The organism is Streptomyces sp. NPDC091387 (assembly GCF_044756945.1).
Classification (GTDB): Bacteria; Actinomycetota; Actinomycetes; order Streptomycetales; family Streptomycetaceae; genus Streptomyces.
The window spans coordinates 397,635-454,365 of the sequence record NZ_JBIVTZ010000003.1; the positions used below are offsets into that span (position 1 = coordinate 397,635).

The window sequence follows — 56,731 nt, forward strand, 5'->3', positions numbered from 1 at the left end:
CTACCCGTGATGGCCGATACCGAGGCGAATGCGTACTCGATCGCACCCATGCAGCCAATTCCTACCTGCGGGTCCTCCCACGTACACACCGCACTGAGAACGCTGTTGTACGCGTGGACGGCCGGCATCATCTTCAGGCTGTTCAGCCGTGCGGTGTCGCTGCCGATGCCGGCCAGAAACGCGCGGAAGGTCTCGTGATGGAATTCCTGAGGGCGGAATCCACCGTGTTCTTCCACGACATTGCCCAGGATGCCGACGCGATCCGCGGGGTGCTCGATGCGGGACACCAGCACAGCCATCGGACGGGCGAAGTAGGTAACGGCGAAACCTAGTTGCTCCTGGCTTGTGCGGAAGCTCTCCAACGACATGCTTCCGTCTACCAGCGTTCGGAAGTACGGATTGTTCAGGACACCGGTCTCGGCCACGATGTGCTTGGCGTGTGCTGTCACCAGCGGGGCCTTGGTCGTCCCCAGATGGGTGGTCACGGTCGTCTCTCCTGGCGTGTTCTTCTTGAGCACGGCTCGATGCGGGACGGGCCGGGGCCCCCTCTGAGATGGAGCCGGAGCTGTCGGTGTCGATGTCGGCGAACGACACGTCGATGTCTTCGTCGCTCAGCGCGAAAGAGGACTGAAACAGGCGCTTGAACTCGGACTTGTCGAGTTCGCCGTCTCCGTCGACGTCGGCGGTGGCCACGAAGACCTTGGCGGACGGCGTGACAATCCGCGCGTAGTCATCCGGCTTGTCCTCCAGGCTGACAAACCCGGCCAGGAATTCGTCGCGTGATACGACGCCGTCCCCGTCTGTGTCCATAGGGACTGGCGTGAGCTTGAATTCCTGCGTCGTGCGGCCCACCCAGGCGTAGACGTCGGTGACGCTGACCCATCCGTCGCGCTCGTGATGGAACACGTTGTAGTAGTGCCGGGCCTTGCTGTGGATGATGGATTTTTCCGGCATGCGAAGACCTCGAACTGTCTTGTGCGGTGGGCGAATCGAGTACCCACCGCGCCCCGGTCCACGAGTAATGAATCGTGAGCTCAGGGTGGCAGCGTTTCCCTTCCCGGGCGCCGGCGCCAAAGCGTCACCACTCATTCGAGTGAGTAATGCGACCTGGCAGTTTCAGCCCGGTCCAAGGGCGTGGAGCCAGGGCGACCGCTGTTCGGCGGTGGATGTCCTCACGCAGGTTCCGCGTCGCTGTGCGGAAGGTCGGTCCGGTGGGTACCGAGGGAAGAGGTGGGCCCGAGCACCTCAAGACCCAGCCGATCGCCTGGGCAGCCGAGAAGGGGGCTCCCCGCCGAAGCCACCCGTTACGGTGACGGGCATGTCTGACACCGACTTCTGGACCCTGCCTCCCGAGCGCATGACCCAGGGCAGCGGCAGCCGCTACGAACTGACCGTCCTCCAGCCGCCGTTCGCCGTGGACGCCAGTGAGCTTCCCCCCAACTCAGCTGATCAGGCGGCTGAGTTCGCCCGCTCGCTGGGGGCGATCGACGACGTGATCGAGAACCTCGGACCCCGTAAGCAGAGCGACTTGGCCACGGTCGCCACGAGGGCCGATCTGGATGTCGTCCGGGTGGGGGTGTGGGGGAGTGTCATGTCGGTCTCCGATCCGGCGTTCGCGGACGACGGCAACGACATGCCGCTGCTCGCGGAGGCCACCCGGCTGCGTGAGCGGTTCCCCGACGCGCGGATCGTGGGCCGGGTGGAGGTGCACTGCGGCGCCGAGCACACCGAGGATCTCGTGTGGCTGCCGGACGGGACCATGTTCCATGCCTGTGGCTGGCCCGGTGACGAACCGTTCGTCGTGACCGGCGACCCGCAAGGGGTGATGTCCGCCCTCGGGATCACCGTGGAAGCCCTCGAAGACATCGATGTGTACTTCGACCCGGACGACGAGCCGAACCAGAACGACTGGGGCGCCCTCGCCACGGCGTGTCTCGGGGACGCGGACCCGTGGGGCAGGGCCGATCTGGACGCCTCCTCGCTGCGGGTGCGGCACAGCGAGCACGCGACCAGCCACATGGAAGGCCTGTACTTCGGTGACTGAATGAGCGTCAAAGCCCCCTGCAACGATGTGAGTTGACTGTGCGACACGCCCTTTAATCGTTCTTTGCCTGTCGGTGGGTCGGTCTAGGGTGCATAGGCGACGCGTACACGTCACGGGGGCCTTACGCGTCGCCCCCATGCCCTCAAGGCCCCACACGTGAGGGAAGGCCACTCTTGAACACCGCATTACGGATACCCGAGCGCTGGCGTCTGGCCGGCCGTGTGCTGGCCGCGTTCGGGATCGCCTCGGCGATCACCATGACCGGGCTGCCCGGCATGGAGACCGACACCGCCACCGCCGCGCCGCGCGCCGTCTCGGCCAGGATCAAGCCCGGTGCCCAGCGCTGCGACACGAAGAACCTGGGGCGCGCGGAACAGAGCACGCCGAAGAACTCCGGGTTTCCCGACGACCCCACCGGCTCGAACTTCTCCGCCTGGCAGGGCAAGCCCAAGAACTTCACCTACGAACTGCCGGGCAGGGCGTACGACGGGGTGAAGCCGCCGACGGCCGCCAACAAGGCCGAGGCGATGTCGAAGGTTCCGAACGACACCGAGAAGAACTACAAGGCATGGCAGAAGATCGCGGACGCGTCCGGTGACCCGGAGGACCGCAGGTTCGAGATCTACGCCCGGTACTTCCACAACAAGGAGGGCCTGACCTTCGACCACTGGTTCGAGCAACGGTTCATCCGCAACCAGATCAACAACCACAAGGGATCGTCGTTCGAGCGCCAGCTCGTCCGCGACTTCCGCCTGGTCGGGCCGGACTGGCTGTGCGAGGTCACCGTCGAACTCATCGACGCCCAGGGCAACGTCGTCGACACCCGCCGGTACGACGCCTACAACAAGCGCACCAAGGAGTTCAACGAGTTCAAGTCGAACTCGGAGCTGACGAACAAACAGCTCGCGAAGGACCGGCAGGTCGCCCGGCTCATGCCGGACCACAAGTTCCGGGTCACCGGCGCGAAGGCGTTCACCGCGACCCAGCGCAAGAAGATCGACAACCTGAACCGGTACGTCAACCGGCTGCGGCCCGGCCAGACGAACCAGGTCCGCGGCAACCAGCGGACCTACAACCCCGTCCCGCGGACCAAGCCCATCAAGGGCTACTCCGACCACCAGAGGTGGTTCGCCCCCGGCTGTCAGGGCGGCCAGGGCGGGACACAGCTCGCCGCCGCCTCCAACTGCGGCACCCGCGGCCCGCTGAACGACCGGATCAACGGCTCCGGGAAGACCCTGGAGGAAGCCAAGAGGATCCAGGCCGACGCCCGCCGGCTCGACACCCGGGGCACCCTCCCGCGCGGCGGTCCGGGCGGCGTCGACTTCACCACCCTGGAACTGCGCTACGTCGGCGGCCTGGGCAAGGGCAAGGGCATGCAGTACTCCATGCGTGCCGACCAGATGCCCGACCCCGACGAGAACCCCGGGTTCGGCGGTGAGGCGCGCATGCGGCTCTCCTCCGACGCGCTGTTCACCTGGCTCGCGCTCACACCGGAGAAGTTCTGGGTCAACCTCAACCCGGACGAGCCGGACCGGGTCATGGACGCCACGTTCGGCAGGACCGACGCGGGCCGGGTCCTGCTCGAATCCGACCTGGAGATGAAGCACGACTTCGCCGAGGCCCTCAACCCCGACAAGCACGCCGGCGCCAAGCGGTACTGGGACACCGCGCCCCGCCAGAACGGCATGCCCTGCTTCCCCGGCGTACGCTTCTGGATCGAGCCCAAGCCCGCCCAGGTCCGCGAGCAGGACGGCGGGATCTACATCCTCGACGCACCCCTGAAGGTGTCCACCCAGTGGCTGGACGTCGAGTGGCAGGCACCCGGCTCCGATGAGTGCAAGGACCTGACCGACACGCAGAAGCACGCCATCGAGGCGAACGTCCGCACGAACGTGCTGCCGTTGGTGGAGGAGCGGGTCAACACCGACGCCGACTACGCCGACCTGCGCGCCGTCTACACCGCCCGCGTCGCCGCCGAGTACGTCCGGCAGCAGGACGCGAAGTCCCCGACCGACTTCCACAAGATCATCGACTCGAACGACGCCTCCGCGTGGCCGCTGCGCGCGCCCAACGAGAACTGGACCCGCGAAGGCGTCCACAAGCGTTACATGGACTCCCTCAAGGAGGGCATCGAGTGGTTCGAGCTGGAGTACGGCGGCGAGGTCCACAACCTGGGGGTCGGCGGCGTCGACTTCTCCAAGCAGCCCAAGAAGAACATCTCCCGCACCCGGTTCAACGTCGAACACCGCACCCTGGACACCACCACCAAGACGTCGCTCCAGTCCGATGACGTCTCGTACCAGGAGACCGACACCCTCTACCTGGGTGGTGGCAAACCGACGGAAGGTGACGGCGGGAGCCCCGAGCCCACGCCCACTCCTACCCCCACCTCCACGAAGCCCGGCCCCGACCCGAGCACGCCGGGTGACCACCCGTCGCCCTCGGCCCCGGCCCCGACCCACGCCGGCGGCAACACCCAGCCGCCGGCGAATAGGCCGGACCCGGACGGCGGCCTCGCCGACACCGGCTCCGACACTCCGGTCGGGCTGATCTCGGGCATCGCCGCGGCGGTCGTCGTGGCGGGCGCGGCCCTGATGTGGTGGATGCGCCGCAGGCGTCAGGACGCCACCGGCTGAACCGACCAACGTTGAGGCCGCACGCGCGGCACGCGGAGGGCCTCATCCTTGATGGCGAAGGATGAGGCCCTCTTTGTGTCCTTTGTGCCGCACCGGCTCGCCTGCGCCCGGGGCGGAGCCGCGCGAGCCATATTCGTGCATCTGTTCGATTCGCGCGTAGGCTGGTCCCATGGCAACGCACCAGCTCCAGGGATCGCTCTTCGACCAGGGCGACGACGTGCGCCTGGGCCCGCTGGACGGGATCCGCCGGACGGTCCTCGGCGACGGGGCCTGGATCGACCTGCTGCCGGGCTGGCTCAGCGGCGCCGGGGCGCTGTTCGAGCGGCTGGCCGCGGACGTCCCGTGGAAGGCGGAACGCCGGGAGATGTACGAGCGGGTCGTGGACGTGCCCCGCCTGCTCGCCTTCTACCGGGCCGGCGAGCCACTGCCGCACCCCGTTCTTGACGAGGCGCGCCGGGCCCTGTCCACGCACTACGCCGCCGAGCTCGGCGAGGAGTTCACGACGGCCGGGCTGTGCCACTACCGCGACGGGCGCGACAGCGTGGCCTGGCACGGCGACCGCATCGGCCGGGGCGCCCGCGAGGACACGATGGTCGCCATCCTCTCCGTCGGCACACCCCGCGACCTGCTGCTCCGCCCGCGCGACGGCGGCGCGACCGTCCGCCGCCCGCTGGGGCACGGCGACCTGATCGTGATGGGCGGCTCGTGCCAGCGGACCTGGGAGCACGCCATCCCCAAGTCGGCCCGGTCCGCCGGAGGGCGCATCAGCGTCCAGTTCCGGCCGCGCGGGGTGCAGTAACCCGGTATCCCGGTAACCGGACCGATCCGCCGGACGGGTTCTCGGGTGTGAGTAGTTGAGGTACAGAAAGTGCCGCTGAGATTGATCTTGTTGGAGTTGGCCTACCTCGTCGGCGCTTCGAGCTGACGGGGCACGGCGCCAGCGCGCAGCTCGCGCAGGTCCGGGATGTGGTTGTAGAGGGTGCCCGGGGAGACGCCCAGCAGCTTGGCGATCGAGGTGATCGAGCGGCCGGGGTCGGGCAGTAGATCGCGTGCGGCGCGGATGACTTCCTCGGTGGCGACGCTCGGGCGCCCGCCGACCCGGCCGCGCTCGCGGGCGGCGGCCAGGCCCTCGTTGGTGCCGATGACGATGAGTTCGCGGATGAACTCGGCGAGCGCGGCGAAGACGTGGAAGACGAGCCGGCCGCCGGGGGTGGTGGTGTCCAGGTTCTCGTGCAGCGAGGTGAAGCCGATCCCGCGCTCGCGTAGTTCGGCGACCATGTTGATGAGGTCCTGGAGGCTGCGGCCGTAGCGGTCCAGGCTCGGGACGACGAGGGTGTCGCCGGGGTCGAGGAAGGCGTGGCACGCCTTCAGTTCGGGGCGGAGCGCGTTCTTGCCTGACTTCTTGTCCGCGAAGATCTTCCGGCACCCGGCGGCGGCAAGCGCGTCGAGCTGCCGCTCCAGCTTCTGCCCGCTGGTCGAGACTCGCGCGTATCCGATCTTGATCTCGGTGCGGACGAGTGGTTCGGCGACGAGGAGGCCCGGCTCGGCCGGTTCGAGAGAAGTCATGGCCCCGGATCATGTCAGAAAACGGTGGTTCGGGGTTGTTGAATGACCCAGGTTTTTGAAGGGGTTTTTGAAGGTCCTGCAGGGTCCAGGCGGTCTCGCAAAGCGATCTTCAGAAAACGAAGGTTTGTTGAAGGTCGGGGTGTGTCCGGTGACGCGGAACGAAGGTGCCCGGAGCTGTCAATCCTGACGATCGTCAAGGTCCGATGTTGCCGTTCGTCTCGGGTTCCCAACCGTTCCCGCTTCTACGTTTGGCCTCATGGAACGAGAACCGCGAATGAAGGTCCGAGCCGGTCGGCTGCTCGGCGCGTTGGCCGTCCTGGGCGTGGGAGCAGGAGTTGTCACTTGGCTGTCCCCCGGTGGGCTGGGCGAGGCTGGTGCTGTCGAGGTCACGGGCGGGGCTTCGGCATCCGCGTACCGGTCGGTGGCCGGGGCGGTGGCGGATGCACCGTCGTGGCTGGGCCCGCTCCTGGAAGCGGCCACCGAGGGCACTTTGGTGATCCTCGGAATGCTGCTGGTCTGGATGTGGTGGACGGCAATCCGCCGCAAAGACACACGAGAGGTCGCCGGATCCGTGCTGACCGGTCTCGGCACCGTCGCGGCCTATGCGGTGAGCGAAGCGGTGAAGCTCGTCGTGGACGAGGAGCGTCCTTGCCGTGCGTTACGCGCAGGCGCCGAATCTGTCGCGGAATGCCCCGGAGCGGGGGACTGGTCGTTCCCGAGCAACCACGCCACCCTGGCCGCCGGCCTGGCCGTCGGTCTCGCCGTGCTGCGGCCCCGCCTCGCCGCGGTCACGCTGCCGCTGGCCGGGGCTGCCGCGCTGCTGCGTGTGCTGGTGGGGGTTCACTACCCGCACGATGTGCTCGCCGGCGCGACGCTCGGCGGCGCTGTCGTGGCGGCGGTGCTACTCGCGTTCATGCCCCTTGCTCAATCGGTGGCATCACGGCTGGGAAGGCTGAGGCGGAATGATCCCGGCTTCGTGGGCCACGACCGCGGCAGCGGCACGGTTGTCGACCCCCAGCCTCGCCAGGATGGAACTCACGTGGGCTTTGACCGTACCCTCGACCACATGGAGCCGCCGGGCGATCTGCCCGTTGGACAGGCCGCTTCCGAGAAAGGCCAATACCTCTCTTTCCCTGGCGGTAAGGGCGGCGACCCGGTGGCGGGCGGTGGAGCGCCGACCGGCCAGAGTGCCCGCGCCCGTCGCGGCGAGGTGCGCGATGACCCGAGCCGCGACTTTCGGTGACAGGTAGGCGGCGCCTTCGGCCACCGCTCGGACTCCGGTGATCAGTTCCTCGGGCTCGCCCGACTTGATCAGGAAGCCTGCTGCACCACCGCCGAGCGCTTGGAGGATGTAGTCGTCCTCGCCGAAGGTCGTCAGCATGATGATGTTCGTGGTCGGCACTGTGTTGCGGATTTCCGCAGCGGCGTCGATGCCGTTGATTCCCGGCATGCGGATATCGAGTACGGCCACCGCGGGGCGATGGCGTTGGACCAATTCAACGGCGGCGTGCCCGTCGACGGCCTCGGCGACGACTTCGATGTCCGGATCCGTGGCCAGGACAGCGCGTACCCCTGCGCGGATCATCGGCTCGTCGTCAGCGATCAGCACCCGGATCATCAAGCGCTCACGGGGTGATCGTGTCCAGGGACACCAGGGTGTCCTTCCGGAAGCAGAGCCGGTAGGCGTCGCCGGACCGGTCGTCGAACCGGTCGGCCGTCATCGCGTAGTACTCGCACGTTACGCCGTCTCCTGTCGGCTCGGCAGTCAGCGGTCGATAGTTCGTCTGCCGGTCCGGCAAGAAACGCTCGACCTCGGGACGATCTTGCCCCACATGCAGGCGGGCATAGTCGCGTGGGTCCAGGACCGACTGTGACGCCGACAGTATCTCCCAGCCCATGAGGGCTCCGCTCAGCAAAGCTCCCGTCACGAGGGGCACCATGACCGCGGCGACCAGAGCCCGGCCGACCCGGCGCCGAGCGCGGCGATGTTCCTGCGGCAGTTCGTAACCGCGGGAGGCTGAGTGTGCGAGCGGCGGCGAGGGTGTGTGCGGGATACGCGCGACGACTGCGTAGCCTCCGTCGTGCGGGCCGTGGTCGAACGAACCGCCGGTCAACCGCATACGTTCTTGGAGGCCGATAAGGCCACGCCCTCCACTCCGAGGCCGGGGCCGCTGATTGGCCGCAGACGATGGCGAGCCGTTCTCCACGACGACCTTTGTTTCTGCTGCCGTATGCGTCACGTGGACAGTCACGGTCGCGCCGGACGCGTGCTTGGCAACGTTGGTCAGAGCTTCCTGCACGACCCGGTGAGCTGCACGTTTGACCACGGGCGGCACGTCGTCCGCCTCGCCGCCGGTGCGCAACTCCACTGTGAGGCCGGCCGCGGAAGCCTCGGAGGTCAGACTCGTGAGGCTGGAGTTGGTGGGGTCCATGGGCGTTGCGTCGGTCTCCTCACGCAGGACACCGATCACCTCGCCGAGACGCTCCACCGCGGCCGCGGCTCTGGCTCGGATGTCCCCTGCGGCCTTTTGGTGGTGCTCTTCAAGGTCCGGCGCGAGTTTGAGTGCGCCGGCCGACAGGGCGATCAGGCTGAGGTCATGGCCGAGTACGTCATGCATGTCCTGAGCGATACGCGCCCGCTCGCGCAGCCGGGCTTGATCAGCGATCAGTTGCTGCTCGCGTTGCAGCTGATCGGCAAGCTCCCAACCGGCCCGGACAAGCTGCCGGTACTGGCACCAGAACCGGCCCGCGAACCAGGGCAGCATCGTGGCGGCAACCACCACTGTCACAAAGCGGCTGGCCAGAGGTAGCCAAGCAGGAACGACGGACAGGGCCACCACGCCGGCCGCGAGAATCGCGACCAGAGCGAGCGCTGTCGCCCCCGTCCGTCCAGGACGTCGTCCTGCCAGGAACGCGGCGACGGCAGTCGGGACAGCCCACCACGGGTTCATCACGCTCAGACCGGCGGCCACCGCGGTAGCCGCCGCGAGAATGGCCCCAGGATCAAGTGCCCGCCGTAGAACAGCGGTTCCGGTCGCGGTCCCACCGTTGATCATTGTGCTGTCCACGGAGGTGACAGTACGGACATCGGGCGCCCTCCGACCACTGCCGAAAGTCCAATCTACGTCGGTGACCGGCGGGCACTGAGCGCCGAAACATCCCGCTTCATGCAGGACTTACCGGCTCAACGATCGCCCAGGAGCGCGGATCTGGCGGGTGTCTGCGCGGGACCGTGCTCCCGTTCTGGTCTTACTCGTCGTCGTCCGCGTCTTCTGTCGCGTCCGGATCGCGCAGTGGGCGCAGGCCACTGTGTGGCCCGCTGGCCGCGATGTTGAACTGATAGCGGCCCAGAAAGTTGATGTGCCGGTCCTTGAGCGGAGAGAGCCGGGCCACGTCTTCATCCTTGAGATCGTGGCCCTCAGCGCGGAGCTGTGCGACGGCGGCGTCCAGGTAGCGGGTGTTCCAGAGGACCACGGCGTTGAGGACCAGGCCGAGGGCGGCGAGCTGGTCCTCCTGGCCCTCGCGGTACGCCTGGCGGATCTGGCCCCGGCCGCCGTGGCAGATCGCGCGGGCCAGGCGGTGGCGGGACTCCTGGACGGTGAGCTGCCGGTTCATCAGGCGGCGGTAGGTGTCGTCCATCGGGTCGACCAGGGCGAGCAGGTGCATGGTCTTGTCGAGGCGTCCGTACTCGGCGAACGCGGCGCCCAGCGGGGTGGGGTGGCCTTCGCGGCCGAACATCCGGAGCAGGTCGTAGGCGCGGACCTGGTTGGTGATGAGCGACCCGGCGACCCGGAGCATGTCCGGCCAGTGCGTGGCGATCCTTTTGAGGTTGACCTTGTTGCAGGCCACGGTCTCCAGCGGCCCGTACCCGGCGGCAGGCCCTTCTCCGTCGGGCAGGTCGGCCCGCCAGAACCGCTGGTCTGCCAGGTCACGGAAGCGCGGAGCGAAACGGAAGCCGAGCATCTTGTACAGGCCGAAGGCCATGTCGGAGTACGAGGCGTTGTCGGTTGCGACCATCTCCGGCTTCACCCCGCCGTCGAGGTTCAGCAGGGTGTCCAGGGTGTAGAGGCTGTCGCGCGGCGTGCCGCGCACCACCATCGCGCCGATCCCCGCCACCTGGTCGTTTACTGCATTGAGCCAGGTCACACCGCGTTTGTAACCGTAGTACTTGGGCGAGGGGCCGGTGTTGATGCTCTTGACGGGGACGACGAACCGCAGGCCGTCGACGGAGGCGAGCAGCCCGCCACCCCACATCTGGGCCAGCTCGATACGGGACTGCGCGGCGATCAGCGCGGCGTTCGCCTCGGCGAGGGTATCGGCGCGCACGTAGTTCTGGTCGACGTGGGACAGCCGCGAGCGCGTCAGCGCCTTGCTCTCCGGGTCGATGACCGGGGTCAGGCCGATGTTGCAGCTCTGCGAGACCAGCAGCGCGACCAGGGAGACGAGCAGGCCCTCCATGCGGGTGCGCCGCTCGGAGACGTGGCCGAACGAGTCGAGGAACCCGGTCCAGGAGTGCACCTCGAACAGCAGATCCGGCAGGTCGATCCTCGGGAGCATCGCCTCCGTGGTGGTCTTCAGCCAGGTCAGCGACTCCGGCTCGCCCACCGCGCCGAGCTTGTCCACCGACAGGCGGGCACGGCCGCCTCCCTCGGGGACGACGACCTCCACCTTCGTGTCGTCACCGGCCTCGGCGAGCCGGTCGGCCATCTGCCGCCACGCCGCGTCCAGCCCTCGCGTGAGCTGGGCCAGGTGCTCGCCCGCGTCCTCGGTCAGGGACAGGCCCGCCAGTACGTCGGCGCGCATCGCCTCCCACCGCGCCCCGTCCAGCAGCCGGGCCCGCGGGTCGGCCCACCGGTTCGACGGGGCCGCGAACACGTCGCGCCGGTTCAGCGCGCGGTGCAGCTGCTCCAGCACACACACCACGTACGCGTCCCGGTCGACTGCGCCCTGGGGCAGCTTGGTGTTCGAGAACACCGCCCGCTTCCACATGGCGGGCACCAGCTCGGCGTCGACCTCGCGGGGCAGCAGCGGCCGGTCCTTGACCCTCCGGCGCGAGAGCGAGGGCAGGCGGCGCACCGCCTTCAGGATGCGCCGCCCGGCCGGGGCGGCGCCCAGCGCGTCCGACTCGCCCAGCAGAGCCAGGAAGGGGCGCACAGTGTTGTACCGCAGGGCAAGCTTCTCGCGCATCGCCGCCTCGGCCGACCCGTCGTCCTCCGGCACCAGGGCCTCGACGGTCGCCACCGCCCCGGCCACCGCCGTACGCGGCACGGCCTCCTCCACCGCCGCCCACAGCGCCGCGACGTCGAGGTCCGCATCGTGCTCGGAGACCAGGTCCAGCTCCTCCGTGAGGATCTTCGACGCCTTCGCCAGGATGCGCGCGGCCTTCTCCAGCTGCGGCAGCATCGCCAGGCGCTCCCGCTCCGAGGCCCGCCGCGCCGGGCTGATCAGCCGGTTCGCCATCAACACCGCGAACAAGTCCAGCGCGTCATCGACCGCCTGCGCCTCCAGCTGCCGCACCACCGCCGTCAGCAACGCGGTCCGCCGCGGCTCCGGCGCCCGCTCGATCGTCTGCGCCTTGCTCAGCTGCCCGTACCGGGCCAGCGTGGACAGCCGGTTCACCGGCACCCGGGACAAGTTCACCCGCCCAAGCGCGAACGCGGAGATCTCCTCCACCCGCTCCATGGCCCGCACCATCGCGGTGCCCGTCGACTTCGTCGGCGGCGTCCGCAGCCGCTCCAGCTTCGAGACCCGCTTGCCCTCCGGCACCACCAGCAGCTCAGCCAGCGCCAGCGCGAGCGCGGGATCGGCCCGGTGCGCAGCACGGGCCACCGCCTCGTACACACGCCGCTCGGCCACCGTGCGGGCCTCCGACACCTGCCGGGCCAGCACGCTCACCCCGGGCAGCAGCACCCGGTTCTTGCGCAGCCACGTCACCGAGTGGTTGAACAACGCCACCGGCCCCTCGGCATGCGTCCACGCCCGCCCGTACAGGAAGCCGCGGAACTCCCGCCCCCAGTCCCGGTCGGTGAAGTCCCGGTACTTGAACCGCTCCTGGATCTCCGCTGCGTGCTCGTACGGTGTCCTGCGCCGCTCCGGGTACCGCTTCACGCACGAGGCGTCCGCCATGCCGAGCTGCCCGGCCAGGTACTCCACGACCTCCCACGGCACTGCGAGCGGGTCCTCACCCAGGAACCGGCCGACGTAGCGGACCGTGCAGATCTGCACCGCCATCCCCAGTCGGTGCGCGTCCGTACGGCGCAGCGCGATCAGATCACGGTCGTCGTCATCGAGGAAGAAGAACCGCTCCAGCTCCGGGCGCGTGGGCACCTCGGTGAACGCCCCGTACGCCTCGGCCTGCTCATCAGTCAGAAATTCCACCGGCACGACCGGACCGTAGTCAGCACCGACAGCCACCCGACGATCTTTCCGAGAACCCCAGCGGCACCCCCGGTAGATGTGCTAGCCGACCATGATCAATCTCAGCGGCACTTTCTGTACCGCAACTACTCACACCCGGTTCTAAAACGGGCACGTGTTCAGAACGGGCCCGTGTTCTGCCTCTGGGCGTTCCCCGTCCCCAGGCCCTGTGCGAGCCCCTGCTGCGCCGCCCCGCGCTCCAGCGCGCCGCGTTCCCCCGAGCCGCCTCTGCGCCGGAGTACGACCAGGCACCCGCAGACGGCCGCCGCGAGTACGGCCACCATGGCGATGACAACGATCATGTGTCCCCCGTATGTCGGACAGAACCGTGCTGCGGTTCCGTCGCTGACACGCATTGTCGCTCGCCGCCGGTCGGCTGGGAAGGCCGATGCCGCTTCGGGCACCGCGGAGGCGTTCGCCGGGGGAGAGGGGCGGGCTCCGGCGGGAGGCCGCGGCCGGAGGTCGTCGCGGAAGGGCCGAAGGAAGTCTTGTGCGAACCCTTGACCGCTGCGAGGCCGAACGGTCGTCTACAACACCGACAAGGAGAGCGGCGGCAACCTGCTGATCACCGAGGTCGGCAACGACTTCTCCCGCCGCACTCACCTCGGCGTCCTCTACGACTCGGGCACCGCCGCCCCGGAGAACGGCCGCAGCGCGTCCCCGAGCTTCGGTACGGACCACGGAGTGCCGTACATGGTCCACGAGGCGGGCGCGCGGCTCCAGGGCTCGATCGCCGTCGCCCGCGGCTGACAGGGGGGCGGGGTGCGCCGGACGGTCGCACCCCGCCCCGCCGCCGGCCGGGACACCTCTTCAGTCGGCTGCCGGGCGCCATCGCTCGGCCTCGCGTGCTGCCGCGCGTGCGCCGAGGAATCCGACGGCCAGGGAGACCGCCGCGCACGCGCCGATGCCGGCTGCCAGGACGGTCCAGGACACGGAGCCCTCCTTCACCAGGGCGATGAAGAACACCGAGTGCCATGCGGTCACCGCCCCTGTGACAACGGTCGAGATGAGCAGGGGCACCGTGAGATGCCACGAGGCGACGGACCGGAACACGCGGCGTCGACCGGTCAGGACGGACAGCGGGGCGAGCGCGTGGCGGATCCGGACGAACTCGGCCGCAGCGCTCACCGCTCCGGCCACGAGAACGAAGAGGATGCCGGTGATGCCGAACAGCTGGATCCAGTTCGGCAGGCGGGAACGCGAGGACCCCAGCCAGTTCCCGCCGAGTGCCTCCACCTGTACCGAAGGGTTGGGGAGTGTGAACGCGGCCTGTTTTACCGCGGCGAGCTGCCCGGCGGCGGGGGTCACGACGACGAGGGACTGTGTGCCGTCCGTCTTCACACCGGCAGGGGGTGCCGGGACGAACTCGAAGCCGCCCCACCAGCGGCGCATTTCCTCCACCTGAGCGTTTCCGCCGGTCGGCGCTGTCGCGCCGCCGTGGCACTCCACCCGCAGTACACGCAGGTCGCGACAGGTTCCTGTGACCGTGACCCACGGTTCTCTCGGCGGCCCGGGATCGTGGAACGTACGGCTCAGCAGGACCGCGCCCGCCGGCAGAGCTGAACGGAGGCGGCCGGTCTGTGCCGCGGTCATACTGCTGGGGGTCACCTCGATCACGGTGTCCTTGATCCGCTGATGGGTGGCCACGGCCGCTTGCGAGTGAACGCCCAGCCTGCTTGTCCACACCTGCATCTGGGCGACGATGCCGATACCGATCACCATCGCCAGGGCGAGACGGACGATGACGCCCGGGTGCGCGTGTGTCCATCGCCCGCCGATCAGACGGCCCGCGTGGCCCTTCCGCCGCCCGCTCTCGGCAAGCCATGAGCCCAGATGTCGGGTGAGGAGGGCCACCACGGAGGACAGGAACGCCCACATCACGACGGTCCCTGAGGTGAAGACGAAGAGCTGAGCCCTGCGAGGCATGTACTGGCTCGTCAGGACCAACGCGACCCCCACACCGCAGAGTGTCAGACGCCATGCGGGAACCCGGGAGCTGAAGGACGCGGGGCGGGTGGACGTGCCGTCCCGGTGGATGCGGTGCGTGCCCACCACGATGCCGAGCACGACCAGCAGCGACACCACGGCCGAAGCGGCGGCCATGGGCCAGGCGGCCCGCACATCATGGTGATCGAGGACGTATCCCGTGGGCGCGAGGCGTGTGCTGTGCACGGACGCGACGGCATACGGGACGAGCGCGGTGAGCGTTCCCAGCACGGCCGGGACCGCCGCTTCACCGGTGTTGACGATCATGCGGTGCCGCCATGTGCCGCCCAGTGCCTGCAGCAGACCGCCGCGTCGGTCACGGGTGCGGGAGCCGACCCGTGCGGCGACGACGGTCAGAGCGAGCGCGGGCAGTCCGGCCAGGGCCCACAGCGCGAGGAGAGGAGAGCTCACCGCCGGCTGATCGACCATCTCTCCCGTCGCTCCGCCGTTGCTGCCGAAGGCCGACACGGGAAGCCACCGGCGATCGTTCCTGGGGGCCCCGTCTCCCACCCGGACGTAGGCGATCCGTTCGGAGGGTGTGACCAGGCCGTCCGTGGTGATGGTGCCGGCGAACCTCCCGTAGCGAGTCAGGATTCCTTCCCCGCTGCCGGTCCTGACGAGTTCGGGAGAGAGCAGGACTTCGCCCGGCTTCGGCCAGCGGGTCACACCGGCGGGAACGGGAGCCCCGGCGGTGAGTGGCCGTACGAACACGAGGGAGACGGGTCTGCCGCCGACGGAGTCGCCCCCCTGCCGGTACAACAGGGCGGCATCCCTGCCCAGGTCCACCACTGGCCCCCGGGCCTGCGCCCTGGTCTCCCGGCCGTCGTACGTCGCGAGCGTGGCCACGGTTGCCAGGACGACGAAGGCAACGGCGGCCGCCGCGCCGAACAGGCCCCACCATCGCAAGCGGTCGCCCGGCGTGGACCGGCCGGCGGCGAGACCGATCCTGAGCAGTTTGGACGTGGTGCGGAACCTGTTCCCCATCACAGCGCCCTTGCTTCGGCCAGGATCCCGCCGCGCAGTTCTTGGCGCCGGTCGGCACGGCCGGCCACCGAGAGGTCGTGGGTGACGACCAGCAGTGCGCAGCCACGGTCCCGGGCGGCCGTGAACAGGAGGGTGGCGACAGCCTCCTTGGCGTCCGGGTCGAGGGCGCCGGTGGGTTCGTCGGCGAGCAGCACGGCGGGTTCCGTGATCAGGGCGCGGGCGACGGCGGTCCGCTGGCGCTCACCGCCGGAGAGCATGCCGGTCGGAGTGGAGCCGGCGGGGACACCGAGCGCACCGAGGAGTTCCTCCGCGCGCCGGTACGCGTCCTGATGCCGTCCTCCGTCGAGCAGGACCGGCAGGGCGACATTCTCCACCGGGCTCAGTTCAGGGAGGAGTTCGCCGAACTGGAACACCATGCTCAACGTCTCCCGGCGCGCTCGGGCGAGCCGCGCGGATCCGAGTCCGGTGATGTCTCTTCCCCCGGCGGTGACCGTGCCCGACTGCGGCTTGATCAGCCCGAGTACGCACATGAGCAGGGTTGACTTGCCTGACCCGCTGGGGCCGGTCACGGCGACCGACTCGCCCCGGGGCACGGACAGTTCCACGCCGTCGAGGAGAGTCCGCCCTCCGACCTGGTAGCGCAGGTTGCTGATATGGAGCCCGGACGAGTCCTTCTGGTACACCGAACGTGCCTCTTGTCTCGGGAATGCTCTTGTCTCAGGAATGGGGGTGCCGCACCGGCCCTGGTCGGTCCGGTGCGGCAGGAACAGCCTTGAGAATTCCGGTTACGGGAATTTCCAGCCCGAGCAGTCGTCCGGCGCACCGTAGTTCTCGTCACAGACCTTGAACTCGTAGATGCTCGACCCGTCGGCCGAGTACGAGGTGGTTCCGGGGCCACTGTGGTTCCACAGCGTGTGCTTCGATCCCACGTTGTTGATCCGGTAGTACTCCGCCTTCACCGGGTCCCCGTCTCTGCTGTTGTCCTTGACGGCCACCATCCCGCTGTCGGCCTTGGCCGGAGACCAGCCGTGCGCACCCCCGGCGTAGGCGTCCACTGCTGCCGCCGCCGTGGCCGTGGGCACGGCGATGGCGAGGGTGAACAGCGCAGCCGCAACGATCTTCGTACGTGTCATTGGTGCGTACTCCTTCAGCCGGCGAAGTCCAGAACACGGAAGGGAGCCTCAGCCACAGGACATGCGGCTGCCGCTGATACGTCGTGCTCCTCAGATGTCTCTGAGCCAAAGCCCCCGCGACGGCCGATTAATCGCACAAGTGAGCTACGGATAACAAGAGATGGCTTGCCCTCCACCATCCGCCGCGAGGGTGCACTTCTCGTTGCGACATGCGCAACGTCGCTGTACGCGGGTTGGGATATCCGGGGCGGGCAGGCAGAAGACAACCGGGATCGGCAATCCGGCCCGGACGTGATCGACCAGAAACCGCCCTCGGAATCCAGGCCTCCGCACCCACCGGCGCGACGGGTCCAGCCGTGCCGGCGAGGCGGACTCAGCCCGTGTACTGCGGCGGTACCGCGGCGGCCTCGGCGAGGACCGGGCCCAGGTTCTCGGCGCGGATGCGGCGGTCCACGTACAGCAGTCCGGTCACCAGCGGCGGGAAGGTGGCCACGATCAGCTGGCTGACCAGCTGTCCGATCATGACGGCGATCAGATAACCGCTCATCGCGACGACGACCGAGGCCGGGTTCGGGTCGTCGCCCAGGTTCGCCGAGCCGAGCATCCCCGAGAACATCCCGAGGAACGTGAACGGCAGCTGGATCAGATAGCTCGCGACCCCCGCGATGGCGCCCGCCAGCAGGCTGATGCCGAAGATCCGCCACCAGTCGCCGCGCACCAGCACGGACGAACGGCGCAGCGCCGCGATGGGGCCCTGGTTCTCGAAGACCACGGCCGACGGCGCCAGGCTGAACTTCACCCAGAGCCAGACCGCCAGCGGCGCCGTCGCCAGGGCGCCGAGCAGGCCGACGACGACCAGCGTGACCGAGGCACCGTCACCGCCGCCCGCGCTCGCCAGGCCGATGATGAGGGCGACGACACCGGACCAGGCCAGCAAGAGGGGGATCATCGCGATCACCCAGGTCAGGAATACCGTTCCGATCACCGCGGGCACCCGTGCCCAGGCCCGCTGCCAGACGGCGGTGAAGGTGGTCGGCCGGCCCAGGACCGCTTCCTGGAGGACCGCGGGTACGGCCGCGTACATCAGGGCCGTCGAGAGCACGGCCGCGATCAGGCACACCAGCGCGACCGAGCAGAGGGCGATCACCACCGGTGCCCAGTCCTCGGTCCTGGGGTCCTCGTCGTAGCTGAGCGAGAACATCCGGTGCAGGTGGTCGGAGGTCGCGGAGTAGGCGATCGCGACCGCTGCCACGACCACGGCCAGCGCCCCGCCGTACACGGCCGCGCCGACGCCGAACAGCTGCTTGCCGTGGCGGCCCACGGTGGAGAAGGCGCCGTTGAATATGTCCCCGAGCCTCAGCGGCCCCAGGGGTATCACCCCGGGCTTGGGCGGCATCCAGCCGCCGCCCCAGCCGCCCCAACCGGGCGGCCCTCCGGGAGGCCCCCCGTACGGCGCGCCCCCGTACGGCCCGCCGCCCCACCCTGCGTCCTGCGCCACTGCTGCTCCGCCTGTCAGTCGGTCATGTACATGGACGGGCCACCGTATCGCCCCCGGTGCCCGGACGGCCCCGGACTTTCCGCACGGGCCGATGCGTACACTCGTACACATGGGATATGGACTGCTGGCCGCGGCCATCGCGGCCGAGGTGGCCGGGACGACCGCCATGAAGTACAGCGAGGGTTTCACCCGGCTCTGGCCCTCACTGATCACCGTCGTCGGCTATCTGCTCGCCTTCTCGCTGCTCGCCCAGACCCTCAAGACCATGTCGATGGGCACCGCCTACGCGATCTGGGCCGGCATCGGCACCGCCGCCGTCGCCGTCATCGGGATGCTGTTCATGGGGGAGTCCGGCAACCTGGTCAAGCTCGCGGGCATCGCGCTGGTCATCGCCGGTGTCGTGGTGCTCAACCTGGGCGGTGCGCACTGATGGCACGGCGGTACGACCCCGAGCGGCGCGCCCGGATCATCGACGCGGCGATCCGGGTGGTCGGCGCCAAGGGCATCGCCGGACTCAGCCACCGCTCCGTCGCGGCCGAGGCCGATGTGCCGCTCGGCTCGACCACGTACCACTTCGCCTCGCTGGACGAGCTGTTGACCGCCGCGCTCCGCCGGTCGAACGAGAACTTCGCCGGGCTCATGCGGGAGAGCCGCGCCCTCGCCGACCCGGCCGCCGACCTCGCGGCCGAACTCGCCCGGCTGCTCGGGGAGTTCTTCGGCGGCGGCCGGGGCCGGGCGGAGCTGGAGTACGAGCTCTACCTCGCCGCCCTGCGCAGGCCCGCGCTGCGGCCGGTCGCCGCCGAGTGGACCGACGACACGGCCGCGCTCCTCGCGGCACGCACCGATCCGGCGACCGCGCGGGCCCTGATCGCGCTGATGGACGGGATCTGCCTCCAGGTCCTGCTCACCGGCGGGGTCTACGACGAGGCGTACGCGCGCGAGATGCTGGGCCGGATCACCGGCTGAGCGGACGCGGCCGGGGCGGCGCGGGATCGGGCCGGCGGGACCGCTGGATCAGCGTCTATCCCGCGGCCCGGACCGCGGCCAGCGCCGCCCGCACGCTCTGTTCGATGTCGGTGATCGGGTACAGCGCCTCGCGGACCGTGCGGTCCCGGTCCACCACCAGCGTCAGCCGCTTCAGCCGGCTGATCCCGGCGGCCCGGAACGTCGGCAGCCGCAGTGCCGCCGTCAGCTCCAGTCCGGCGTCCGACAGGAGCGGGAAGCGCAGCCGCTCCGCCTCCGCGAACGCCCGCTGCTCGTCCGGGCGCTGGGTGGAGACGCCGTGCACCGTCGCGCCCGCCGCCGTGAACTCGGCCAGCTGGTCGCGGTAGGTGCGCGATTCGAGGGTGCAGCCCCGCGCGCCGGGAATCCCGGACCAGTCCGGCGGATAGGACTCCGGGCGGGCGTAGGCGCCGGGGAAGAAGTACAGGACGGTGTACGGGGTGGCCGCCGCGACCGGGTCGTGCTCGCCGCCGGTGTGGAACGGCAGGCTCAGCTCCGGCAGCCGGGTGCCCACCAGCGCGTGCACCCGTGCGGCCTCCTGCGAGGACTCCTGTGTGGTCGCCATGGTCGCTCCGTCTCCCGTCACCCAGGCGTCGCCCCAGTCCTGGAGCGCGATCAGTACCGGCAGCAGGGCGCGGCCGCGCGGGGTCAGCCGGTACTCGTACCGGGCGGGCCGTTCCTGGTAGGGCTCCCTGGACAGCACGTCCGCCTCGACCAGCAGCCGCAGCCGCTCGGTCAGGACCTTGCGGGACACGCCGAGTTCATGCTGGAGGGCGTCGAAACGGTGCACCCCGCGCGCCGTGTCCCGCACGATCAGCAGGGTCCACCAGTCGCCGACCACGTCGAGCGCCTGGGCGATCGCGCAGTCGGCGTCGGCCAGGCTGGTGCGGTGGGGCATGGGGTTCCTCCGTCACGTCGGACGGTCGTTCAACTGGATCGACCTGCGGAGAACATGCTGCCACAGTCCGTTCCCAAGGGGAACTTTCTCGATCCGCGATGCGGTCACCGCGCATGCCGGCCTCTGGCGGCAGAGCCGAAACCACGCGACAAGCAGGACCTGTCCGAGCAGATGACACCGGATACCGAGGCGCCCCCGGAGATGAACTTCTACGACGTGGGCGTCCAGGGCGACCCGCGGGTCCTCACCACCCTGGTGGGCCTGCTCGACACCCCGACCCCGACTTCGCCGTCGTCACGCCGTGACCACCGATGCCCGGCTGCCGCTCCCGCTGCCGGCCTCCGGACGCCGCGACGCCCGGAGGCCGAGACCGGTTCGCCGGGGCGGCCCCCGGCCGGTTAGGTTCTGGTCATGACCGACACGACTTCCACCCGTACCACCGGCGCCGTCGCCGCCGGCCTCGCCACCATCGCCGGCGACGGTTCCGTTCTCGACACCTGGTTCCCCGCGCCCGAGCTCACCGCGGAGCCCGGCCCGGCCGGAACCGAGCGGCTCACCCCCGACCGTGCCGTCAACCTGCTCGGCGAGGGCGCCGCCAAGGCCATCGGCGTGGACGCCCGCCGCGGGGTCGAGGTGGTCGCCGTGCGCACGGTCATCGGCTCGCTCGACGACAAGCCGCTCGACGCGCACGACGCGTACCTGCGGCTGCACCTGCTCTCGCACCGCCTCGTCCAGCCGCACGGCCAGAACCTGGACGGCCTGTTCGGCCTCCTCACCAACGTGGCCTGGACCTCGCTCGGGCCGGTCGCCGTCGACGACCTGGAGAAGGTGCGGCTGAACGCCCGTGCCGAGGGCCTGCACCTCCAGGTGACCTCGGTCGACAAGTTCCCGCGCATGACGGACTACGTCGCGCCGAAGGGCGTGCGGATCGCCGACGCCGACCGGGTGCGGCTCGGCGCGCACCTGGCCTCGGGCACCACCGTGATGCACGAGGGCTTCGTCAACTTCAACGCCGGCACCCTCGGTACCTCCATGGTCGAGGGCCGCATCTCCGCGGGCGTCGTCGTCGGCAACGGCTCCGACATCGGCGGCGGCGCCTCCACGATGGGCACCCTCTCCGGCGGCGGCAAGGAGCGCATCGTGATCGGCGAGCGCTGCCTGGTCGGCGCGGAGGCCGGGGTCGGGATCGCGCTCGGCGACGAGTGCGTCGTCGAGGCCGGTCTGTACGTCACCGCCGGTACCCGGGTCACCCTGCCGGACGGCCAGGTCGTCAAGGCGCGCGAGCTCTCCGGCGCCTCGAACATCCTCTTCCGCCGTAACTCGGTGACCGGCACCGTAGAGGCCCGCCCGAACAACGCGGTCTGGGACGGCCTCAACGACGTCCTGCACAGCAACGGCTAACAAACCGCCCGCAGTTCCTCGTACGCCTCTCGCAGCCCGTCGGCCGCCTCGCGCCCGGCGGGCTGCAGCGGTTCCCGGACCGGGCCCGCGTCCAGCAGCGCCTTCGCGGTCACCGTGCCGGGCAGCCCGGACGCCATCATCAGCTCGACGAGCGGCGCCAGGAGCCCGTTCAGCCGCGCCGCCCCGGCGGTGTCCCCGGCATCGAACGCGTCCAGCACCGCCCGCAGCCGGCGAGGCACCACGTTGGCGACGGTGCTGACGTAGCCCGCGCCGCCCACCGCGTACAGCGGCAGGTTCAGCTCCTCGCAGCCCGAGTAGTACGCGAGCGCGGTGGCGGCGATCACCCTCGTCGCGCCCAGCAGGTCCTGCGAGCAGTCCTTCACCGCCACGACGCGCGGGTGCTCCGCCAGCCGCAGCACCGTGTCCGGTTCGATGCGGGTGCCGGTGCGGCCGGGGATGTCGTACAGCATCAGCGGGAGGCCGGTGGACTCGGCGACCCGCAGGAAGTGCGCCTCGACGGCGGTCTGCGGCGGACGGCTGTAGTACGGCGTCACCACCAGCAGGCCGTCGGCGCCCGCCCGTTCCGCCTGCCGCGCCAGCTCCACGGTGTGCCGGGTGTCGGCGCTGCCGACACCCGCGACCACAGGCACCCGCGCGCCGACCGCTTCCCGCACCGCGCGCAGCAGCGCGGTCTTCTCGGCGTCGGAGGTGGTCGGGGACTCGCCGGTGGTGCCGCTGAGCACCAGGCCGTCGCAGCCGGCCGCGACCAGTGCCGCGGCGTGCCCGGCGGCCGCGTCCGGATCGAGGGCGCCCTCGGCGGTGAACGGGGTGATCATGGCGCAGAGGGCACGGCCGAAGGGGCGCGGGCGGGGTGCTGCGGGAGGCGTCATGTCCGGAGTGTCCGCCCACCGGACCGTGAAGGTCTACTTAGTTCTTCTTCGGGTGAGGCTGAAGGAAAGCTCAACAATCCGGTGCTCTGGCATGATCGGCCGCACATCGGGGCGGGCTGACGTGGGGGGCGGACACATGGGCGTGCGGGCACTGTGGGGGACGGGAACACGGAGAGCTGTCCCGGCGGCGCTGACCGTGGCGGGAGCGCTCACCCTGTCCGGGTGCGCGGGGTTCCTCGTGCCGGCGGGGGAGGGGGAGGTGGGCCCGAGCCCGTCGCACACCGCGTCCGCGGGGGTGCACGTGAGCACACCGTCTCCCCTGGACATCGCCTCCCCGCCCGCCGTGCGTCCGGGGGCGCCCGTCCGCCCGACCCCGGCACCCTCCGCCACCGGCTGCCCGGACTCGGGCCTCGTCGTGGACATGGGCCCCGTGCAGGCGGCCCTCGGCCACCGGGCCGTCGGGCTCACCCTGACCAACTGCGGCGGCAAGCCCGTCCGGGTCGACGGCTACCCCTCGGTCCAGGCCGTCGACGAGAACGGTGACGCGCTGCCGGTGAAGGTGAACCCGGGCTCGTCGTACATGGGCCAGGACAAGGGCCCGGAAGAGGTCATGCTGGCCCCGGGGAAGACCATGCGGTCGCTCCTGGTCTGGGTCTCCACCCCGACCGGCGGCGACCTGATCGAGGGCGACGCGCTGGAGATCGCCCCGGCGCCCGGCCTGGAGGCGCGCACCTTCCCGCTGGAGGGCAGCGACGTACGGCTGCTCGACGAGTTCAACATGACGGGCTGGCGGACCTCGACGGCCGAGTGACCTTCGCGGACGGGGCCCGTTCAGAGGGCGAGCTTGAAGCCCTCGTGGCTCGCGGCGAAGCCCAGCGAGGCGTAGAACCGGTGCGCATCCGTCCGGTTCTTGCCACTGGTCAGCTGGACCAGCGCGCAACCCCGCCGCCCGGCCCGCTCGACGGCCCGCTCCATCAGTTCGCGCCCGAGCCCACCGCCCCGCCGGTCCGGCCTGATCCGCACGGCCTCGATCAGCGCCCGCTCGGCACCGTGCTTGCCGAGCCCCGGAACATAGGTCGCCTGGAGGCAGCCGACCACCGTGCCGCCGTCCACCAGCACCAGGATCTCGTTGCGTGCATCGTCCGTTATATCGGTGAACGCCTTCTCGTAGGCCTCGTCCACGACGACAGAGGCCGGGTCGACGACCACGTCCTCGTCGGCGAGCAGGGCGAGTACGGCGGGCAGGTCCTGGCGGGTGGCGGTACGCAGGTTCACACCCCGGATTCTGGCACGGTGGCCCGGCGCGTCAGTATCCGGACAGCACCCCGGCCCCATGGCCGACCGGCACGGTGTGGGTCACCCACGCACCGCCGGCGAGCAGATGCGGCAGGAACGGCATCGGCTCGGGCAGATGGCCGGGGACGGCGTCACGCAATGCCGGGCCGCTCTGCCGGCAGGTGCTGGGCGCCGTGGCCGGCACGCTGCCCGCGAAGGCGATGGTGACCGGGCGGTGGACATGACGGCCGGCACGCGTACCACTCCGGGGTGCGCGGCAACCACCGCGGCCCAGCGCGTCGCCATCCGCCCCGGGGCCCGTCACACGGTCGCCGGCGCCCGCGCGCACCCGCTGTGGGACCCGGCCTAACGCCTGGCCATGTACAGGCCGAACGCCTTGTGCAGCAGCCTGTTGACCGGATAGTCCCACTCGCCGACGTACTCGGCGGCCCGGCCGCCGGTGCCCGCCTTGAAGCGCAGCAGGCCCATCAGGTGGTTGCCCTCGTCGAGGGTGTCGGTGATGCCGCGCAGATCGTAGACGGTCGCGCCCCGCTCGTGCGCGTCGCTCATCATCCGCCACTGGATCGCGTTGTTGGGCTGCACCTCGCGCCGGCGGCTGGTGGAGGCACCGTAGGAGTACCAGACGTGCGTCCCGACCGTCAGCATCGTCGCCGCGGAGAGGACCTCCCCGTCGTGGTGCGCGAGGTAGAGCCGCATCCGTTCGGGATCCTCGGCGCGCAGCGCGGTCCACATGCGCTGGAAGTAGTCGAGCGGGCGGGGGATGAACCGGTCGCGCTCGGCCGTCTCGCGGTACAGCTCGTAGAAGGCCGGCAGGTCGTCGCGGCCGCCCTCGACCACCTTGACGCCCGCCTTCTCCGCCTTCTTGATGTTGCGCCGCCACTGCTGGTTCAGCCCGCCGCGGATCTCCTCCAGCGACAGTCCGGCGAACGGCACCTGGAAGACGTACCGGGGCTGGCCGGCGCTGAAGCCGTCCGTGCCGCCGTCCTCGCCCTGCTGCCAGCCCAGCCGGCGCAGCTGGGCCACCAGCTCGGCGGCCCCCGGCTCGCTCACGTCCGGCTCGACGTCGCGGAGCCTGCGCGCGGCCGGATCGGGGATGGCGTCCTTGACGGTCTGCGCCTCCCAGCGGCGGGCGATCACCGGCGGGCCCATCCGTACCGTGAACGCGCCCCGCGCCTTGACATGGGCCACCAGCGGATCCAGCCAGAGGCGCAGGTCGCCCTCGTGCCACGGGATGACCGGCCCCTCCGGCAGATAGGCGAGATACCGCTTCACCCGGGGGATCGGCCGGTACAGCACCAGCGCGGCGCCGACGATCCGCCCGGCCTCCGACCAGCCGATGCTCTCCGCGTGCCAGTCCGGCTTCACCTCGCCCCACGACGGGACCTGCATATGACTCGCGGAGCCCCGCTCCGCGACAAACGCCAGGTGCTGTTCGCGCGTGATGGCCTCGACCCGCAGCGACATCCGGTACTCCGTTCGTTGTCCGATTCGTCAGCCTAACGACGACGGCGCGGCCCGCAGTTGACCTCAAGCGCACTTGACGTCACAGGGTGGCTGTCACGGGCGCACCGCAGGGGAGCGCCGGTGAGGGGAGCAGCCATGAGCGTCGAATTCGTGTCCAGGCCCGATTTCACCCGAGCGGACGCGGGCATCGTCAAGGCCAGTACCTGGGACGTCGGCACACCGGAGCGGCAGGGGCTCGCGGTCGAGGCCATCCGGGACACCTGGGCCGCCCGGGAGTGGCCGCGGCCGGGCCCGCTCTCGTACACCGTCCACGCGGGGGAGGACGGCAGGACGCTCTTCCACTACTCGCAGTGGAAGGACGAGGAGAGCCACCGGGCCTTCGTCCGGGCCGGCCGGGACGCGCGCAACGCCGACATCGACGCGGCCGTGCCGGGGATCGAGCGGATCGCGCTGCACACGTACGAGCTCTACCGCTCCGCGTCGCTCGGCGGCCCGGACGGGCGGGAGCCGGGGTGCGTCGTCATCGTCGACGTGGAGTTCGAGGGGGCGGACAAGGCCCGCCAACGCGACTGGGTGGACGGTGTGTTCGAGGCACTGGGGACGGACCGGGCGCCCGCACCGGGCGGTATCGGCGGGCACTTCCATGTGAGCACCGACGGAACCCGGGTGCTCAATTACGCGGAATGGGTGAGCGCCCAGGCCCACATCGACGCACTGGCCGCTCCCGGGAACGGGGTCGGGTCACGGACACCGCAGTGGGAACGGGTGCAGAACCACCCCGGGGTGACCGGCGGCGGCGTGCACCGCTACACCCCCGCGCTCAGTCTGCGACCGGGGGTTCGCGGGCGGTAACCGCGCGGGTGCGGCCCCCCGTCGCCGGGGCCCGGCGGGCGGGCGGCGGTGGACCTGCCCGGGTACCGGGCGGCGTGGGGCGAAATGCGTCTACGCTTGGGCCGCCTGTCCCCGTACGCGCCCGGAGCCACGGCCCCGGCGACGCGTGCGCCCCGTACGTTCCTAGGAGAACCCCCTGATGTCCGCAGAGCGCCCCACCCTGCCGCCGGTACGGCTGCACACCGAGGCCGAGCTGGCACGGGACGCGCTTGCCGCGCCGTTGCTCGCCCGCGCCGTCCGGCTCGCCCGCTGGGCCGGGCCCGGCACCAGGGTGGGCGCCGGCGGCGAGCTCGTCGAAGCGCAACTGCCCGCGGCGGCCGAGCACCTCGGCCTCACCGCGGACGAGGACGGTGCGGCGGAGGCCAGTGAGGCCTGGCGGCTCGCGGTCGACACCGGGCTCGTCGAGGTCGAGGACCCGGCGGACGAAGAGACGGACCCGGGAACGGAGCCGGGGGAGGAGGACGGCTTCGGTGAGGAGCCGGAGGGCACCGTCACCGCGGGCGAGAACCTGGCGCTGCTGACCGGCGGATCACCGCAGGACGTCCTGGCGATCTGGCTCGACGGCCTGGAGGCCGCCCACGCCGATGCCACCGCCCCCTTCTTCGACGACTTCGCCGACCTCGTCAACGAGGACGGGTCGATCGACTTCGACGCACTGGACTGGGACCCGGAGACCGAGGCCGAATTCCTCGACGGCGTGCTCGGCAACCTCTACCTGCTCACCGTCTCCGACAGCGCCGCGGGCGACGCACCCGTGCCGCTGCCCGCGCTCGCCGCGTCGATGATCGTGCCCGACGACATGGGCGAGCCCACCGACGACATCCTGGAGCAGGTGTCGGACGCGATGATGCGCCTCGACGACCAGTTCCGGGTCCTGGAGCCCATCGGCATCGTCGAGTACCAGCCGGTGGACGAGGCCCTGCTGGCCGAGGAGGGCGAGGACGCCACCCCGCCCGCCGACGACGACGACGTCACCCGGTACGGAATGGTGAGGCTGACCCCGCTCGGCCTGTACGGCATCCGCGCCAGGATGCTGGACGCGGGCGTGGATGCCCCCGCCATCGGGGACCTCCTCGACAAGGGCGCCGACGCGCTCCTCGGCGGCATCGCGTACTACCCCGAGGACGCGGCCCGCAGCGAGGTCCAGCTGTGGCTCGCCCGGCGCGGCGCGGGCGGGGCGGCCGCCGAACTCCTGGACGCGGCCCGCGGCGAGGACCCGCAGGCACCGCTGCGCCGGCTGCACTGCCAGCAGGCGCTCGCCCTGGTCGGCGCGGAGGCGGAGCCCGCCGTGCGCGCGGTGCTGGACGACGCGGAGCTGGGCGGTCTCGCCCGGGTCTGGCTCGCGGAGCTGGGCGCCGCCGGTGTGCCCGCGCCGCCGGAGTCGATGATCTTCTGGCTCGCCGTCGACACGATCGCGGCGCAACTGGAGGCGGACGGCGACCTGGACGAGCTCCAGGGCCTGGTCGAGGGGCTGTCCGGCCAGCACAGCGGCTTCTTCGACGAGGTGTGGCGGGTGGACCACCCGGCCACGGCGGACGTCCTCGATGCGATGGGCCGGCTGCACAGCGACAAGAAGCTGGCGAAGGACGCCCGCAAGGCAGCGTTCAAGGCCCGGTCCCGGAGCGGCTCGGCCGGCTGAGACGGGCGGGGGCGGGGCGGGGGGGGCGGCCCGCCCCCGCCGCCGGGGAAGTTCACGGAAGGCATTCCCTGGAAGTCGTCCTCAGTTCAACTGGTGTTGGCGTCGGCGCGGGACGGTGATCCCGCCAACAACCGCCCCAGCCGCATCAGGAGTACGTGATGGCCTTCACGCGCAGGGAATTCAGCAGGCAGTCCGCCCTCACCGGTGCAGGCATCGCCCTCACCGGAACCGTAGCCGCGCTGGCCACCGCGCCCGGCGCCCTCGCCGCCGGGGACCCGAAGCACGGCCACGACGACCACGGCCACGGTCACGACGGCCACGGGCACAGCCACGAGCCCGGCTACGGGGCGCTGCTCCCCGACCCGAAGGGCATACTCGCGCTGCCCGCCGGGTTCTCGTACAAGGTCATCACCCACAGTGGTGTGACCAAGCTGGAGAGCGGCGAGTACACCCCCTCCAACCACGACGGCACGGCCGCCTTCGAGGGCGCCCGCGGCGTCACCCTGCTGGTGAACAACCACGAGCTGGCCGGCGTCCGCACCGACTGGGAGCACCCGGTCCCGCTCACCGAGGGCCTCGTCTACGACGCGGTCGCGGGCGGCGGCTGCACCGTCGTGGAGACCCGCCGCGACGGCCGCACCGCCGAATGGGTCGGCATCGCCGGCACGTCCACCAACTGCGCCGGTGGCGCCACCCCGTGGGGCACCTGGCTCACCTGCGAGGAGACCGAGGACAAGGCCGGCAAGAACGGGCTGCTCAAGGACCACGGCTACGTCTTCGAGGTCGACCCGTACGACAAGCGCGCCAACCGCGACCCGCGCCCGGTCAAGGCGTTCGGCCGGTACGCCCACGAGGCCGTCGTCATCGACCCCAAGCAGGGCCACGCCTACCTCACCGAGGACGCGTCCGGCCCCAACGGGCTGCTCTACCGCTGGGTCCCGCCGCACGGCTTCCGGCACGGCCGCGGCAAGCTGCGCACGCTCGCCGCCGACGCCGGTGTCCTCCAGGCCACCAAGTGCTTCGACCACAGCGGCAAGTTCGTCGACGACCTCTCGCGCGCCACGCAGATCGGCACGGTCTACGGCGTGGACTGGGTCGACGTCCCCGACCGCGACGCCAGGACCGTCTCGGTGCGCAAGCAGTTCGGCGACAAGGACGTCACCCGGGCCCGCAAGCTCGAAGGCATGTGGTGGGGAGACGGCGGCGCCTACATCGTCTCCTCGTTCGCCCGTGACGAGAGCCCGGTCCAGCACGACGGCCAGGTCTGGTTCTACGACCCGAAGCGCCGCACACTGACGCTGAAGGTGCTTCTCGGCGTCAACGCCGACCCCTCCGTGGACGGTGCCTTCGACGGCCCGGACAACATCACCGTCTCGCCGTACGGCGGCCTCGTGATCGCCGAGGACGGCGAGGGCGTCCAGCACCTGTTCGGGGCCACCGAGAGCGGCCGCACCTACCCCATCGCGCGCAACGAGCTGAACGCCGGGACCGAGGAGGAGCCGGAGTACAGCGAGTTCACCGGAGTCACCTTCTCGCCCGACGGGAAGACCCTGTTCGCCAACATCCAGACGCCGGGGATCATGGTGGCCATCACCGGCCCGTGGAAGCGTCAGCCGCGACGGGGTCAGTAACCCGTACGAGTGGTTCGGGCCGGTCGCACCCATGTCACCCGGAAGGGGGGCGTGGTGGTGCCCCCCCCGGCCCGGGACGCCGGACCGGCGGGCGGCCCGGCGCCGCCCGTCGGCAGGGGCCGGTGCGCCGCGGCGGGCACGCCCCGTCGGAAAGCGATAACCGCCACACCTCCGGGGTCTGCCGGGCCCCGCGCTTCGGGGCGGTGCCCTTGTCGGAAGCGGGCCGGGAGGCCGGCCGGCCGCGGAATCGCTGATTACGAATCCGGCATCAGTGGGGCCCCAGGAGCGGTCGGGCATGGCGTCGGGCGTTTCCAGGGCGCATACTCAAGGTAATGAAACAGTCAGCCGGATCCCGGCGTCACCTGCCTTCCAGTCCCTTCAACCGCCCGGCCCAGGCGGCCCCACCGGTCGAATTGTTCGATGTGGGCGACAGGGTGTCGCACGACCAGTTCGGACTCGGGCGAGTCCTTGCTGTCGAGGGCGACAACGACGCAGTGCTCATCGACTTCTCGGGGCGACAGGGGAGGATTCTGAGCCCGTACTCCAAGCTGACCAAGCTCTGAGAGAAGCGACGAGCACGCGCCGCGTCCGACGTGTCCGCCTTGTTCCTCTCGCAGACGGCCTTCAGGGGCACCCGCCACCAGCCGGGTGCCCCTGAAGCCGTTCACCGGCTTCCGGGGCGACCCGGGCCGGGGAGACGGCCTACAGCGACTGGGCGGCGGGCTTGACCATGCCCCGGACGGTGCGTGACTTCACGAAGTCGCCCACCGCGGTCATCTCCCACTCGCCGGAGAACTGCTTGATCAGCTTGGCCATGATCACGCCCGTCTGCGGCTCGGCGCCCGTCAGGTCGAAGCGGACCAGCTCGTCGCCGGTGGCCGCGTCGATCAGCCGGCAGTAGGCCTTCGCCACCTCGGTGAACTTCTGGCCGGTGAACGAGTTGACCGTGAAGACCAGGCCGGTCGCCTCCGCCGGAATCCGGCCCAGATCGACGACGATCACCTCGTCGTCCCCGGCGCCCTCGCCCGTGAGGTTGTCGCCCGAGTGCTTGATGGCGCCGTTCAGGATGGAGAGCTTGCCGAAGTAGCAGCTGTCCAGGTGGTTGCGGTTCGGGCCGTAGGCGATCACCGACGCGTCCAGGTCGATGTCCTTGCCGCGGAACGCGGGCTCCCAGCCGAGGCCCATCTTGACCTGGGAGAGCAGCGGCCGCCCGCCCTTGACCAGCGACACCGTCTCGTTCTTCCGCAGGCTGACCCGGCCCTTGTCCAGGTTGATCCGGCCGGGGGCCTGGGCCGCCGGAGGGGCGACGGGCGGGGCCGGCGGAGCGGCGGGCGCCGGCGGGGTCACCGGGGCGGCGGCGGTCACCGGGGGCGCCACGGGTGCGGGCGCGGCGGCGGGCTCGTCCTCGACCGAGACGCCGAAGTCGGTGGCGATGCCCGCCAGCCCGTCGGCATAGCCCTGGCCGACCGCGCGGGCCTTCCAGGCGCCGCCCCGCCGGTAGACCTCGATGACCACGAGCGCGGTCTCGGCGCCCAGCTGGGGCGGGGTGAAGGTGGCGAGCGCACTGCCGTCGTCCGCGTTGCGCACGGTGGCGGTGGGCTCGACGCCCTGGAAGGTCTGACCCGCTCCGTCCGGGCTCGCGGTGACGACGATCTTCTCGATGCCGGGCGGCACGGCCGCGGTGTCGACCACGATCGCGTCGGGTGCGGTGCCGCCGCCGGAGCGGTAGGTCACCCCGGGGCCCGTGGGCTGGTTGTAGAAGATGAAGTCGTCGTCGGAGCGCACCTTGCCGTCGGCGGTGAGCAGCAGGCCCGACACGTCGAGCCGCACCGGAGCGGCGACGTCCACCGCCACGCGAGGGGCGGAGAGAGGGATGTTCGAGCCGGGTGTCATAGCGGTCATGCACGGGGTAACGAATGACCCGGCTTTGCCGTTCCCTTACCTTTGGGCGGCTTCGCCCGTACGGCGGCAGGGCCGCCCGCCCCCACTCCCGCCCGGCCTCGGCCGGTGCGAGGGCGGCCTGTTCCCTGCTCAGTGCGGCCAGATCGGCGGGTTGGTGCAGAAGTGGCCGCCGAGGTGGGCGTGGTCCGGGTTGGCCGGGTCGAGTTCGCCCTGCTCGGCGATGAGCTTCTCCGCGTACGGCTCCGAGTCGTCCCTCGGCTCGTAGCCGAGCGCCCGCGCGGAGGTGAGGTCCCACCACAGCCGGGTGTTGTCGGAGGAGCCGTGGACGACGGTGTGCCCCACGTTCTCGGCGGTGAGCGCGGCGTCGAAGAGCCGGGCGCCGTCGCCGGGGCTCATCCAGACCGAGAGCATCCGTACGGACGTCGGCTCCGGGAAGCAGGAGCCGATGCGCACGGAGACGGTCTCCAGTCCGTGCCGGTCCCAGTAGAGCTGGGCGAGATCCTCACCGAAGCACTTGGAGAGGCCGTAGAACGTGTCCGGGCGGCGCGGGGTCCCGATCGGGATCAGCGGATCGCCGGGGAGCGGTCGGGGGGTGAACCCGACGGCGTGGTTGGAGGAGGCGAAGACGATCCGCCGCACGCCCTCCGCGAGCGCGGCCTCGTAGAGGTGGTACGTGCCCTCGATGTTCGCCCGGAGAATCTTGTCGAAGGAGGCTTCCAGGGAGATCCCCGCCAGGTGGATGATCGCGTCGACGCCCCGTACGGCCTCGCGCAGTGCCTCCTTGTCGCCGAGGTCGGCGGTGATCGCGTCCGGCTCGCCCTCGACGGGGACCATGTCGAGGAGGCGGAGCTCGTAGCCGTGAGCGGGCAGCAGTCCGCGCATCAGGGTGCCGAGGCCGCCGGCGGCGCCGGTGAGCAGGACGGTACGGGGGGCGGGCATACGCGGGATCTCCTCGGTACGGGGGCGGCTGCGCTCGCCGGGTCCTTGGGTGGGGTTCACATCCGTGGACAAGTTATGGAGCGGTGTGGGGTTGCGTCAAGAGGGGTTCCGGGGTGCGGGTCTTTGTCCTCAATCGCCGGACGGGCTTGATTTTGTGCGGGTGCCCCGCAGGGGTGCGCCATGTCCGGTGGGTGGGGGGTGGTGCCCCTCCGGGGCGTCTCCTCAGAAATGGCGTGTTCACCCGGCGACGTGGGGGACCCGGGTCGTACGCCATTTCCTGCGGGGACTCCCCTGCACGTCCCCACCCCTGCATCACGCGCGTCTGCACGCCGGCGAGACTGCTGTCGCGGACGCGGGACGGCCGGGTTCGGGGCCGTGCAGGGGAGTCCCCGCAGGACGACGAACGGATACCCGGGTCCGTTCGCGTACCCGCCGCACGTTCGTCGTTCGAGGAGACGCCCCGGAGGGGCACCGAACCCCCACCCACCGGGAAGGCGCACCCCCGCGGGGCACCCGCACCTCTCCAGCCCGTCCGGCGATTGAGGACGGAACCCCTCGCCCAGGACAGGGGCGCGAACCCGCCTTGACCCGCGCCGAGCCACTGCCTTAGCGTAAGCACCGTTCATAAGTATGGACGTCGATCAGAATTGTGCACGCCTGAATCCGCTCAGGGAGCGCCCGTGACCTCAGCCCCACTCGCCGCCCGACTCACCGCTGTCGCCGGGCCGCTCTTCTTCCCCGTCACCGCCTACGGACCCGACGGCTCCGTCGACCTCGATGTCTTCCGCGCGCATGTGCGCAAGGGCATCGACGCCGGTGCGGCGGCTGTCTTCGCCTGCTGCGGGACGGGTGAGTTCCACGCCCTGACGCCCGAGGAGTTCCGCCTCGTCGTCGCCGCGGCCGTCGAGGAGACCGCCGGCCGGGTGCCCGTCGTGGCGGGCGCCGGATACGGCACCGCCCTCGCCGTCCAGTTCGCGAAGCTCGCCGAGGAGGCGGGCGCGGACGGGCTCCTCGCCATGCCGCCGTACCTGGTCGTGGCCGACCAGGAGGGGCTGCTGGCCCACTACACGGCACTCGCCGCCGCCACCGGCCTGGAGACGATCGTCTACCAGCGCGACAACGCCGTCTTCACCCCGCAGACCGTGGTCGCCCTGGCGCAGACGCCGGGCGTCGTCGGCCTCAAGGACGGCTACGGCGACCTCGACCTGATGCAGCGCATCGTCAGCGCCGTCCGCACTGAGCTGCCCGGCCGGGACTTCCTGTACTTCAACGGGCTGCCCACCGCAGAGCTCACCGGCCTCGCCTACCGGGGCATCGGCGTCACGCTCTACTCCTCCGCCGTCTTCGCCTTCGCGCCCGATATCGCGCTGGCCTTCTACCGGGCCCTCGAAGCGGGTGACGACGCCCTCGTCAACGCGCTGCTCGACCACTTCTACCGGCCCCTCGTCGAACTGCGGGCCAAGGGCCGCGGCTACGCGGTCTCGCTGGTCAAGGCGGCCGTCCGGCTCCAGGGCCTCGAAGTCGGCGAGGTGCGCAGCCCGCTCACCGAGCCGCCGGCCGCGCACGTCAAGGAGCTGACCGCGATCATCGAGAGCGGCCGCGCGCTGCTGGAGCGGAGCGCCGGCGGCGACACCGGGGAGCGCGGGTGAGGACCTCCGCCTTCCTGTACCCCTGGGACGTCGTCGGTGACCCGGACGCCGCCGCCCGTGTCGCGGACCTCGGCGTCCAGCAGGTGACGCTCGCCTCCGCCTACCACTCCACCCGGGCACTGACCCCGCGCCACCCCGGCCACCGCATCGTCACGGCCGAGTACGCCGCGGTGCTCTACCCGCCGGACCCCGCACGGTGGGCGGAGCGCGGGCTGCGGCCCCGCGCGCAGTCCTGGGTGGCCTCGGACGACCCCTACGCCGAGGCCGCGGAGGCCCTGACCGGTGCGGGTCTCCAGGTGCACAGCTGGGTGGTCCTCGCGCACAACTCCCGGCTGGGCGCCGAGCACCCGGACATCTCCGTGGTCAACGCCTACGGTGACCGCTACCCGTGGGCCCCCTGCGTCGCGCAGCCCGGTGTCCGCGCCCATCTGGTGGACCTGGCGGCGGAGGCGGCGGTGCGCGGCGGTACGCACGGCACCGAGCTGGAGTCCTGCGGCTGGTACGGCTTCGCGCATCTGCACGCCCACGACAAGATCGCGGGCGTCGGCCTCGGCGACGCGGCGCAGTACCTGATGTCGCTCTGCTTCTGCCCCGACTGCCGGACCGGGTACGCGGGTCAGGGGCTGGACGCCGACGAGCTGGGCCGAGCCGTACGCCGGGCGCTGGAGCCGGCCTGGGCCGGTGCCGGCTCCCCGGAGGCCGGCTGGTCCGGCGTCGAGAAGCTCCTCGGCGCGGACCTCGCCGCCGCCACCCTCCAGTGGCGCGCCCAAGTGGCCCGCGGGCTGCAGGATTCGGTGGTCGCCGCGGTGCGGGCGGCCGCGGCGCCGGACTTCCAGGTGCTGCTGCACGCCGACCCCGCGCCGTACCGCTCCGGTGCGAACGTGGGCGTCGACCCGGAGCACATCCTGTCCGTGGCGGACGGGGTGGTGCTGCCCTGCACCGGCACCGACGCGGCGCGCGAGGCCGTGCTCGGCCCGTTCGCCGGCCGCGAGGGTGTGATCGCGGCCAACCTCACCGTGGTGCGGGGGATGGGCGGCAGCCCGGACACCCTGGAGCGCGACGCCCGGCACGCGGCCTCGCTCGGCGCCGGCCAACTGCGGCTCTACCACGCGGGGCTGGCCTCCGGCCCGGACCTCGAAGCCGTCGCCGGAGCGCTCTCACGCCTCGGTCGATGACGGAAGCGGGCCGGTGGGGGCGCCCGTCAGCCGCCCCCGCCGGCCCGTGACCGGAACCAGCGCGGCCGCCAGCGCCGACGCGCCCACCAACGGCAGCAGCACCTGGACGTCCACCACCGCCACCAGCCCCGCGCCCAGCGCCAGCGCCACCGCGTTCGGCGCGAACATCAGCGTGTTGGCGGTCGCCGCCGTCCGGCCCAGCAGCGCGTGCGGCGTCTCCCGCTGCACCGCCGTCATCGCGGCGATCAGCACGCACGGCAGCCCGGCCCCGATCAGCCCGCACGCCACCAGCGCCACCGCGTCGTACGGCACCGCGCGCAGCCCCACCGCCAGCCCGAACACGGCGATGCCCACCGCCGTGAACACCCGCTCCGGCAGCCGCCGCAGCAGCGGCCCGGCCAGCAGCCCGATGGCGACGGACCCGACGCCCTGTACCGCGGAGAGCACCCCCGCGTACGCCGGGGAGTGACCCAGCGTCCTGTCCACGACCGCGTACAGCGTCGCCCCGTTGAGCCCGGCGCACAGCATCGTGACCGATCCGGCGAGCACCAGCGGACGCAGCACCGGTGACCCCCACACCTGCCGCATCCCCGCGGTCCAGCCGTCCGCCCCGTCCCCGGTGTCCCCGGTCGCCGCCGGGGCGGGCCGCCGCACCCGCAGCAGTCCGTAGAGCCCGGCGGCCAGTGCGAAGGAGGCCGCGTCCAGCAGGGCCACGGAGACGCCGCCGAAGCGCGCGTACAGTGCCGCGCCGGTGAGCGGGGCCACCAGCTTCATGCCCTCGTTCGCCGTCATCCGCAGCCCGTTGAAGTCTCCCAGCAGCCGGGCGTCCACCGCCCGCCCGACCAGCGCCGACTCCGCCGAGTCCATCAGCACGAAGCTCGTCCCGTACAGCAGGAGCACCGCGAACAGGATCCAGATCCGTCCCGCGGAATCCACCGCGGTCAGGGTGGTCAGCAGCAGGGCCATCACGATGTTCGACCAGACCAGCAGCGGCTTCCCGGGCAGCCGGTCGGCCACCGCCCCGAGGAGTGGACCGAGCAGCACCGGCAGCCAGACGGTGAACAGGGCGAGCGCCGCCAGACTGTCCGAGCCCGTCAGCGACTTGACCCAGATCCCGGCCGCCAGAGACATCGCCGAGCTGCCGAACCCGGAGACGACGACCGCCGCCAGGAACAGCCCCGCCGTCCGGTCCCTCAGTACCCGCCCCGCCGCCGACCCCGCCATCGCACCCACCGAACCTCCCTGACCTGCACGTGTGTTGTGCGGTCAGGCTGTCCGTTAAGGCCCTCGCGGGGCATCGGGCAGATGCCGTACGCCGTTCGGCGGGGCGGTCCGGTGCCGCGATCCGTGTACGGCACACGTCGTAGTCCGGTGAAGTTCTTCTGTCAGAAGCGTTGACGAAACATTCCTGGCGCCTCTAGCTTCATCGCGTCGTACTTCGTACGTCATATATGAGACGCGATACGCGAGATGCGAGAGCCCTTCACCCATGACCTTTGCGCCCACCCCGATTCCGTCCCGCACCCAGTACGTGCTGGAGGCGATCAAGCACGCGATCCTCACGGCGCAGCTGAGACCAGGGCAGGCGCTCGTCGAGACCGAGCTCGCCGCACAGTTCGGGGTCTCCAAGACCCCCGTCCGTGAGGCGCTCAAGACCCTCGCCGGTACCGGACTCGTCGTCATGAGCCAGTACAAGGGCGCGACCGTGCGCCTGGTCGACGCGACCATGGCCCGGGAGGTGTACGACGTGCGGCTGCTCCTCGAACCGGAGGCGCTGCGCCGCTCCATCACCCGCAAGGCCTCGCTCGACGAGGCCCAGGAGGCCCTGGAACGGGCCGACTCGGCCGGCGACAAGGCGGACAGGTCGCTCGCCAACCGGGACTTCCACCGGGCGCTCTACCTGCCCTGCGGCAACCCGCTGCTGGCCCGGATGCTCGACGAGGTACGCGACCAGGCGGCCCTCGTCTCGACCGTGGCCTGGGCGACCATCCCGTCCTGGGAGCGGGAGGCGGCCGAGCACCGGGAGATCCTGCGGCTCGCGCTCGCCGACGACGCGGACGCCGCGGCCGGGGCCCTGCACGACCACATCGCGTCGTTCGTCCGCCGCGCGTTCCCCGACGACGAAGACGGGGGCGGCGCGGCGTGAACCACCGGCACACCGAAGAAAGGCCTGTCCGTATGGACCTCACACCGCTGAAGGCGGCCCTCGCAGACGTCGTGGCGATCCCGGTGACCCCGTTCGCCGCGGACGGCACCATCGACACGGCGGCGCACCGCGCCCTGCTGCGCAGGCTCCTCGACGGCGGCGTACGCATCCTCACCCCGAACGGCAACACCGGCGAGTTCTACGCGCTGACCCCCGAGGAGCGGCGCGCCGTCACCGAGCTGACCGTCGACGAGGCGGGCGGCCGTGCCGCGATCCTGGTCGGGGTCGGGCACGACGTGCCGACCGCCGTCGCCGCGGCCGAGCACGCCAGGGACACCGGCGCCGAGATGGTGATGGTGCACCAGCCCGTCCACCCGTACGTCTCGCAGGACGGCTGGATCGACTACCACCGGGCCATCGCGGACGCCGTCCCCGGACTCGGCGTCGTGCCCTACATCCGCAACCCGCACCTGGACGGCGATGCCCTGGCGGCGCTCGCGGACGCCTGCCCCAACGTCATCGGCGTCAAGTACGCCGTCCCGGACGCCGCCCGCTTCGCCGCGTTCGCCCGGGACGCGGGTCTCGACCGGTTCGTCTGGATCGCCGGCCTCGCCGAGCTGTACGCCCCCTCCTACTTCTCCGCGGGCGCCACCGGGTTCACCTCCGGCCTCGTCAACGTCGCCCCCGGCGTCTCGATCGCCATGCTGGAGGCGCTGCGGGCGGGCGACCACCCGGCCGCGATGAAGGTCTGGGAGCAGATCCGCCGCTTCGAGGAACTGCGCGCCGACCGCCAGTCCGCCAACAACGTGACGGTCGTCAAGGAGGCCCTGGCCTCGCTCGGCCTGTGCGGCCGCGACGTCCGCCCGCCCAGCCGGGTGCTGCCCGAAGCCCAGCGTGCCGAGGTCGCCGACCAGGTCGCGGGGTGGTCCATATGATCCCCGGGGCCGGCCGCATCAGCTCGGAGGAGCTGCGCAGCCACCAGTGGTACGGCACGGACGGGCTGCGCTCCTTCAGCCACCGCGCCCGCACCCGCCAGCTCGGCTACCTCCCCGAGGAGCACCTCGGCAAGCCCGTCATCGCGATCCTCAACACCTGGTCCGACATCAACCCCTGCCACGTCCACCTGCGCGACCGCGCCCAGGCGGTCAAGCGGGGCGTCTGGCAGGCGGGCGGCTTCCCGCTCGAATTCCCGGTCGCCACCCTCTCGGAGACGTTCCAGAAGCCGACCCCGATGCTCTACCGCAACATGCTGGCGATGGAGACGGAGGAGCTGCTGCGCTCCTACCCCGTCGACGGTGCGGTGCTGCTCGGCGGCTGCGACAAGTCGACGCCCGCGCTGCTGATGGGCGCCGCCTCCGTCGACCTGCCGGCCGTCTTCGTACCGGCCGGGCCGATGCTGCCGGGGCACTGGCGCGACGAGGTCCTCGGCTCCGGCACCGACATGTGGAAGTACTGGGACGACAAGCGGGCCGGACTCATCGGCGACTGCGAGATGGCCGAACTGGAGAACGGGCTCGCCCGCTCGCCCGGCCACTGCATGACGATGGGCACCGCCTCCACCCTGACGGCCGCGGCCGAGGCGCTCGGCGTCACCGTCCCCGGCGCCTCCTCCATCCCGGCCGTCGACTCGGGCCACGACCGGATGGCCGCGCGGTCCGGGCTCGCGATCGTCGAACTGGTCTGGCAGCAGCGGAAACTGTCGGACATCCTCACGGCGGACGCGTACGAGGACGCCGTCGCCACGGTCCTCGCGCTCGGCGGCTCCACCAACGCCGTCATCCACCTCATCGCGATGGCGGGCCGCTCCGGGATCAGGCTCACCCTCGACGACTTCGACCGCATCGCCCGCACCGTCCCGGTGCTGGCCAATCTGCGCCCCGGCGGGAAGTACCTCATGGAGGACTTCCACTTCGCCGGCGGGCTGCCCGGCTTCCTGGCCCGCCTCACCGACGTACTCCACCTGGACCGGCCCACCGTCGCGCACGACACCCTGCGCGCGCAGCTCGACGGCGCGCTCGTGCACAACAGCGACGTCATCCGGGAGCGCGACAACCCGCTCGCCGACGAGGGCGGGGTGGCGGTGCTGCGCGGCAACCTCTGCCCGGACGGCGCGGTCATCAAGCACATCGCCGCCGAACCGCACCTGCTGCGCCACACCGGTCCCGCGGTCGTCTTCGACGACTACAAGGAGATGCAGCGCACCATCAACGACCCGGCGCTCGCCCTCACCCCGGACCATGTGCTGGTGCTCCGCAACGCCGGACCCAAGGGCGGCCCCGGGATGCCCGAGTACGGCATGCTGCCGATCCCCGACTACCTGCTGAAGCAGGGCGTACGCGACATGGTGCGGCTCTCGGATGCCCGGATGAGCGGCACCAGTTACGGGGCCTGCGTGCTGCACATCGCACCCGAGTCCTATGTCGGCGGGCCCCTCGCCCTCGTCCGCAGCGGTGACCTGATCACCCTGGACGTCGAGGCGCGCCTGCTCCATCTCGACGTGACCGAGGAGGAGTTGTCGCGGCGCGCGGCCGAGTGGACGCCGCCGGCCAACCGGTACGAGCGCGGATACGGGGCGCTCTACCAGGACCAGATCACCCAGGCCGACACCGGCTGCGACTTCGCCTTCCTGGCCCGGCCGGGAGAAGTGCCCGACCCGTACGCCGGCTGAACGGCCCCACCGGAATTCCGCGCACCGCACGTCCGACCCGCCGAACGGCATGCGGGAAGCGCTTGCGCACTACACGCATCACCAGGCACCACCGGTCCCCGCCGAGTGCCCCGGCACCAGCCCGCACCCCCAGTACCTCAGAGAACGGAGACGTGTCATGGCCCAAGCCGCCGCTGTGGCCACACCGCCCAAGGTGCCCAGGCGCCGCTCCGCGAGCCCCCGCCGACTGCCGTACCTGCTGATCGCCCCCGCGGGGCTGCTGATGCTGGGCTTCATCGCCTACCCGGTGATCAGCGTCTTCTACTACAGCCTGCAGAACTACAACGTCACCAAGCCGTGGCGGAACGGCTTCGCGGGCCTCGACAACTTCACCCGGATCTTCACCGAGGACGACCAGTTCTGGACCACCCTGGGCTTCAGCGCCCAGTGGGTGGTCACCCAGGTGGCGCTTCAGCTCACCCTGGGCCTCGCCCTCGCCCTGATCGTCAACCAGACCTTCATCGGCCGCGGCATCTCCCGCGCCATGGTCTTCTCGCCCTGGGCCGTCTCCGGCGTACTGACCAGCACCATCTGGATCCTGCTCTACAACTCCTCGACCGGCTTCAGCCGTTACCTCGCGGACGCCGGCATCGGCGACTACGGAACCTCCGTGCTCTCCGACACCGGAACCGTCTTCTGGGCCGCGACCGTCGCCGAACTCTGGCGCGGAGTCCCCTTCTTCGCCATCCTCATCCTCGCCGACCTCCAGTCCGTCTCCAAGGAGCTGTACGAGGCGGCGTCCGTCGACGGAGCGGGGCGACTGCGCCAGTTCTTCCACATCACGCTGCCGCACCTGCGGGACGCGATCATCCTCGCCACCCTGCTGCGCGGCGTCTGGGAGTTCAACAACGTCGACCTGCTCTACACCCTCACCGGGGGCGGGCCGGCGGGCGAGACCACCACCCTGCCGCTCTATGTCGCCAACACCGGCATCGAGGGCCACGACTTCGGGTACGCCTCCGCGCTCACCACCGTCGCCTTCGTGATCCTCCTCTTCTGCTCGATCGTCTATCTGCGCCTGAGCAAGTTCGGAGGCGACCACAAGTGACTGCCGCACTGGCCGAGAAGAACGGCACCGACTCCGCACACCCGCCCGCCCCGAGCAGCCGGCCGGCCGCCGAGCACCGGCGCCGCAGGCCCGGACGCGAGCGCGCCTTCGACGAGGTGCCGCGCTGGCAGATCTACGTACCGCTCGGCATCTACCTGGTCTTCACCCTCATCCCGTTCTACTGGATGTTCCTGTTCGCCGTGCGCCCCGCCGGGTCCACCTCGCTGGTGCCGTGGCCGATGACCGGGGAGCACTTCGACAAGGTCTGGAACGAGCGCAGCTTCGCCCTCTTCTTCCAGAACAGCATGATCGTCGGGGTCTGCACCCTGATCGCCACCACGCTCGTCGCGCTGGCCGGCGGCTACGCCCTCGCCCGGTTCAACTTCAAGATCAAGAACGCCTTCATGCTGGCGCTGCTCTGCTCGCAGTTCATCCCGGGCGCGCTGATGCTCGTACCGCTCTTCGAGATCTTCAAGAACCTCCAGATGATCAACTCCCTGGGGAGCGTGGTCATCGCGGAGACGGTCTTCCAGCTGCCGCTGTCGATCATCCTGATCAGCGGATTCATCAAGAACGTGCCCGTCTCGCTGGAGGAGGCCGCCTGGGTGGACGGCTGCTCGCGCTTCCGTGCCTTCTGCGCGGTGGTGCTGCCGCTGCTGCGGCCGGGGCTGATCGCGGTCGGCTCGTTCGCCTTCGTGCACAGCTGGAACCACTTCCTGTTCGCCCTGATGTTCCTCAGCGAGCAGGACAAGCAGACGATCCCGGTCGGCCTGAACACCCTCATCGGCGCGGACAGCGTCGATCTGGGCGCGCTCGCCGCGGGCGGTGTGATCGCCGCGGTCCCCGTGGTGATCGTCTTCGCCTTCATCCAGAAGTGGCTGATCACCGGCTTCAGCGCCGGCGCCGTGAAGGGCTGACGCGCATGGGCCCCACACACACCCGCCCCACCCCGCTGCCGATCGTCCTCGCGGGCGCCCGCGGCCACGGGCGCTGGCACCTCGCCAACATCCGCCGCCTCCAGGACCAGGGCCTCGTGCGGCTCGCCGGGATCTGCGAACTCAACCCGCTCGGCGCGCACGAGCTCGCCGCCTTCGCCACCGAACTCCCGCAGCAGTCAGCCGACTTCGGGGCGCTCCTGGACTCCACCGGAGCCCGCGCCGCCGTCATCTGCACCCCCATCCAGACCCACACGGAGCTGGCGCTCACCGCCGCCGGACGCGGTGTCCACCTCCTGCTGGAGAAACCGCCCGCCGCGACCCGGGCCGACTTCGAGCGGATCCTGACCGGGGTACGGGACGCCGGCATCGCCTGCCAGGTGGGCTTCCAGTCCTGCGGCTCGCACGCCGTACCCGCCATCCGGGAACTCGTCCGCACCGGCGCCGTCGGCACCGTGCGGGGCTACGGGGCCGCGGGCGCCTGGGTCCGCGACGACACCTACTACCGGCGGGCGCCCTGGGCCGGGCGGCGGCGGATCGGCGGCACCGACGTGGTCGACGGGGTGCTGACCAACCCGCTCGCGCACGCCGTCGCCACCGCCCTCGAACTCGCCGGCAGCGCGGCGGCGCAGGACATCGCATCGATCGAGACCGAACTCTTCCGTGCCCACGACATCGAGGCCGACGACACCTCCTGCGTACGCGTCACCACCACGTCCGGGCTGCCGGTCACCGTCGCCGTCACCCTCTGCGCCGAACAGGCCGGCGAACCCTATGTGATCGTCCACGGCGACCGCGGCCGGATCACCTTCTGGTACAAGCAGGACCGGGTCCTCCTCCAGCGCGCCGGACACGGCCCGCGGGAGACCGTCCACGGACGGACCGACCTCCTGGAGAACCTCGTCGACCACCTGACGCACGGCACGGCGCTGCTCGTGCCGCCGCACCGCACCGGGGCGTTCATGGAGGTCGTCGAAGCCGTCCGGACCGCCCCAGAACCGCTCGCCCTGCCGTCCGGCGCCTGGCACACCGCCCCCGCCCTCACCGGCGGCGGCACCCGCCGGGTGGTGCGCGGCATCGACGCGGCCGTCGCGGCGGGCGCCGACACCCTCACGCTCTTCTCCGAACTCGGCGTCCCCTGGGCGCTCCCCACCGAGGTGAGTTCACCGTGACGACCACCGCACTCCTGAGCTGCGCCGGCCGCCCCGTCGGCCGCTACACCTACCTCCCCGCCCCCGACGGCCGCCCCTACCTCCACCCCGTCACCACCCTCGGCGGCATCCCGGTCACCGAGGAGCGCCCGGCCGACCACCTCCACCACCTCGGCACCTCCGTCGCGGTGCCCGACGTGGCGGGCCACAACTTCTGGGGCGGCCGCACCTTCGTCCGCGACCAGGGCCCCACCGCGCTCGACAACCACGGGGTCCAGCGCCACCTCGGCTGGAAGCTCCGCGACCCGGACGGCTTCGTCGAGGAGCTCAGCTGGGAGGCCGGCGACACCGAGCTCCTGCGGGAGCACCGCACGGTCGCCACCGCCGAACTCTCCGACACCGCCTGGGCGCTGGACTTCTCCTTCTCCCTCACCAACCGCGGCACCTCGGACCTCTCCATCGGCAGCCCCGCCACCAACGGCCGGCCGGGCGCCGGATACGGCGGCTTCTTCTGGCGCGCCCCCAAGGAGCCCTCGGCGCCCGCCGTGTTCAGCGGCCTCGGGGACGGCGAGGAGGCGGTGCACGGACACGCCGCCGACTGGGTCGCGATGAGCGGCGACGGCTGGACCCTGGTGTTCGCGGGGGCGACCGAGGAGACCCGGCAGGACCCGTGGTTCGTGCGGACCACCGAGTACCCGGGCGTCGGCTCGTCCCTCGCCGCCGCCCACCGGCTCCCCGTCCCCGCGGGCGCCACCGTCGTGCGCCGGGTCGTCACCGTCATCGCCGACGGCCGGCTCGACCGGGCGACGGCCGCCGCCTACGTCCGCCGGGCGGTGACCGCGTGAGCACCTCCGGCGGACGGCCCTGGACCGCCGACCTCGGTGACGGCACCTACCGCAACCCGGTGCTGAACGCCGACTGGTCCGACCCCGACGTGGTGCGCGTCGGCGAGGACTTCTACCTCACCGCCTCCAGCTTCGGCCGGGTCCCCGGACTGCCGCTGCTGCACTCGCGCGACCTGGTGAACTGGTCGCTCGTCGGCCACGCCTTGGACCGCCTCGAACCCGCCGCGGACTTCGCGGTGCCGCGCCACGACCGCGGGGTCTGGGCGCCGTCGCTGCGGCACCACGCCGGACGGTTCTGGATCTTCTGGGGCGACCCCGACCACGGCATCCAGCAGATCAGCGCCGAGGACATCCGGGGCCCGTGGACCGCTCCCCATCTGCTGAAGGCGGGCAGGGGGCTGATCGACGCCTGCCCGCTGTGGGACGAGGAGACCGGCGAGGCCTATCTCGTGCACGCCTGGGCCAAGTCCCGTTCCGGGATCAAGAACCGGCTCACCGGCCACCGGATGAGCCCCGACGGCCGGGAGCTGCTCGACGAGGGCAAGACCCTGGTCGACGCCGACACGATCCCCGGCTGGTTCACCCTGGAGGGCCCCAAGCTCTACCGGCACGACGGCGAGTTCTGGATCCTCGCCCCGGCCGGCGGGGTGACGACGGGCTGGCAGGGCGCCTTCCGCTCCCGCGACTTCTTCGGACCGTACGAGGAACGCGTCGTCCTCGCCCAGGGCCGTACGGGGGTCAACGGACCGCACCAGGGCGGCTGGGTCCGCACGGCGGCGGGCGAGGACTGGTTCCTGCACTTCCAGGAGCGCGGGGCGTACGGGAGGGTCGTCCACCTCCAGCCGATGCGCTGGGACGGCGGCGGCTGGCCGGTCATCGGTGACGCGGGCGAACCCGTGTCCGCGTACCCGAAGCCGGCCGTGCCCCGCCAGCCCGCCGAGGCGCCGGCGAGCAGCGACAGCTTCCCCGGCGGCCGGTACGGCAGACAGTGGCAGTGGACCGCCAACCCCCGCCCCGGCTGGACCGTCGAGCACGCCGGGGACGGGCTGCGGCTCAGCTGCGTACGGACCGCCTACGCGCACGATCTGCGGGCCCTGCCCCATGTGCTGGTCCAGCGGCTGCCCGCCGAGACGTTCACGGCCGAGGTGGAGGTCCGCCTCGGCAGTGAGGTGGCGGGCGCCAAGGCCGGGCTCGCCGTGCTCGGGGACGCGTTCAGCTGGATCGGCCTGGAGCGGTCGGACGGCGGGGGCGTCCGGCTCGTGCACCGGTACGCGGAGACGGTCGCCGAGCACGAACGGGACGCCGAGCACAGCAGACCGGCCCCCGAGGGGCGGGCCCGGCTGCGGATCGAGGTCGGGGCCGGGGCCCGCTGCCGCTTCCACGCCGACACGGGGGACGGGACCGGGTTCAGGCCCTCGGGCCAGGTCTTCGCGGCGGAGCCGTGGCGCTGGGTCGGCGCCCTCCTCGGACTGTTCGCCACCGCACCCACCGGGACGGGGCCGGCCGGGACGGCCTGCTTCACCGGATTCCGCACCACCGCCTGACCGTACGAAGCCCCCCACGCAGAGCACCCCTTCACACGGACAACCGACAGAGAAGAGCCGACCATGAAGATCTCGAAGACGCAGCGGGGGCGTGCCGCGGCAGCGGTGTCCGTCGCGGCGGTACTCGCCCTGACCGCCACCGCCTGCGGTGACGACGGCAGCGGGAGCGGCACCGAGGGCAGCGGCAAGGGCGAAATCACCTTCTGGGACAACAACGGCGGTCCACGCACCGCCATCTGGACCGAGATCATCAAGGATTTCGAGAAGGCGAACCCGGACATCAAGGTCAAGTACGTGCCGATCCCGATCGCCGACGTGCAGTCCAAGTACGACACGGCCATCGCGGGCGGCGGACTGCCTGACGTGGGCGGCGTGGGCACCGCCTACCTGGCCAACATGGTCTCGCAGGAGGCCCTCGACCCGCTCACCGACCGGATCAAGGACTCCGCCCTCAAGGGCAAGCTCGTCGAGGGCATGGTCGAGAGCGTCAAGGACGCCGGCGGCCGGGGCGACGACATGTTCGCCGTGCCGACCTCCGCGAACAACGGCGCGATCTGGTACCGCACCGACCTGTTCAAGTCCGCCGGCCTCGAAGCACCCACCACCTGGGCCAACTTCTACAAGGCGGCCGACAGGCTCACCGACAGCAAGAAGAACAAGTTCGGCTACACCATCCGCGGCGGCGCCGGCTCCATCGCCCAGGCCATGGACGCGGCGTACGGCCAGTCCGGCATCACGGAGTTCTGGAACGGCGACAGGACGACCCTCAACGACCCGAAGAACGTCGCCGCGCTGGAGAAGTACGCCGCGCTCTACAAGAGGTCGACGCCCGCCGCCGACGTCAACAACGACTTCACCAAGATGGTCGCCCAGTGGGACACCGGCACCATCGGAATGCTCAGCCACAACCTGGGCTCCTACCAGGACCACCTGAAGGCGCTGGGCAAGGAGAAGTTCGCCGGTATCCCCAACCCGATCGGCGACGGCGGCACCCGGGTCCAGGTCTCCAACCCGGTCGACGGCCTCGGCCTGTTCCGGTCGAGCAAGAACAAGACGGCCGCCTGGAAGTTCATCGAGTTCGCGGCCTCGCACGCGTCCAACAGCAAGTGGAACGAGTCCGCGGGCGCCATCCCGGCCAACACCGAGGCCGCCAAGGACCCGTGGATCAGCGCGGCCGAGCCGACCGAGCTCGCAGCGAAGGCCCTCACCGACGGCTCCACCAAGATCGTGCAGCTGCCGTACTACCTGCCCGACTGGAACAACATCAGCAAGGCCGACAACGAGCCGGAGTTCCAGAAGCTGCTGCTCGGCAAGGTCACGGCCAAGGCCTTCCTGGACAAGATCGCCGAAGAGCTGAACAAGGCCCAGACGGAGTGGAAGGAGATCGGCAACGGCTGAGCCGGCCGCTCGCAAGGCCGACACCCCGGTGACCGGGGGCCGGCGGGCGGGCCGCGTCCCGCCGCCGGCCCCTCTCCTCCTGCACATCCGTACGACCCCGTACGCATCCATGAGAGAGGCAGTCCCACCGTGTCACTCACCCGCAGGCGGACCGTGGCCGCCCTCGCCGCGCTGCCGCCGGCCCTCGCGACCACCACCCCCGCCGCAGCGCACGGCGCCGCCCGCCGCCCGCGCACCGTGCACATCGCGGGCGATTCGACGGCCGCCCGGAAGTACGCCGACGCGGCCCCGGAGACCGGCTGGGGCATGGCCCTGCCGTTCTTCCTGAGCCGCACCCTCACCGTCGCCAACCACGCGATGAACGGCCGCAGTTCGAAGAGCTTCATCGACGAGGGCCTGCTCGCCGCCCTGCTGGAGGGCGTCCGCGCCGGAGACCTCCTGCTGATCCAGTTCGGGCACAACGACGAGAAGACCGAGGACCCGGCCCGCGGCACCGATCCGTACACCACCTACCAGGACTGTCTGGGCCGGTACATCGCCGCGGCGCGGGCCCGCCGCGCCCGGCCCGTGCTGATCACCCCGGTCGAACGCCGCCGGTTCGCCGGGGACGGCACCGCGACGCCCACCCACGGCGACTACCCGGCCGCCATGCGCGCCCTGGCCGCCCGGGAGCGGGTGCCGCTGCTCGACCTGCAGGCCCTGTCCCTCGCCCGCTGGCAGGAACTCGGCCCCGACGGGACCGAGGCGTACTTCAACCGGCTGGAGCCGGGGGAGTTCCCGAACTACCCGGACGGGCAGCAGGACAACACCCACTTCCGGCCCACGGGCGCCATCGAGGTCGCCCGCATGACGGCCCGCGCCCTGCTGGACACCCGGGTGCTCGCCGCCCGCGACATCCGCCGCGCCGACGAACCCGTCCCCGAGACGTGGATCAGCTGGCCGCAGGCCTGACACGGCCCGCCCCGCCCCACCGCCCCACGCCCCGCACCCCGCACCCCGCACACCCGAACGAGAGCTGAGGATTCGTCATGTCCGCACGCAGATCCCGCACCCGTGCCATCGCCGTCGCGATGGGCTGCGCCTCGCTGGCCCTGGCCCTGGGCGTCCCCGCCCAGGCCTCCGCGCACCCCGGCGGGAAGGGCGTCGAGCGCTCGGTGCTTCCCGCAGGCGACGGCTGGGCCTCCGCGGAGGGCTCCACCACCGGAGGCGCCGCCGCCACCCCCGACCACATCTACACCGTGAGCAACCGGGCCGAGCTCATCGCCGCCTTCAAGGACGCGGGCGACGCCCCGAAGATCGTCAGGATCGACGGCACCGTCCACGGCAACGCCGACGCCGAGGGCACCCCGATCGACTGCGACGCGTACCGGACCGACGGCTACACCCTGGACGGCTACCTCGCCGCCTACGACCCGGCCACCTGGGGCCGGACCGAGGTCCCGTCCGGCCCCATGGAGGACGCCCGGCTGGCCTCCGCGAAGCTCCAGAAGGCCGCGGTGAACGTCTACGTCCCGTCCAACACCACCCTGATCGGCGTCGGCAAGGACGCCACGGTCATCGGCGCCAGCATCCAGATCCAGGGCGTCTCCAACGTCATCGTCCGCAACATCGGCTTCGAGGACACCTACGACTGCTTCCCCCAGTGGGACCCCACCGACGGGGAGACCGGCCACTGGAACTCCGAGTACGACAACCTCGTCGTCCACGGCTCCGACCACGTCTGGGTCGACCACAACACCTTCAGCGACGGGGACCGCCCCGACGCCGGCCAGCCCCGCTACTTCGACGAGCTGTACCAGCAGCACGACGGGCTCTTCGACATCGTCAAGGGCGCCGACCTGGTCACCGTGTCCTGGAACGTCCTCAAGGACCACGACAAGACGATGCTGCTGGGCAACAGCGACGGCGCCGCGGCCACCGACCGCGGCAAGCTCCGCGTCACCCTGCACCACAACCTCTTCAAGGACGTCAACGAGCGCGCGCCCCGGGTCCGCTTCGGCCAGGTCGACTCGTACAACAACCACTTCGTCGCCACCAAGGGCAGCGTCTACGGCTACTCCTACGGGGTCGGCGCCGAGTCGCACCTCGTCGCCGAGCACAACGCGTTCACCCTCAGCGGCGAGTTCGACAAGGCCAAGATCATCAAGAAGTGGTCCGAGTCCTCGCTGACGGCCGCCGACAACTACGTCAACGGCCGCAGGACCGACCTGATCGCCGTCCACAACGCGGGCGTTCCCGAGGAACAGCTCACCTCGGGAGCCGGCTGGACCCCGGCCCTGCGCAACAGGGTCGACCACCCGCTGCTGGTGCCGCTGCTCGTCGGCCTCGGCGCGGGCACCGGCCGGATTCCCGGCGCCTGACCGCTGCCTGACGGGTCCGGGCTGCCGCCCGGACCCGTCCCCCTCCGCGCCCCTCCGCAGAAGGAAGCCAGCCATGCCCGTACCCCTGCCCAGCAGACGCAGCGCCCTGACCCTGTTCGCGGGCGGCGGCGCCGCCCTCGCCCTCGGCGCGGCCCCCGCGGCCCACGCCCACGACCGCCCCTTCGGACGCCACGGCTCCCCGTCCCGCCGCCTCGACAGCGGGACGCTGTACGTCGACGCGCGCGGAAGGGGCGACCACACCGGAGTCCAGGCCGCCGTCGACGCCGCGACCGGCACCGGCCGCACCCTGGTGATCGCCCCGGGCACCTACCGCGAGACCGTCGACATCCCGGCCGACCGGACCGGCCTCACCCTCATCGGGGCGAGCGGCGACCCGCACGACACCGTCATCGTGTACGACAACGCCAACGGCACACCCCTGCCCGACGGTTCGGGCACCTACGGCACCAGCGGATCCGCCACCGTCACCTCCCGGCCCGCCGGCCTCACCGCGCACGCGCTGACCTTCGCCAACGACTGGCTGCGCGCCGGCCACCCCGAGTACACCGGCACCCAGGCCGTCGCCATCAAGGTGACGGGCGACCGTTCGGCGTTCCACGGCTGCCGCTTCCTGGGCCACCAGGACACCCTGTACGCCGATTCCCCCGCCCTCACCGACTTCGCCCGCCAGTACTACCGCGACTGCTTCGTCGAGGGAGACGTCGACTTCGTCTTCGGCCGCGCCACAGCCGTCCTGGACCGCTGCCACTTCCGCACCCTGACCCGCACCGACCTGGATGCCGCCCCGTACGGCTTCGTCTTCGCGCCCAGCACCGCCGGAGCCAACCCGCACGGCTATCTGGTGCTGCGCTCCCGCGTCACCGGCACCGCGCCGGACGGGTACGTCAAGCTGGCCCGCCCCTGGGTGCCCTCCTCCGACCTCACCGCGCGCCCGATGCTGACCGTGCGCGACAGCCGGCTCGGCGCGGGCATCGACACGGACGAGCCCTACGGGACCATGTCCGCGGGCTTCCCCTGGCAGGAGCAGCGCTTCGCCGAGTACCGCAACACGGGCCCCGGCGCGCGGGTCACCGTACCCGCCAACCGCCCCCGGCTGACCGCTGCCCAGGCGCGGCTGCACACCCCGGCCGCCTACCTCGGGGACTGGCGCCCGTACGCGTGAGGACCGGCACCGCGGCCAGGGGCTCTCGTCCTTCTGCCCCGTCCGGGCCGGTCAGTGATCCCGGCCGAAGGAGTCGCCCACCGAGGCCCGTTGACCGGAGGAACGGACGGCGTGCGCGGTCAGGGAGTCGCCCGAGGCGTCCCGTTCGCCCTCCGCGTGGTTGTACTGCCCGGCGAACGTGTGCGTGCCGGCCGGCACGGTGCGCCCCGGCCTCAGGGCCCACCGGTAGACGAGGAAGCCGCCGTCCTCGGTCGCCGACACGGTGAAGTCCCGCTCGGGCAGCGAGCGCCAGGAACCGGTGCTGGCCACCCCGCCGGTGAGCGCGATCCGCAGCTCGACGGTGAGCGAGGAGAGCGGCTCCGTCGTCCGCAGCGTCACATTGCTCTGGGCCCAGTACGCGTTGCTGTGCGGGTCGACGGCGCCGTCCGTCCACAGCGGGCCGTCCTCGGTGCGCGGCGCACCGCCGGGCGCGGCCGGCGTCCCGGTGGCGGACGGCGTGGTGACGGCGGACGGCGGGGCCGCCACCCGCTTCCCGCGCGGCTCGTCGCCACCTGCGGAGGTGACGGCGAACGCGCCGACCGCCAGCACCCCGCAGACCGCGGCCGTCGCCCCCGCGACCCGCAGCCACGGCGTCGCGGCGCGCGGCGGGCGCACGGCACGCGCCGGGGGGCGGCCCCCGGCCATCCCGCGCTCGACCCGGGCCCGCATCCGCTCCCGGTCCGGGCGGTGCGCCTCGGCGGCGTCCCGCAGCCGCCGGGGCAACTCCTCGTCCATCACTGGCTTCCTCCGGTGCGCTGCGCCGCGACGGCCACGTGTACGTGCGCGGCGGGCGTATCGGGACCGAGCAGCCGTTGCAGTTCCGCGACGGCGCGCGAGGTCTGGCTCTTCACCGTACCCACCGAGATCCCGAGCACCAGCGAGGTGTCCCGCTCCGAGAGGTCGAAGGCGTGCCGCAGCACCACACAGGCGCGCTTGCGGAACGGCAGCCTGCGCAGCGCACCCTGGACGTCGACCACCGCGGACACGTCCGGATCGTCGACCGCGTACCCGTCCCCGCCGCCGCGCGGCGCCCAGAACAGGGCGATCCGGCGGCGCTCGCGCACCGCGCTGCGGATCCGGGTCCTGGCCAGGTTGGCCACCACACCGCGTGCGTACGCCACCGGGTGGTCGGCGTTCCTGACCCGGTCCCAGCGGTGCCAGAGCGCCAGCAGGGCGTCGGCGGCCAGATCGTCGGCGGCATCGGCCTCACCGGTCAGCAGGTGCGCGAGCCGGGCGAGTTCGGCGTAGTGGGCCTCGAAGAACTCGTGGAACTCCGCGGCGGCGGCATCGTCGGCGTCGATGGATGTGCCCACAGCTACCTCGTCCCTGCGCTCGGATGGCCGGTGCGCGTGCCGGTCCCCGGCCGCGCACGTTCCCCGCTGTGTACGTTCCCGGACCCCGCTCACGGTGTGCGGGCGGGGCGAGAGCGTACCAGCGCACCCCGGAAGCGCTTCGACACGGGTGCGCAACCAAGTAAGGCGTAACACGGCGAAAACCTGAAGGGGCCGGGACACGGCGAACGCCCCGGCCCCGGAATCCGGGTGCCGGGGCGTCGTGTTCCTCCGGTCAGCGCTGGAGCGCGGCTTTCATCATCTTCTGGGCGATCGGGGCCGCGAGGCCGTTGCCGCTGACCTCCGACGCCGCCGAACCCGAGTCCTCCACGATCACGGCGACCGCGACCTCCCGGCCGTTCGAGCTGTCCTTGGCGTACGAGGTGAACCAGGCGTACGGGGTGTTGCTGTTGCCCACACCGTTCTCCGCGGTCCCCGTCTTGCCGCCCACCTCGGCCCCGCCGATCCGGGCGTTGGTGCCGGTGCCCTGCTCCACGACGGTCACCATCGCGCTGCGCAGCTGCTTGGCCGTGGACGAGGAGACGACGCGCTTCATGTCGCCGTCCGCGAAGTCCTCCAGCGTGCCGCCCTCGGAGTCCGTCACCTTGGACACCATGTGCGGTGCGGCGAGTTCACCGCCGTTGGCGAGGGCCGCGGAGACCATCGCCATCTGGAGCGGGGTCGCGGTGACCTCGAACTGGCCGATGCCCGTCAGCGCCGTCTGGGCGTTGTCCATCCCGGTCGGGTAGACGCTCTCGTAGGCCCTGACCGGCACATCGAGGTCCTCCGTGTTGAAGCCGAACTTCTCGGCCATCGCCCGCATCTTGTCCTGGCCGAGGTCGGCGGCGACCTTGCCGAAGACGTTGTTGCACGAGTACTGGAGCGCCACCCGCAGCGTCGCGTTCTCGCAGGGGGCGGAGGCGCTCTCGTTCGGCAGGGGGGTGCTGGTGCCGGGCAGGGTGTACGGCATCGGGCTCCTGGTGGCCTCGTCGACCGAGCTGTACAGCCCGTTCTCCAGCGCGGCGGACGCCACCACCAGCTTGAACGTCGAACCGGGCGCCAGCGGCTGCCGCAGTGCGCGGTTGATCAGCGGCTTGTCCGGGTCGGCGAGCAGCTTCTTCCAGGTGTCGCCGTCCGCCGTCCCGCTGATGTCCGACGGGTCGTAGGACGGCGAGGACACCATCCCCAGGATCTGCCCGCTCTTCGGGTCGATCGCCACGGCCGCGCCCTTGTCGTCGCCGAGCGCGTCGGCCGCGGCCTTCTGCACGTCCGGGTCGATCGTGGTGAGCACACTGCCGGGAGCGGTCTTCTTGCCGGTGACCACGTCGACGGGGTTCTTCAGCCGGTCGTCGGTGCCGTCCAGCACATGGCTGTAGATCCCTTCGAGCTGGGTGGAGCCGTAGGCCTGTGAGCTGTATCCGGTGACGGCGGCGTAGAGGTCGCCCTGCTTGTAGGTGCGCTTGTACGCGAGATCGCTGCCCTCCGTCCTCTTCGATCCGGTGACCGGCGAGCCGGCCACGATGATGTCCCCGAGCGGACGCGCGTACTGCGCGATCGTCCTCCGCCGGTTGTGGTCGTCGTCTGCGAGCGCCTTTGCCTGGTATGCCTGCACCCAGGTCGCCCGCCCCAGCAGGGCGAGGACCAGCAGCAGGCAGAAGACCGAGGCGCGCCTTATGGTCTTGTTCATCCCTTACAGGGGACGTGCGGGGCGCGGCGCGTCGTTCCCCGGTGTGCGCCTTCTCACCCCTTACTCATCGTCGCCGCCGTGCCCACGGCTCAGCCCGGTGTGACGAACCCCGACTCGTAGGCCGCGATGACGGCCTGGGTGCGGTCCCGGGCGCCGGTCTTCGCGAGGACGCCCGCCACATGGGTCTTCGCCGTCGCCGCGCCCACCCGCAGCCGGGCGGCGATCTCCGCGTTGGTGAGCCCGGCCGCCATCAGCCGCAGGACGTCCGCCTCCCGGTCGGTGAGCCGGGCCACCCAGGCGGGTGCGGCGGAGGCAGGCCACCGGACGGATGACCGGCCGGCCGCGCGGGTTCACCCGGGCAGGGTGAACAGCAGCTCGTCCGTCTCCTCGCCGCGGGCGTGCGCCCAGCCGTGGTCCGTGCCCGTCACGGTGAACCCGCACTTCTGCAGCACCCGCCGGGACCCCGCGTTGTCGGTCGCGGCACGCGCGTACAGCGGGCGCTCCGGTGCGGAGTCGAGCAGTGCCCGCAGCGCAGCCGTGGCCAGCCCGCGGCCCCAGTGCGCGCGGTCGATCCAGAAGGTGACCTCGCGGTCGTCCGGCGGTCCGTAGACACCGGCGTTGCCGACCGCCACCCCGTCGGCGAGCACGGTCCGCATCACGACCGACCCGTCGGCCAGGATGCGCGTCCAGTGGGCGTCGAACGCGTGCCGGTCGGTGGGGTCCTCGGCGGTGAAGGCGGCCGTGCGGACCGACTCGGGGTCGGCCATCCACGCGAAGAACAGCGGTAGATCGCCGTCCTGTACCGGTCGCAGCGAGACCTTCACGGGTCAGAGCCTCCGGGTCGCGAGGGTCAGCCGGTCGCGCGCGTCGAACAGCGCGTCCTTGACCATCTGTTCGTGCGCGGGCGTGAGCCGGGCGACCGGCACCGAGCAGCTGATGGCGTCACGGGCCGGGGTGCGGTACGGGATCGCGACGCCGAAGCAGCGCAGCCCCAGGGTGTTCTCCTCGCGGTCCACCGCGTAGCCCTGCTCGCGGATCAGGCGCAGCTCCTCGATGAGCTTCTCCCGGTCGGTCAGGGTGTGCTCGGTCAGCGCGGGCAGCGTCTCGGGCAGCATCTTGCGCACCTGCTCGTCGCTGTGGGTGGCCAGCAGCGCCTTGCCGAGCGAGGTGGAGTGCGCGGGCAGCCGGCGGCCGACACGGGTGAAGGGGCGCAGATAGTGCTGGGACTGGCGGGTGGCGAGGTACACCACGTTCGTCCCGTCGAGACGGGCCAGGTGGATGGTCTCCGTGGTGTCGTCCGAGAGCCGGTCCAGAGTGGGGCGGGAGGCCGCGACCACCTCGTCGCCGTCGATGTACGAGGTGCCGACCAGCAGTGCCCGTACGCCGATCCCGTACCGGGTCCCCGTCGCGTCCGTCTCCACCCAGCCCAGCTCGACCAGGGTGCGCAACAGCATGTAGAGGCTGGACTTGGGGTATCCGACAGCCTCCTGCACCGCGGCGAGCGAGTGCATGCCCGGCCGCCCGGCGAAGTACTCCAGCAGTTCCACCGTCCGTACCGCGGACTTGACCTGTGCCCCACCAGACTCGGCAACCGACATCGCCCTACGCCCCTTCCAGCCCACTTACGAAACCTGCGACTTCTTGCCAACACCGAACGCCCGGAAATAGAGTCGCTTCATATTCACGATCAGGAACTCTGTTCAGAATACCGAACAACTTCTGATGTGTGGCAGTGGAGCGGAAGGAAACACGGTGGCAGCAGCACCAGTCTGGAGCGTCGACCCCCGCACCGGGAACCCGCGTGAGCAGGTTGCGGTGGAGGCTACAGCGGAGGAGGTCGACCGGGCGGTGCGGGCCGCCCACGTCGTACGCGCCTCGCTCGCCGACCGCACCGTGCGCGCCGCGTTCCTGCGCGCGGCGGCCGATCTGCTCGCCGAGGCCGGCGAGCACGTCATCGAGGCCGCCGACGCCGAGACGGCACTCGGCCCGGCCCGGCTCACCGGCGAACTCGCGCGCACCGCGGCCCAGTTGAGGGCCTTCGCGGAGGTCGTGGACGAGGGCGCGTACCTCGACATCCACATCGACCACGAGGACGCCACCCGCACCCCGCCGTGGCCCGACCTGCGGCGCTACAAGATCCCGCTCGGCGTCGTCGCCGTCTACGCGGCCAGCAACTTCCCGCTCGCGTTCTCCGTCCCCGGCGGCGACACCGCCAGCGCCCTCGCGGCCGGCTGCCCGGTCGTCGTCAAGGCGCACCCCGACCACCCGGCGACCTCCGAACTCTGCGCCTCCGTGCTCCGCAGGGCCGCCGCCCAGGTCGGACTCCCCGAGGACGTCCTGACCCTGGTGCACGGCTTCGAGGCGGGCGTCGAGCTCGTCCGTCACCCGCTCGTCAGCGCCGCCGGCTTCACCGGCTCTGTGCGCGGCGGCCGCGCCCTCTTCGACGCGGCGGCGGCCCGGCCCGCCCCCATCCCGTTCCACGGCGAGCTCGGCTCCCTCAACCCCGTCGTCGTCACCGAGGCGGCCGCCGCCGAGCGCGGCGAGCAGATCGGTGCCGGGCTGGCGGGCTCGATGACCATGGGCGCGGGCCAGTTCTGCACCAAGCCCGGCTTCGTCCTGGCCCCCGCCGGCCCGACCGGCGACCGGCTGCTGAAGGCGCTCACCGAGGCGGTCAGCGACACCGAGGCGGGCGTCCTGCTCGACCACCGGATGCGCGACGCCTTCCTCGCCGGAGTGCGCGAGCGCGCCGAACTCCCGGACGTGGACGCCCCGGTCACCCCCGGCGCGGGCGGCGAACACACCGTCGCGGCCGGCTTCCTGACCGTACCGGCCCACCTCCTCACCAGCGAGGGCCCGCACGACGCCCTCCTGGAGGAGTGCTTCGGCCCGGTCACCGTCGTGGCCCGTTACACCTCCGAGGACGAGATCACCGCGGTCCTCTCCCGGCTGCCCGGCAACCTCACCGCCACCCTCCAGATCGCCACGGAGGAGGCCGACGGCAGCGCCGCCGCCCTCCTCGCCGCGCTCACCCCGCTGGCCGGACGCGTGCTGGTCAACGGCTGGCCGACCGGCGTCGCCGTCGCCCCCGCCCAGCACCACGGCGGCCCCTACCCGGCCACCACCTCCACCTCCACCTCGGTCGGCGCCACCGCGATCGAACGCTGGCTGCGACCGGTCAGCTACCAGACCACTCCCGATGCGCTGCTCCCGCCGGAGCTCCGCGAAGACAACCCGCAGGGCCTGCCCCGCCGGGTGGACGGACGCCGCTCATGACTCTGCGACTCCCTGAACTCCCCTTCGGCCTCGAAGCGTTCGG

General features: G+C 71.4%; 51 protein-coding genes and 4 pseudogenes (2 of these 55 only partly in view). 30 read left to right on the forward strand and 25 right to left on the reverse strand.

Annotation, left to right across the window (positions count from 1 at the left end; translation table 11 throughout):
• Positions 1-485, reverse strand: the 5' portion of a protein-coding gene (locus tag ACIQM0_RS08645) for a TenA family transcriptional regulator (RefSeq protein ID WP_401284732.1). 226 nt of this gene lie to the left of the window's left edge; only the first 485 of its 711 coding nucleotides appear in the window; it begins with the start codon at positions 483-485; the stop codon falls past the left edge of the window.
• Positions 486-561: 76 nt separating this feature from the next.
• Positions 562-1,089 (reverse strand): annotated as a pseudogene (locus ACIQM0_RS08650) (EF-hand domain-containing protein); the annotation flags it as partial.
• Between the two features lie 229 nt (positions 1,090-1,318).
• Between ACIQM0_RS08650 and ACIQM0_RS08655 the strand changes: the two are divergent.
• The 3 genes from ACIQM0_RS08655 to ACIQM0_RS08665 all read left to right on the forward strand — a co-directional run bounded on the left by ACIQM0_RS08655 (position 1,319) and on the right by ACIQM0_RS08665 (position 5,479).
• Positions 1,319-2,044: a DUF6333 family protein gene (locus tag ACIQM0_RS08655; RefSeq protein WP_401284735.1), complete on the forward strand. Its 726-nt coding sequence runs from the start codon at positions 1,319-1,321 to the stop codon at positions 2,042-2,044.
• Between the two features lie 173 nt (positions 2,045-2,217).
• Complete coding sequence (locus tag ACIQM0_RS08660; protein WP_401284738.1) at positions 2,218-4,680, forward strand: hypothetical protein; 2,463 nt, start codon at positions 2,218-2,220, stop codon at positions 4,678-4,680.
• Positions 4,681-4,849: 169 nt separating this feature from the next.
• Positions 4,850-5,479, forward strand: coding sequence for an alpha-ketoglutarate-dependent dioxygenase AlkB (locus tag ACIQM0_RS08665; protein WP_401284740.1), 630 nt, complete (start codon positions 4,850-4,852; stop codon positions 5,477-5,479).
• 101 nt (positions 5,480-5,580) lie between these two features.
• Here the strand turns inward: ACIQM0_RS08665 and ACIQM0_RS08670 are convergent, their stop codons facing one another.
• Positions 5,581-6,246, reverse strand: a complete 666-nt coding sequence (locus ACIQM0_RS08670) for a recombinase family protein (protein WP_401284743.1) — start codon at positions 6,244-6,246, stop codon at positions 5,581-5,583.
• 520 nt (positions 6,247-6,766) lie between these two features.
• Between ACIQM0_RS08670 and ACIQM0_RS08675 the strand changes: the two are divergent.
• A pseudogene (locus tag ACIQM0_RS08675) lies at positions 6,767-7,144 on the forward strand (phosphatase PAP2 family protein); the annotation flags it as partial.
• Positions 7,145-7,183: 39 nt separating this feature from the next.
• On the opposite strand, the gene ACIQM0_RS08680 reads toward ACIQM0_RS08675, so the two are convergent.
• From ACIQM0_RS08680 to ACIQM0_RS08695, 4 genes are all read right to left on the reverse strand, one after another.
• Complete coding sequence (locus tag ACIQM0_RS08680; protein WP_123466777.1) at positions 7,184-7,864, reverse strand: response regulator transcription factor; 681 nt, start codon at positions 7,862-7,864, stop codon at positions 7,184-7,186.
• Between the two features lie 7 nt (positions 7,865-7,871).
• Positions 7,872-9,302: a sensor histidine kinase gene (locus tag ACIQM0_RS08685; protein WP_185095675.1), complete on the reverse strand. Its 1,431-nt coding sequence runs from the start codon at positions 9,300-9,302 to the stop codon at positions 7,872-7,874.
• 193 nt (positions 9,303-9,495) lie between these two features.
• Positions 9,496-12,630, reverse strand: a complete 3,135-nt coding sequence (locus ACIQM0_RS08690; RefSeq protein ID WP_401284747.1) for a Tn3 family transposase — start codon at positions 12,628-12,630, stop codon at positions 9,496-9,498.
• A 152-nt stretch (positions 12,631-12,782) separates the two neighbouring features.
• Positions 12,783-12,965: a hypothetical protein gene (locus ACIQM0_RS08695; protein ID WP_363021553.1), complete on the reverse strand. Its 183-nt coding sequence runs from the start codon at positions 12,963-12,965 to the stop codon at positions 12,783-12,785.
• 220 nt (positions 12,966-13,185) lie between these two features.
• Here ACIQM0_RS08695 and ACIQM0_RS08700 point away from each other — a divergent pair.
• Positions 13,186-13,413, forward strand: a pseudogene (locus ACIQM0_RS08700) (hypothetical protein); the annotation flags it as partial.
• Positions 13,414-13,473: 60 nt separating this feature from the next.
• On the opposite strand, the gene ACIQM0_RS08705 reads toward ACIQM0_RS08700, so the two are convergent.
• The 4 genes from ACIQM0_RS08705 to ACIQM0_RS08720 all read right to left on the reverse strand — a co-directional run bounded on the left by ACIQM0_RS08705 (position 13,474) and on the right by ACIQM0_RS08720 (position 18,162).
• On the reverse strand, positions 13,474-15,633 hold the full coding sequence (locus ACIQM0_RS08705) for a permease (protein WP_401284750.1): 2,160 nt from the start codon (positions 15,631-15,633) through the stop codon (positions 13,474-13,476).
• The gene (locus ACIQM0_RS08710; RefSeq protein ID WP_401284753.1) at positions 15,633-16,316 is read right to left on the reverse strand and encodes an ABC transporter ATP-binding protein; all 684 of its coding nucleotides are present in this window, start codon (positions 16,314-16,316) and stop codon (positions 15,633-15,635) included. Before ACIQM0_RS08710 ends, ACIQM0_RS08705 begins: the two co-directional genes overlap by 1 nt.
• Positions 16,317-16,418: 102 nt before the next feature.
• Complete coding sequence (locus ACIQM0_RS08715; protein ID WP_401284756.1) at positions 16,419-16,766, reverse strand: hypothetical protein; 348 nt, start codon at positions 16,764-16,766, stop codon at positions 16,419-16,421.
• Between the two features lie 373 nt (positions 16,767-17,139).
• A complete protein-coding gene (locus ACIQM0_RS08720) occupies positions 17,140-18,162 on the reverse strand; it encodes a hypothetical protein (RefSeq protein ID WP_401284759.1) in 1,023 nt (340 codons plus the stop codon).
• Between the two features lie 211 nt (positions 18,163-18,373).
• On the opposite strand from ACIQM0_RS08720, the gene ACIQM0_RS08725 reads away from it, so the two are divergent.
• Both ACIQM0_RS08725 and ACIQM0_RS08730 read left to right on the forward strand, forming a co-directional pair.
• Complete coding sequence (locus tag ACIQM0_RS08725) at positions 18,374-18,694, forward strand: DMT family transporter (protein ID WP_401284762.1); 321 nt, start codon at positions 18,374-18,376, stop codon at positions 18,692-18,694.
• Positions 18,694-19,230, forward strand: a complete 537-nt coding sequence (locus ACIQM0_RS08730; protein WP_363021562.1) for a TetR family transcriptional regulator — start codon at positions 18,694-18,696, stop codon at positions 19,228-19,230. The genes ACIQM0_RS08725 and ACIQM0_RS08730 overlap by 1 nt, the downstream gene beginning before the upstream one ends.
• A gap of 55 nt (positions 19,231-19,285) precedes the next feature.
• On the opposite strand, the gene ACIQM0_RS08735 is transcribed toward ACIQM0_RS08730, so the two are convergent.
• Complete coding sequence (locus ACIQM0_RS08735; protein ID WP_401284766.1) at positions 19,286-20,164, reverse strand: winged helix-turn-helix transcriptional regulator; 879 nt, start codon at positions 20,162-20,164, stop codon at positions 19,286-19,288.
• A 171-nt stretch (positions 20,165-20,335) separates the two neighbouring features.
• On the opposite strand from ACIQM0_RS08735, the gene ACIQM0_RS08740 reads away from it, so the two are divergent.
• Positions 20,336-20,566, forward strand: a complete 231-nt coding sequence (locus tag ACIQM0_RS08740) for a hypothetical protein (protein ID WP_401284768.1) — start codon at positions 20,336-20,338, stop codon at positions 20,564-20,566.
• A 9-nt stretch (positions 20,567-20,575) separates the two neighbouring features.
• Positions 20,576-21,565: a 2,3,4,5-tetrahydropyridine-2,6-dicarboxylate N-succinyltransferase gene (gene dapD, locus ACIQM0_RS08745; RefSeq protein WP_401284771.1), complete on the forward strand. Its 990-nt coding sequence runs from the start codon at positions 20,576-20,578 to the stop codon at positions 21,563-21,565.
• Here the strand turns inward: dapD and dapA are convergent.
• The gene (gene dapA, locus ACIQM0_RS08750; protein WP_401284774.1) at positions 21,562-22,455 is read right to left on the reverse strand and encodes a 4-hydroxy-tetrahydrodipicolinate synthase; all 894 of its coding nucleotides are present in this window, start codon (positions 22,453-22,455) and stop codon (positions 21,562-21,564) included. The genes dapD and dapA overlap by 4 nt on opposite strands.
• A gap of 301 nt (positions 22,456-22,756) precedes the next feature.
• Between dapA and ACIQM0_RS08755 the strand changes: the two genes are divergently transcribed.
• On the forward strand, positions 22,757-23,266 hold the full coding sequence (locus ACIQM0_RS08755) for a DUF4232 domain-containing protein (RefSeq protein ID WP_401284777.1): 510 nt from the start codon (positions 22,757-22,759) through the stop codon (positions 23,264-23,266).
• Between the two features lie 20 nt (positions 23,267-23,286).
• Here the strand turns inward: ACIQM0_RS08755 and ACIQM0_RS08760 are convergent, their stop codons facing one another.
• From ACIQM0_RS08760 to ACIQM0_RS08770, 3 genes are read right to left on the reverse strand one after another with little or no spacing between them, the layout of a single operon-like run.
• Complete coding sequence (locus ACIQM0_RS08760) at positions 23,287-23,730, reverse strand: GNAT family N-acetyltransferase (protein ID WP_401284780.1); 444 nt, start codon at positions 23,728-23,730, stop codon at positions 23,287-23,289.
• Between the two features lie 31 nt (positions 23,731-23,761).
• Positions 23,762-24,055 (reverse strand): hypothetical protein, encoded by a 294-nt coding sequence (locus tag ACIQM0_RS08765; protein ID WP_401284783.1) that lies wholly within the window; start codon positions 24,053-24,055, stop codon positions 23,762-23,764.
• A gap of 41 nt (positions 24,056-24,096) precedes the next feature.
• Positions 24,097-25,215, reverse strand: coding sequence for a lipid II:glycine glycyltransferase FemX (locus tag ACIQM0_RS08770; RefSeq protein WP_401284785.1), 1,119 nt, complete (start codon positions 25,213-25,215; stop codon positions 24,097-24,099).
• A 135-nt stretch (positions 25,216-25,350) separates the two neighbouring features.
• Here ACIQM0_RS08770 and ACIQM0_RS08775 point away from each other — a divergent pair, with 135 nt between their 5' ends.
• From ACIQM0_RS08775 to ACIQM0_RS08790, 4 genes are all read left to right on the forward strand, one after another.
• The gene (locus ACIQM0_RS08775) at positions 25,351-26,067 is read left to right on the forward strand and encodes an antibiotic biosynthesis monooxygenase (protein WP_401284788.1); all 717 of its coding nucleotides are present in this window, start codon (positions 25,351-25,353) and stop codon (positions 26,065-26,067) included.
• A 178-nt stretch (positions 26,068-26,245) separates the two neighbouring features.
• Positions 26,246-27,745 (forward strand): hypothetical protein, encoded by a 1,500-nt coding sequence (locus tag ACIQM0_RS08780; RefSeq protein ID WP_401284790.1) that lies wholly within the window; start codon positions 26,246-26,248, stop codon positions 27,743-27,745.
• A 158-nt stretch (positions 27,746-27,903) separates the two neighbouring features.
• Positions 27,904-29,376: an alkaline phosphatase PhoX gene (locus ACIQM0_RS08785; RefSeq protein ID WP_401284792.1), complete on the forward strand. Its 1,473-nt coding sequence runs from the start codon at positions 27,904-27,906 to the stop codon at positions 29,374-29,376.
• Between the two features lie 332 nt (positions 29,377-29,708).
• Positions 29,709-29,939: a hypothetical protein gene (locus tag ACIQM0_RS08790; RefSeq protein ID WP_037711258.1), complete on the forward strand. Its 231-nt coding sequence runs from the start codon at positions 29,709-29,711 to the stop codon at positions 29,937-29,939.
• A 139-nt stretch (positions 29,940-30,078) separates the two neighbouring features.
• Here ACIQM0_RS08790 and ACIQM0_RS08795 read toward each other — a convergent pair whose 3' ends face one another.
• Together ACIQM0_RS08795 and ACIQM0_RS08800 are read right to left on the reverse strand one after the other, a co-directional pair.
• A complete protein-coding gene (locus ACIQM0_RS08795; protein ID WP_401285107.1) occupies positions 30,079-31,269 on the reverse strand; it encodes a TerD family protein in 1,191 nt (396 codons plus the stop codon).
• A gap of 138 nt (positions 31,270-31,407) precedes the next feature.
• Positions 31,408-32,217: an NAD-dependent epimerase/dehydratase family protein gene (locus ACIQM0_RS08800; RefSeq protein ID WP_401284796.1), complete on the reverse strand. Its 810-nt coding sequence runs from the start codon at positions 32,215-32,217 to the stop codon at positions 31,408-31,410.
• Positions 32,218-32,897: 680 nt separating this feature from the next.
• On the opposite strand from ACIQM0_RS08800, the gene ACIQM0_RS08805 reads away from it, so the two are divergent.
• Both ACIQM0_RS08805 and ACIQM0_RS08810 read left to right on the forward strand, forming a co-directional pair.
• A complete protein-coding gene (locus tag ACIQM0_RS08805) occupies positions 32,898-33,866 on the forward strand; it encodes a 5-dehydro-4-deoxyglucarate dehydratase (protein ID WP_401284799.1) in 969 nt (322 codons plus the stop codon).
• Positions 33,863-35,041, forward strand: coding sequence for a hypothetical protein (locus tag ACIQM0_RS08810; RefSeq protein ID WP_401284802.1), 1,179 nt, complete (start codon positions 33,863-33,865; stop codon positions 35,039-35,041). The genes ACIQM0_RS08805 and ACIQM0_RS08810 overlap by 4 nt, the downstream gene beginning before the upstream one ends.
• Here ACIQM0_RS08810 and ACIQM0_RS08815 read toward each other — a convergent pair.
• The gene (locus ACIQM0_RS08815; protein ID WP_401285110.1) at positions 35,024-36,265 is read right to left on the reverse strand and encodes an MFS transporter; all 1,242 of its coding nucleotides are present in this window, start codon (positions 36,263-36,265) and stop codon (positions 35,024-35,026) included. The genes ACIQM0_RS08810 and ACIQM0_RS08815 overlap by 18 nt on opposite strands.
• 265 nt (positions 36,266-36,530) lie before the next feature.
• Here ACIQM0_RS08815 and ACIQM0_RS08820 point away from each other — a divergent pair, with 265 nt between their 5' ends.
• From ACIQM0_RS08820 to ACIQM0_RS08875, 12 genes are all read left to right on the forward strand, one after another.
• Positions 36,531-37,187: a GntR family transcriptional regulator gene (locus tag ACIQM0_RS08820; protein WP_401284805.1), complete on the forward strand. Its 657-nt coding sequence runs from the start codon at positions 36,531-36,533 to the stop codon at positions 37,185-37,187.
• Positions 37,188-37,219: 32 nt separating this feature from the next.
• The gene (locus tag ACIQM0_RS08825) at positions 37,220-38,122 is read left to right on the forward strand and encodes a dihydrodipicolinate synthase family protein (protein WP_401284807.1); all 903 of its coding nucleotides are present in this window, start codon (positions 37,220-37,222) and stop codon (positions 38,120-38,122) included.
• Complete coding sequence (araD, locus tag ACIQM0_RS08830; RefSeq protein WP_401284810.1) at positions 38,119-39,855, forward strand: L-arabinonate dehydratase; 1,737 nt, start codon at positions 38,119-38,121, stop codon at positions 39,853-39,855. The genes ACIQM0_RS08825 and araD overlap by 4 nt, the downstream gene beginning before the upstream one ends.
• A gap of 157 nt (positions 39,856-40,012) precedes the next feature.
• Complete coding sequence (locus ACIQM0_RS08835; RefSeq protein ID WP_250970433.1) at positions 40,013-40,942, forward strand: carbohydrate ABC transporter permease; 930 nt, start codon at positions 40,013-40,015, stop codon at positions 40,940-40,942.
• On the forward strand, positions 40,939-41,859 hold the full coding sequence (locus ACIQM0_RS08840; RefSeq protein ID WP_401284813.1) for a carbohydrate ABC transporter permease: 921 nt from the start codon (positions 40,939-40,941) through the stop codon (positions 41,857-41,859). The genes ACIQM0_RS08835 and ACIQM0_RS08840 overlap by 4 nt, the downstream gene beginning before the upstream one ends.
• Positions 41,860-41,864: 5 nt before the next feature.
• Positions 41,865-43,049: a Gfo/Idh/MocA family protein gene (locus ACIQM0_RS08845; protein ID WP_401284816.1), complete on the forward strand. Its 1,185-nt coding sequence runs from the start codon at positions 41,865-41,867 to the stop codon at positions 43,047-43,049.
• On the forward strand, positions 43,046-43,873 hold the full coding sequence (locus tag ACIQM0_RS08850) for a PmoA family protein (RefSeq protein ID WP_401284819.1): 828 nt from the start codon (positions 43,046-43,048) through the stop codon (positions 43,871-43,873). The genes ACIQM0_RS08845 and ACIQM0_RS08850 overlap by 4 nt, the downstream gene beginning before the upstream one ends.
• Entirely contained in the window at positions 43,870-45,417 is a 1,548-nt protein-coding gene (locus ACIQM0_RS08855) for a family 43 glycosylhydrolase (protein WP_401284822.1), read from the forward strand. Before ACIQM0_RS08850 ends, ACIQM0_RS08855 begins: the two co-directional genes overlap by 4 nt.
• Positions 45,418-45,480: 63 nt before the next feature.
• On the forward strand, positions 45,481-46,815 hold the full coding sequence (locus ACIQM0_RS08860; protein ID WP_401284825.1) for an ABC transporter substrate-binding protein: 1,335 nt from the start codon (positions 45,481-45,483) through the stop codon (positions 46,813-46,815).
• 129 nt (positions 46,816-46,944) lie between these two features.
• Positions 46,945-47,766, forward strand: coding sequence for a rhamnogalacturonan acetylesterase (locus tag ACIQM0_RS08865; RefSeq protein ID WP_401284828.1), 822 nt, complete (start codon positions 46,945-46,947; stop codon positions 47,764-47,766).
• A gap of 77 nt (positions 47,767-47,843) precedes the next feature.
• Positions 47,844-49,175, forward strand: coding sequence for a polysaccharide lyase family 1 protein (locus ACIQM0_RS08870; RefSeq protein ID WP_401284830.1), 1,332 nt, complete (start codon positions 47,844-47,846; stop codon positions 49,173-49,175).
• Between the two features lie 85 nt (positions 49,176-49,260).
• Entirely contained in the window at positions 49,261-50,358 is a 1,098-nt protein-coding gene (locus ACIQM0_RS08875) for a pectinesterase family protein (protein WP_401285112.1), read from the forward strand.
• 51 nt (positions 50,359-50,409) lie between these two features.
• On the opposite strand, the gene ACIQM0_RS08880 is transcribed toward ACIQM0_RS08875, so the two are convergent.
• From ACIQM0_RS08880 to ACIQM0_RS08905, 6 genes and pseudogenes are all read right to left on the reverse strand, one after another.
• A complete protein-coding gene (locus tag ACIQM0_RS08880; RefSeq protein WP_401284833.1) occupies positions 50,410-51,132 on the reverse strand; it encodes a hypothetical protein in 723 nt (240 codons plus the stop codon).
• The gene (locus ACIQM0_RS08885; RefSeq protein ID WP_363028433.1) at positions 51,132-51,710 is read right to left on the reverse strand and encodes a SigE family RNA polymerase sigma factor; all 579 of its coding nucleotides are present in this window, start codon (positions 51,708-51,710) and stop codon (positions 51,132-51,134) included. The genes ACIQM0_RS08880 and ACIQM0_RS08885 overlap by 1 nt, the downstream gene beginning before the upstream one ends.
• Before the next feature lie 253 nt (positions 51,711-51,963).
• On the reverse strand, positions 51,964-53,415 hold the full coding sequence (locus ACIQM0_RS08890; RefSeq protein WP_401284835.1) for a peptidoglycan D,D-transpeptidase FtsI family protein: 1,452 nt from the start codon (positions 53,413-53,415) through the stop codon (positions 51,964-51,966).
• Between the two features lie 89 nt (positions 53,416-53,504).
• A pseudogene (locus ACIQM0_RS08895) lies at positions 53,505-53,723 on the reverse strand (response regulator transcription factor); the annotation flags it as partial.
• A gap of 42 nt (positions 53,724-53,765) precedes the next feature.
• On the reverse strand, positions 53,766-54,239 hold the full coding sequence (locus ACIQM0_RS08900; RefSeq protein WP_401284838.1) for a GNAT family N-acetyltransferase: 474 nt from the start codon (positions 54,237-54,239) through the stop codon (positions 53,766-53,768).
• Between the two features lie 3 nt (positions 54,240-54,242).
• A complete protein-coding gene (locus ACIQM0_RS08905; RefSeq protein WP_385352724.1) occupies positions 54,243-55,013 on the reverse strand; it encodes an IclR family transcriptional regulator in 771 nt (256 codons plus the stop codon).
• 154 nt (positions 55,014-55,167) lie between these two features.
• Between ACIQM0_RS08905 and ACIQM0_RS08910 the strand changes: the two genes are divergently transcribed.
• Both ACIQM0_RS08910 and ACIQM0_RS08915 read left to right on the forward strand, forming a co-directional pair.
• A complete protein-coding gene (locus tag ACIQM0_RS08910) occupies positions 55,168-56,688 on the forward strand; it encodes an aldehyde dehydrogenase (NADP(+)) (RefSeq protein WP_401284841.1) in 1,521 nt (506 codons plus the stop codon).
• Positions 56,685-56,731, forward strand: partial view of a DUF1349 domain-containing protein gene (locus tag ACIQM0_RS08915; RefSeq protein ID WP_401284843.1) — the 5' end (the start) only. It continues 565 nt past the right edge of the window; 47 of the gene's 612 nt are visible here — the first part of the coding sequence; its start codon is at positions 56,685-56,687; its stop codon lies beyond the right edge, outside the window. Before ACIQM0_RS08910 ends, ACIQM0_RS08915 begins: the two co-directional genes overlap by 4 nt.

Excerpts from the sequence above, each read along its gene's own strand:
- ACIQM0_RS08655 (WP_401284735.1), top strand. The coding sequence starts at position 1,319 with ATGTCTGACACCGACTTCTGGACCCTGCCTCCCGAGCGCATGACCCAG.
- ACIQM0_RS08665 (WP_401284740.1), top strand. The coding sequence starts at position 4,850 with ATGGCAACGCACCAGCTCCAGGGATCGCTCTTCGACCAGGGCGACGAC.
- ACIQM0_RS08670 (WP_401284743.1), bottom strand. The coding sequence starts at position 6,246 with ATGACTTCTCTCGAACCGGCCGAGCCGGGCCTCCTCGTCGCCGAACCA.
- ACIQM0_RS08680 (WP_123466777.1), bottom strand. The coding sequence starts at position 7,864 with ATGATCCGGGTGCTGATCGCTGACGACGAGCCGATGATCCGCGCAGGG.
- ACIQM0_RS08685 (WP_185095675.1), bottom strand. The coding sequence starts at position 9,302 with ATGATCAACGGTGGGACCGCGACCGGAACCGCTGTTCTACGGCGGGCA.
- ACIQM0_RS08695 (WP_363021553.1), bottom strand. The coding sequence starts at position 12,965 with ATGATCGTTGTCATCGCCATGGTGGCCGTACTCGCGGCGGCCGTCTGC.
- ACIQM0_RS08705 (WP_401284750.1), bottom strand. The coding sequence starts at position 15,633 with ATGGGGAACAGGTTCCGCACCACGTCCAAACTGCTCAGGATCGGTCTC.
- ACIQM0_RS08715 (WP_401284756.1), bottom strand. The coding sequence starts at position 16,766 with ATGACACGTACGAAGATCGTTGCGGCTGCGCTGTTCACCCTCGCCATC.
- ACIQM0_RS08720 (WP_401284759.1), bottom strand. The coding sequence starts at position 18,162 with ATGCCGCCCAAGCCCGGGGTGATACCCCTGGGGCCGCTGAGGCTCGGG.
- ACIQM0_RS08725 (WP_401284762.1), top strand. The coding sequence starts at position 18,374 with ATGGGATATGGACTGCTGGCCGCGGCCATCGCGGCCGAGGTGGCCGGG.
- ACIQM0_RS08730 (WP_363021562.1), top strand. The coding sequence starts at position 18,694 with ATGGCACGGCGGTACGACCCCGAGCGGCGCGCCCGGATCATCGACGCG.
- ACIQM0_RS08735 (WP_401284766.1), bottom strand. The coding sequence starts at position 20,164 with ATGCCCCACCGCACCAGCCTGGCCGACGCCGACTGCGCGATCGCCCAG.
- ACIQM0_RS08740 (WP_401284768.1), top strand. The coding sequence starts at position 20,336 with ATGACACCGGATACCGAGGCGCCCCCGGAGATGAACTTCTACGACGTG.
- dapD (WP_401284771.1), top strand. The coding sequence starts at position 20,576 with ATGACCGACACGACTTCCACCCGTACCACCGGCGCCGTCGCCGCCGGC.
- dapA (WP_401284774.1), bottom strand. The coding sequence starts at position 22,455 with ATGACGCCTCCCGCAGCACCCCGCCCGCGCCCCTTCGGCCGTGCCCTC.
- ACIQM0_RS08770 (WP_401284785.1), bottom strand. The coding sequence starts at position 25,215 with ATGTCGCTGCGGGTCGAGGCCATCACGCGCGAACAGCACCTGGCGTTT.
- ACIQM0_RS08775 (WP_401284788.1), top strand. The coding sequence starts at position 25,351 with ATGAGCGTCGAATTCGTGTCCAGGCCCGATTTCACCCGAGCGGACGCG.
- ACIQM0_RS08780 (WP_401284790.1), top strand. The coding sequence starts at position 26,246 with ATGTCCGCAGAGCGCCCCACCCTGCCGCCGGTACGGCTGCACACCGAG.
- ACIQM0_RS08785 (WP_401284792.1), top strand. The coding sequence starts at position 27,904 with ATGGCCTTCACGCGCAGGGAATTCAGCAGGCAGTCCGCCCTCACCGGT.
- ACIQM0_RS08790 (WP_037711258.1), top strand. The coding sequence starts at position 29,709 with ATGAAACAGTCAGCCGGATCCCGGCGTCACCTGCCTTCCAGTCCCTTC.
- ACIQM0_RS08795 (WP_401285107.1), bottom strand. The coding sequence starts at position 31,269 with ATGACACCCGGCTCGAACATCCCTCTCTCCGCCCCTCGCGTGGCGGTG.
- ACIQM0_RS08800 (WP_401284796.1), bottom strand. The coding sequence starts at position 32,217 with ATGCCCGCCCCCCGTACCGTCCTGCTCACCGGCGCCGCCGGCGGCCTC.
- ACIQM0_RS08815 (WP_401285110.1), bottom strand. The coding sequence starts at position 36,265 with ATGGCGGGGTCGGCGGCGGGGCGGGTACTGAGGGACCGGACGGCGGGG.
- ACIQM0_RS08820 (WP_401284805.1), top strand. The coding sequence starts at position 36,531 with ATGACCTTTGCGCCCACCCCGATTCCGTCCCGCACCCAGTACGTGCTG.
- ACIQM0_RS08825 (WP_401284807.1), top strand. The coding sequence starts at position 37,220 with ATGGACCTCACACCGCTGAAGGCGGCCCTCGCAGACGTCGTGGCGATC.
- araD (WP_401284810.1), top strand. The coding sequence starts at position 38,119 with ATGATCCCCGGGGCCGGCCGCATCAGCTCGGAGGAGCTGCGCAGCCAC.
- ACIQM0_RS08835 (WP_250970433.1), top strand. The coding sequence starts at position 40,013 with ATGGCCCAAGCCGCCGCTGTGGCCACACCGCCCAAGGTGCCCAGGCGC.
- ACIQM0_RS08845 (WP_401284816.1), top strand. The coding sequence starts at position 41,865 with ATGGGCCCCACACACACCCGCCCCACCCCGCTGCCGATCGTCCTCGCG.
- ACIQM0_RS08860 (WP_401284825.1), top strand. The coding sequence starts at position 45,481 with ATGAAGATCTCGAAGACGCAGCGGGGGCGTGCCGCGGCAGCGGTGTCC.
- ACIQM0_RS08870 (WP_401284830.1), top strand. The coding sequence starts at position 47,844 with ATGTCCGCACGCAGATCCCGCACCCGTGCCATCGCCGTCGCGATGGGC.
- ACIQM0_RS08880 (WP_401284833.1), bottom strand. The coding sequence starts at position 51,132 with ATGGACGAGGAGTTGCCCCGGCGGCTGCGGGACGCCGCCGAGGCGCAC.
- ACIQM0_RS08890 (WP_401284835.1), bottom strand. The coding sequence starts at position 53,415 with ATGAACAAGACCATAAGGCGCGCCTCGGTCTTCTGCCTGCTGCTGGTC.
- ACIQM0_RS08905 (WP_385352724.1), bottom strand. The coding sequence starts at position 55,013 with ATGTCGGTTGCCGAGTCTGGTGGGGCACAGGTCAAGTCCGCGGTACGG.